We start from the raw sequence: 57671 nt of genomic DNA, 5'->3' as shown, positions 1-57671 counted from the left end.
TAGGCACTTGGACAACCCATCTGCTCGGCGGATCGGCTGGACGTGAAGGCACCGCCATTCAGATGGGCGGAAGTTTATCCGAACTCATTGGACGGCGATTGCGCCTCAGCGCTAGAGAACGGAGTGCTTTACTTATGTGCGGGATTAGCGCCGGCTTCGGCTCCGTGTTCGGAACTCCGGCCGCCGGCGCATTGTTCGGTGTTGAAATATTAGCGGCTGGAGGCATTGCCCGTTATGCCGCCCTGCTGCCCTGCATCATATCCGCATATTTCGGCGATTGGGTCACGACGGCATGGGGAATAAAGCATTCCCATTATGCAATTGGTGCTGTCCCGGATTTCTCCTGGCTGCTGCTTGCTCAAGTCGCCCTAGCTGGACTATTGTTCGGATTAGCTGCGATGCTCTTTAGCGAACTAACTCATAACTTAAAGAAGTGGTTCGCTTATATCGTTCCCCATGCTGCAATGCGGTCATTCGCCGGAGGAACCGTAATTATTGCGCTTGTCTATATCGTCGGAACGAGAGATTATATCGGACTTGGACTTCCTTTGCTGGAGCAATCGTTCACCGAGGCCGTATCACCGGCCGTATTCGCACTTAAAACGTTGTTCACCTCCGTCACATTAGGCGCAGGGTTTCAAGGCGGAGAGGTTACGCCGCTGTTCGTCATCGGTTCAACACTTGGCAGCGCATTAGCCGGTCTGCTCCACATCTCGGTTCCGTTCTTAGCTGGCATGGGGCTTGTGAGTGTCTTCAGCGGAGCAGCGAATACTCCGATTGCCTGTACCATTATGGGCATCGAGCTGTTCGGATTCGACGCTGCTGGCTATCTACTGCTCGGATGTGTAATCGCTTATGCTGCATCATGGCATTCCGGCATTTACACTTCACAGCGGTTTAGCCCAATTAAGCAGCGTTTGCTTCGTTTGACGGCCGGTCATACAAATGCGATGCATCATGCTAAGCTTCATAATCGAACAAAAGGTTGAGCTTCTCTTCCGAGCGGCCCAACCTTTTCTCATACTATAGAGGGATTCGATATTTCGAGTGATGCTCAACGATATGCTCTCCTTGCTGATACACCCATTGGAAGTGAAACTGATTACCCTCATATCCGGTGCGCTTCCGAATATCCGGTACGATCACATCGTCCAGCCGCTCGATAATTTTCTGTTGGATGGCGTACAGCCGCTGCTCGTTATCGACGCTTTGCCGCTCCGCTTCCTCAACAGACTTCGCCGTCTGCTCAAAATATGCAAGAGCAAGCTCATCGTCCGTTACCGCTTCTGGCAGTTCAACACCGGAGCCGCGAAACACTTCCTTCACCGTATTCAGCCAATCTCTGTACAAATCAATCTTCACATCAAAATATGGATGCTTACTGTTCATCGATCTTTCTCTCCCCAAGCAGCTTAATCGTCGTCATCAGCATAATACGAGTTGGCGAATCTGGCAACTGCTAGGCCGCAAGCAATTAACCGCTTACCAGCTAAACGATAAGCGGTTGTCATGTTACTAGTCTGCCAGAATGGTAAATTGCTTCGGAAAAGTGGTCAGTGTCACCGGTCCTCCAGCGGTAATCCATACATCATCTTCAATTCTTACACCGCCGATACCCGGGAGGTAAATACCAGGTTCTACCGTAACCGTCATGCCCGCCTGCAGTACATCATGGTTGCCTGCATGCAGCGACGGATATTCGTGAATATCAAGCCCAATGCCGTGTCCGAGCCGATGCGTGAACTGCGCTCCGTAGCCTTTGCTTTCGATATACTGTCGTGCTGCAATGTCCGCTTGAGACATCGGAACGCCAGTCTGAAGGGCAGCAATGCCAAGCTCGTTCGCTCTGAGCACCGTCTCATATACATTCTTCAGCTCGTCAGATAATTCACCTATTGCGAAGGTTCGGGTAATGTCGGACACGTATCCATCGGCATAGACACCCAAATCGAACAAGAGCAGTTCACCAGAGCGAATCTTACGCGTGCCCGGCGTTCCATGCGGCAGCGCCGACTTCTCTCCAGCCAGAACGGTCGTATCGAACGACGGTCCGTCCGCGCCGATCCGGCGCATCCGGTAGTCGATATCTGCGGCAAGCTCCAGCTCAGTTACCCCGACTTTAACAAGCGGCAATGTCTCTTGCAGCACTTGCTCAACCAGCCTTACCGCATGACGAATTCGAGCGATTTCGTCAGCGTTTTTGACAGCGCGCATCATCAGAAGAATTTGGTCTACGCTAGCCAGGACCGAGCCTGGCAGCATAGCCGTTATTCGCTCATATTGAGTAACGGATAACTTATCCTTCTCTACACCGATTACCCCGTTGGCATCCGCTCCGAGCATCCGCACTAATATCATATACGCGTCATCCGTATCACGATGAGACTCAATGGCATCAACAACAGCAGCCGCTTCGGCTCCTGCTCTGTCCAGCTCCGGCACAAGCAGCTTAGATTGTCCGTCCGCGCATATAATAAGGGCAAGCAGCCGCTCATGCGGATCGCTACGGAATCCGCTCAAATAATACACATGCTTCGGATCTGTTATAACAGCCGCCCGCAGCGATTGCTGTTCCATTAAGCCGACTAACTGTTTTATCCGTTCGTTCACACCATCACACCTAACTTTCATACGATTGTACATTCATTATAACCGCGCAAGGATTCGGATAACAGTATGATCGGCTGCTGTTGACACCTCGTGTTAACGGTCTTTATAATCAGATTATTTCTTGCCCTGATGAGCACAAAGCATACTGAGCAGCCTCAATTAATCAAGCTCAAATTATAAAATCTCGGAGGCAGTTATTATGACGCGTGAACTCGATTTCTCATTAGCAGAGCTCTACTTCCATACATCGCCCACCGGCGCTTTACATCCTTCATTCGAAATGAAGGCCGAGCAATTGCTTGATGCAGAGCAGGCAAGACATGCTTGTGAACAAGCGGGACGGTTATTGCATGCTCTGGGTCATGAACTGCCTGCCTCATTCATCGGTAGGTCGATTTGCAATTTGTGCGCATTACAGCTCATCATGATCGCACAGCATGGCGTCGTGCTCGATCTATCGTTGCCGAACTTAACGTTCCAGGTCGAGCAGCATGACAATTACGCTCACATCGGCTATAGAATCGAGCAAGTGCTTACGACGGAGCCTCCAGCCGACAACACCTTTGAATGGTTAGGTCAATATTTTACCCAATATATCGAGCAGACTGTTAAGCCTGCCGTGTCGTCCATTGCGAATGCGTCCGGTATGAAACCGCAGGCGATCTGGCAGCAATTCGGCGGCATTATAGCTTACGTGAGAGAATATGTTCAAACCTATGTTCCTCAACCATCAGTAATCGAAGCATTCGAGCTCGGGTTCCGTGCCATCACCGAGGGAGTGCCTGCCGAAGTATTCGGATTGCGCCGCAGCCCGTTTGTCCATCAGCCGCATTATATCGATAACCCCTATGATCCAACGCCTAACAGCCGAATGATGATGAAATCGTCCTGCTGCTTTTACGACAGGCGGGAGAATGGGGTCAAGTGCTACTCTTGTCCCAAGCTTACGGAGTCGGAGCGAAATGAACTGCGGATTCAAATTCAACGCCAACAGCAGGTCAACGCATAACACGATCCTTTCTATGTCAGACCAGAAACCCGCGATTACAGCTTTCGTTCATACGAAGCACTGCAATCGCGGGTTTCTTTTGGCCCGGTTCCCTATTCCATCATGTAAGCAAGCAGCAGCGCCGCCGTATTGACGATCGCATCGATATGCGTCCGCTCCATTCCATGGGACGCGTGTACGCCCGGTCCGATCAATGCAGCCCGGATGTTGCTGCCGGCACGGAGCGCTGCAGATGCATCAGAGCCGTAGTAGGGGTAGATGTCGACCGCATATGGCAGTCCTTCTCGCTTGGCAAGGTCGATCAGCCTCGTCGTCATCCCGTAGTCGTATGGCCCGGACGAATCCTTCGCGCAGATGGACACATCCTTCTCCGTCGCCGACAGATCATCGCCGATTGCCCCCATATCGACTGCAATTAATTCCGTTATGTCATCCGGCACGTAGGCGTTGCCATGACCAACCTCTTCGTACGTGGATAAGATGATGGTCACGTTACGCGACGGCGTCCGACCTTCCCGCTTCAGCCATTCCAATATACCGAACAGCGCTGCAACACTCGCCTTATCGTCGAGATGACGTGATTTAATCCAACCGTTATCGAGCATCCGAACGCGAGGGTCCCAAGAAATAAAGTCACCCGGCGCACTGCCCAGCTTCTCGGTCTCTTCCTTCGACGAGGTCAATTCATCAAGACGGATGCACATATTTGCTTCCTCTCGCTTCCAATCACGGGCATCCGGGTACACATGAACCGACGTCTTCGTCGACAGGACGGTACCTTCCACCTTTCGGCCGCTGCGAGTGTGAACCAAGCAATATTCGCCTTCAACCGTATGCATAGCATAGCCGCCGATCGGAGTAAACCGGATCGTTCCGTCTGCATGAATCGAACGAACCATCGCACCAAGCGTGTCGACATGAGCCGTTAATCCGATCGGATCCACTTCAGAAGCTCCTGGAATGACGATTATACCATTGCCTTTGGGCGTTCGTTCGACTGAATACCCAAGCTTTGCAGCCTCTTCTGTCACAAGCTCCATGACCGCCATACAGAAGCCGCTCGGGCTTGGCGTCCGAAGCAGCTTATCCAGCATATTTAAAATATACGCTCGGTCCAATGATGGAGCCAGCCTTCCTCTCATGATGATTCCTCCGATCACAAATACGTTGTAACAGCTTAACCGACACAGCGTACTGTTTCATTCCAGTCCGGCCATCCTATTACTTCCCATGACACATTGCGAACGATATGAAGCTCAGCCCCTTCAGCTGCAGTACGAATTGTAATCGTCAGCTTGAATGGCGTCCATACCTCGTATAGTACGAGACGCAGCTCATCTGCTGACAGCCACTGAGCTCTAGCAGCTGTACTTTTTAGACCTTCACCGGCATATGTCCAGCGGTCAATTCCAAAGTGGAGCATTTTCTCACCGCCTGCTCCTTGCAGAACGGCAGTAATACCATTGTTGGTCTCGTGTATGGTCATTTCCAATATTTCTGCTTTATTGGGTTCAAGCCGATATTTCCTATTGAGCAGGACAGATTGTACAGGTACAGGCCGATCATCTGCTGCAATCGTATCCAGCGTCAATAGCCGCCTATTCAGCTTAGCGTTAGCAGACTCATCCACTGGCAGCGGCTGTTCACTCATTGCCGGCAGCAAATGTGTCCATATCGCATTGAGCAGCGCTTGCTCATTCCAATCCGCCGAATTGACCGCAATAACTGCATGGTGCGAAGGAATGATGACACACTTCTGAGCGAACAAGCCTGCGAACCGGTACGCTCCATAGCGGCAGCGCCACAGCTGGTAGCCGTAGCCTTGCGACCAGTCGGAATTTGGATCATCTCCGTTGCTCACCTGCAGTGCCGCAGAAGCATCAATCCACTTCTCCTCTAACAGACGTTCCCCATTCCATATTCCCTTCTGTTCATATAGTATGCCCAGCTTCGCTACATCCTCGAGCTTCAGACATAACCCGAAGCCGCCAGCCTCGTGCCCGCCCTGGAGCGTCATCCAATCCGCTGGATGAATGCCCAGTGGCTGAAGCAGCCGCGAGGACAAGAACGTCTGCAGACCAACGCCTGATACACGTTCAACAATTAAGCCAAGGATATGGGATGCTCCGCTGTTATATACAAAATGAGTACCCGGCTCATACGGAATCCGCGCTTCGAGGAATGCGCGCACCCAATCTCCGCCAGTCATGACTGCCTGCTCCGTCGGATCTCCATCATGACCGGTTGCCATTGCGAGCAAATGCTGTACGGTCATCGCAAGCAGCCGATCAGACGGACTTGACGGCAGCTCGTCCGGGAAGAATGAAGCGACGCGATCCTCTAGGCTCAAGAGCCCCTCCTGAACCGCAAAACCAACGGCTGTCGACGTAAACGATTTGGTTATCGAGAACACCAAATGGGGCAGCTCCGGCGAGTATGGCTTCCACCAGCCTTCTGCAGCTACACGGCCATGGCGTACGATCATAAATCCATGAGCTTCAAACTGATCTTGAGCGAGCTGGTCAATAAAAGCTTCAATTGCGCGGCTCGGAATGCCGGCTTCTTCTGGCGTCGTACGCGGCAGTCGAGTCAAATGTGTCATCATAGCAGCCTCCAATTATGAGTGTAATTTCGTTAGTAATACGAGGAGATAAGCTAACGATATCATATTTTTGCAAGGCTGTGTCCAAGATGAACCGAACAAATAAACCGTTTTCAAGGTTAATCAATTGAACCAAAATAACTATTGACAAAAATAATTTTATGTGATATAATAAAATATTTGTTTGTTGACGAATGGTTTCTGACTTAGTAAGATTAGATTCGCAATTGCACAATGCAGCTGCAGGTGAACTAATAAGTACTTAAGGAGGAATGAGTACGTGAAGATTGCGAGTGGATTGGAATTGGTGCCGGTGACGGCAATGGCTATGGGCAAGCCGGATAACGTATTCCCGGTGCTGCTATCGAATGCTAAGGAAGCCGTACTGGTCGATGCAGGATATCCCGGGCGGCTTGAAGATCTAATCAAAGGGTTTGCAAATGCAAACGTGGAAGAGACGCTTCTGTCAACCGTTATTCTCACTCACCAAGATATCGACCACATCGGAGGCATGCCTGGCCTGCTTCGCCATCTTGGACGTTCGGTCAACGTGCTCGCGCACGAGCTGGAGAAGCCTTACATTCAAGGAGAGCGGCGTCTGATCAAAATAACTGACGAGCTCCTTGCAGGAATTGATCATATGTTCCCGCCCAAGGTACCAGAGCAATGGCGCCGTGCGTTCAAAGCACTGCTCGAATCTCCTCCGCGTACTGAAGTACACCGCATCATCCGAGGCGGGGACAAGCTGCCGTATGGTGGCGGCATTGTCGTAATCGATACGCCTGGGCATACCCCTGGACATATTAGCCTATATCATCTCTCATCGAAGACGCTTATTGCTGGAGACGCGCTCGTCGTTTCAGACGGCAAGCTAAAGCTGCCAGCACCCGAGCTTGCCGTCGACTACGGACAAGCGGTCCAATCACTCCAGGTTTTGGCAAACTACGATATTGAACGTGTTGTATGTTATCACGGCGGATTGTATGATGCACCCGATCTAAAGGAGCGTATTGCCGAATTAGCTGAAACGACGGAGCTCACAGCTCATGCAGCGTCACCTCAGAGCGAACAAGAAACCGCGCGTTAATGCCGGATTGCCCGATTCCTTTGGAAATATAGAACGCCCCATATCGGGTGTGATGCAGACCCTTCGTAATACCTGCTCCGACGAGCCCGCCCTTGTTAACGAACCGGAACAGCGGCGGAATGTTGAACTGCATCCCGTGCAGATGACCCGCCATTAAATACGTGAAAGGCAAGCGAATTACGAGAGCGACATTCGGATCATGCGTCAAAATGACGGTCGGCATATTGGGTTCTACCTCCTGGAATGCGGCGCCGATTCTGCTTCTTCTTGTGCAGTAATCGTCGATGCCGACGAACCGAAATCGCCCTTCCACGAGTACTGATTCGTTAACCAGTACTCTAATACCGGACGAGGTTAGGAGGTTCACCAGCTTTGGCAGATTATGTTTCAGTCGATAATCGTGATTGCCCAATACGGCGTAGACCGGAATGCCGGACGATGCGAGCGCCTCGGCGAACCGTTTCACTTTCGGGATGTAGGCCAATTTTTCTGTAAAATCGCCCGTTACACAGATGTAATCAGGACGAAGCGTATCGATGACTTGCTTTAGCTTATTAGGCGTAATTCTCGTTCTCTCCACATGGATATCACTGATCTGAAGAATTCGAATGCCAAGCTTCGCTTCCGGGTATCGAACATGCTCGATCCGAAGCCAACGTGTCGGGACAATCAAGAGCACATACGCTGCGACTGCAACGATCAAGAGTATAATCATCCATACCATCATGCCGAGCTCCTCCCTATCATACCATTAACGCATTCGACTAAGTCTTAAGCATAATGGATAAAACAGGATCGCTCAATCCATAAAATAATTCGTCTGTCTCTCTTATCCGGCGGCTATTCTCTTGCTTCTTCTCGCAGCGGCTTTACATCAATCGGAATATCCGCTGCAGAAGCATCAACCATACGTGCTTCGAACGTACCTTCATACCGGAACACGGTTCCAATAATCGGATTAAGGACGCGGACCGAGATACGATAACGGTTTATTGCGTCATCGAACCATTCGATTACTTCAGCCGTACCGGTCAAGAGCCGCGGAATCCGGAAGCCGAACGGTCCTTCATAAAACCTTTGCTCGCCTGATACGATTCGAATGCCCCCGTTCGGCGCTGCCGAAATGTGCAGGTCTACGGCCAAATGCTGCTTGTTGCCAAGATAATCAACGATTCCTTGGCGCTCGCTGCTATAGATCATCGTCGCATCAAAATGGCGGATGGCCCGCTTAAATTTAAATTTACGTATCCAGCTAACCGTTTCACGACCGTAACGATCGACGAAAGCGTAATTTTCAATCGTAAACGGTATATCTCGACCGCTGTTGGGAAACATAATATGCCGTGTCATACCTAATCGCAGCGCAAGCGAAACGATTCGGTTATGCCATACCCGATTCATGATGCCAGTGCCGATCGATGCGATCTTATCACGGCTTGAGAAGCCGAATCGCTCACGAATACGAGGATGCAATCGGTGGTAAGACTCCCCTAGCGCTTGCTCATAAATCGATGCCATAACTACTTACTCCCTTCCTGTTGTTCATCGGGCGTAATCTGGTTTCGTACTCGGATGCATCTGCTTGCACTAGGTACAACATCCATCGTCAGCCAGACTGCTGCGATTAAGCCAAACATCGGAATGCTAACTAGAAGCGGATTGAATGGTGCAGCTAGCAGCGACGGGTCTGCTGCGAGGCCAGCCACCGTCAGTATAGTCAGCATTCCGATCTGCAGCAGCCAATTATATTTAACACGGTGAAACCCGATAGCAGCTACACCGAAGATCACCTCTATAAAGCCTAGCAGCGTTAAAGTCTCCTCTTCAGCCCCAGCGAACAACCCGAGCGATTCCATCAGCTTCAGATCGCCTCCGTTCGGCACAAGCAGCTTCGGTACGAGGCCCATCCATATCCACACCATCGTTATCATGGCAATGCTGACATAATGAACTGCTGTTGTCCGTATAATCGCTGCCGGACGCAAACCCTTCTCCAGCCATAACCGCAGCAGATCGAAGCTCAATGCCGTCGCATAGCCGAACATCGGTCGGAATACATACCGGTCAAACCACCTGCCAAGCTGGCCAAACCGTGTAGTATAGTCATATTCCGTTGCAAACCGGATACCGGCCTGCTCCGGCGTATACTGCCAATAGCCACTGCCGCTGCGGATAAGTGATATTGGCTGCTCTGACCTGAAGATTAATGCAGACGTTCTGGCTCCGCTGCGCGAGGGACGGCTAGCGATCGTCTCTCCTGTTCCTTCAATGTGAAGACCAAAGCCAATGCGGGTCTTATAATGAAGCAATTGCGGCAGATCGTCACTATTTCTCGGTAAATAATGAATTTCACTGAACCGCAAATCCCACTGCTGGTGCAGCTTGGGCGATTGAGTATGATGCCATAACGAGTCCATGTCGGTTTGAATGAACGTCTCCACATAGATCGGCTTCGGCTTGTAGTGAACTAGATTAATCGCTGAACCGTCTCTTATCGTCCGTTTCATTTGCATCTCGAACACTCCCTACCTGCTCGCCACCGTGCAGCAGCCGATCCGAACCGACTGACGATGACAGCATACAGATGTCAGATTTTCCGAACAGCTTATAGCGGAAGCGGGCGATTAGATCGTAGCCGAGGTCTCGAATCGGCCGAGGAACGATGATAAATGCATAAAGCAGCGGCCATAGACCGTCTAGTCTGCGAAGCACGCGGAGCGCTGCGCTCGATTTCACATAGACCTGACCTTGCTCCAGCAGTACCATGGATGAACGATGCCGGTCAGACAGCCCCGCATCCGCCAGCAGCTTCCTACCGATTACCGATTGAAGAGCAGCGATCCGAAACTGTCCCCTCCGATCTCGTTGCACCGTAAACCTCGTCATTCCATGGCATAGTGCGCACTCTCCATCTACGAGCAAAATCCGGTACGGCAGCTGCTGCTCCTGCATTTTGTCCTGTCTTACCATCGTCATCTCCCTCTTCCTGTCTGTATTGTAATCTGATTCATGCGAATGCTGCAGTTGGGACTTTCATAGTACGGTAAAACAGCACGGTACTAAAAACTGTAGTACTTGCCCGCTAATCGCCCACCTAAGTAGAAAACAAAAGAGCCTCATCGTGTATAGGCTCTGGGTCAGGTCATTATTGTTGTTCCGTGACGGGTTCTATCGAAGTCCATTACGGCGCACCTTCTCGATCGCTTCCTTGCTGCTCCGTACGCCGAGCTTTTTGAGCATTTTGTTGATCTGGTTTTTCAGCGTGCTTTCCGCCTTGAACAGCTTCTTCTCAATCTGGGCATGGGTATGGCCCTGCTCCATTAGCTCGAACACTTCACGTTCGGCGGCGGTCAGACCTTGCAGCTGCTCCTCACGCTTCAGTCGGCTCAGCTCCTTAAGCAGAGCATCCATTGCTTCCGGATGATAATAGACGGAACGAATCGTAGAAGCCAGCTCGCGGAACCGCGTCTTATCAAGATAATAGCTTGCGCCAGCCGTGAAGGCATCGGTCATCGTCCGCTCATCGTTCTGTGACGTCAGCATAATTACCCGTGATTGCGGACGAATCGAACGGAGCTCCAGAGCCGTATAGATGCCATTCTCGCTACCTTCGCTTAGAAGAACGTCCATCAGCACAATATCATATTCGATAGAGGCGGAAAGCTTAATCGCTTCCTCAGCATTCGTTGCAGCGCCAACGACAAGTAAATCCGGCTGCTGGTGCAGCAGCGTCGTAATCGAACGAATCCAATCGGCATCATCCTCCACGATTAATATCCGAATAATATGTGCTCCTTGTGTATCATCAAGCATCGCAAGTCACCTCTCTGTGCTCGTTCATTCGTATGACAGTCGAACGCGGAAACCAAAGCTGAACCGTCGTCCCGACTCCAGGCCGGCTCATCATATTTACCGACCCTCCGCTTCTTTGCATGACCAGGTAGACATACGATAAACCTAACCCGTAATTGCCGACCCGCTGTTTCGTACTGTAGAAAGGCTCTAACACACGCGACAGCTGCGCTGGAGCTATGCCCGCTCCCGAGTCCTGCACAGCGAGGACGACGCCTCTCCTTCGACTATGTACCGACACCTTCAGTTGCCCTCCTCCCGGCATCGCTTCCATGGCGTTCGCAAGCAGGTTACCTATGGCTTCTCGAGCATGGACAGCATCGCAGCGAATAATGGGACGGATGGCATAATCGGTCTCGATGCAGATCTGTTGTTCCATGCATCGCTTTCTATAGGTGTCCAGCAAAGTATCCAGCAGCCGGTCAAGACGGCAAGGCTGAGGCGAGAAAGTAATGATGCTCATCCGCTCTCTCATCCGCTGCGCCATCGCCATCATTTGATCCGAGGCGTTCTCTATAATACGAAGCTGCTCCGCCGCTTCAGCGGGCAGGCCATATTGTTCGATCACGTGCTTCAATATGTCAGCGCTTATTGCTATTTTACCGATTTCATTTTTAACAGTATGCTGCAGCAGCGAGGCGCCGGAGCCCATAGCCGACATCGCCGTCTCCATCGAATCCCGCTCGAACTTCAGCTTCACACCGAGCACCCCATATACGAATACGCCCGGCAGTGCCACAGCGATTGAATAGGTTAAAAAGCCAGCCATATATTTGAAAAAATCAAATTCCGGGTAGATGCTCCGCGCGATTACAATAAACAAAATAACCGCGACCAGTGTCGGCACCATAATTAACGAGGTTAAGAACAACGAACGTTTACGTTCACGGTCCGTCTCCTTCCGGTAAGCAGATAGGAGCAGCCAGATTGCGCTTGCATAATAAGGGCCGGTCCATATGAGCATGAAGGTGTAGTCAAATGACGGTTTCGGCGTGAATGGTGTAACCGCAGCCATGATGACGACAGGCAGCAGCAGCACGATTTTGACCAGCCACTGTGTTCTTGTCCGGAGCTCTTTCATTCTGTTTGTATAGACGAGCATAAAGACAAGTAGTCCATAAGGCGTTAAGGTCTGATTAATAAACATGACCGCAGCTGCCCACCCATCATATCCATGCTGCGTAAGCAGCTCTGAACTCCCGCCAGAAGCGGCGAACAGAAGAAATAATGAGGCCCACCGGTTCGCTTCCTTGCGTGGATCATGTACGATGACGACAAGCGAAGCTGTAAGAAGTGCAAACATATAGTACAGCATATGACCATCCTATCTCCGATTGTCGAATGCAATAATAGATAGCACCATCCTCATCCTAGCATATTTGGCAGCGAACCGTAACTACGTTAGCGAACCGCTAGCCGAAGTTCATAGATAAAGAAAACAGCCCGTAGACCGTCTTCATGACGATCCACAGGCCGTTGGGACAACACTTATAACTCTATAGGGAGGGGAGGAAGGGGGTCGGTTTTTATTATAGCTTCAAAACAGATAGCATCAACGTCATTCTGGTGACCTATTCACTAACGCTGGCGTGACTTTCTCATGACGAGCTATGGCTCCATATCTTGGACGAACCGCTTCACCTGTGCTATAATGACAGGCAATTCAATAACGGTTCAACGACCGGGAGGAACTATGCTAACTTTCGAACAGAAGCTATCCATCATTCAATCGTTCCCGCAGCTGCAGCGCAAGGACGTATCGCTTGGCCGCATCAATTTTCAATATGAAGAAAGCTTGCACGAGAGGAAAAATGTCGTTTACCATCTTCATCCGAACGGTAACGGTTATGTATATGCCGGGCTGCTTGATGACGAACGTAAGGATGCCAAAGGACTGGTGAACATCCGCGATTTAGATGAAGCCGAGCTGCGATCTTTGCTGGAGCGCTCGATTAGTTCACTGAGCGTACCGGATCCTTCAAAGCCCGCTCCCGCCGCAAGCGGAAATGCTGAAGAAGCTGCTCTAACTCAAGGAACAGCCGATGTTCAACAGCAGCAGCTGTGGCAAGATAAGCAGGGCAATACGTTAGTGCTTCGATATGAGGATGACGCAGATTTATGGTACGTATGGGCACTAGACGCGCTCGACTCCGCCTTTGAGACGATGGCTGAAGCCGTTGAGTATTTGAAGGAAGAGGGCTTCAAGCGAGTGAAATAATAGAAGCTGAGCCGCGACGGTTGTCGCAGCTCAGCTTCTTTTCTTTTAATAGTAACACGGCAGCACGCATACCGGCATCGATAAGGCAGCACTGCTGCCCGTATACGCGATTGCGCCGGTGTCACGATTCACTCGGAATACAGTAATATTGTTACTGTCCTTATTCGCCGCAAGTAAATGATTGCCGCTCGGCGTCAATGCAAAGTGGCGCGGATGACGGCCTTCAACGGACACGATTTGCAGGACAGCAAGAGTCCCTGCTGCCTCATCAAACGAATAGACAACGATGCTGTCATGTCCTCGGTTAGAGCCATATACGAATCGGCCGTCGCGGGAGACAGTAATTTCCGCACAAGTATTTTCGCCGTCGAACCCTTCAGGTGGAAGAGTCGAGATCGTCTGCACTGCGGTCAGCGAGCCGGACTGTGCATCGTGTTTAAATACAGTCACCGTCGAATCGACTTCATTAATGACGAACGTATACGGCGCGTTCGGGTGGAATGTCATATGACGCGGACCTGCTCCAGGATGCAGCACCGTCTCGCCGATCCGTACTAGCTTATCGTTGTCGATCGCATATTGTACAATTACATCGAGACCTAGATCCTGCACATATACGAACCGTCCGTCTGGACTGAAAGTTGACGAATGCGGGTGCGGTCGGTCCTGACGCTCTGGATGAGTCCCCTTGCCATCGTGCTGCTTGGAATCAAGACGCTCACCAATTTGTCCATCCTCCGTCAATCCCACTAGACCAACCATACCGCCGTGATAGCTGGTTACAATAATATGCTTACTGTCCTTATCGCGCGCAATATGGCACGTCGTCGAATCAACAGTCTGGCCGCGGTTCAGCATCGTCAACGCTCCTGATACCGGATCGATGTCATATGCTGCTGCATCGCCGGTCTTGGCCCCACTTTCCGACACGCCTTCCGTGATCGCATACAGCCGGTTATTCTGCAGGTCAACGTTCAAAAACGTCGGGTTCTTAAGGCCGCCGTATTCGTGAAGCAGCGTCAGTTGCTCTTTCTCTTCATCAAATTGATACACATATAGGCCGCTTCCTGTCGTATCGGCATACGAGCCCGTAAATACGAGCATCCGGTTCGTGGCGTTCGTCATCATTTCTCCTCCTAAAAGCTATGTACTAGCGCTTACTTCTATCCTCTTAGATTATATAGGCACTGTCCGTCTAAACACAATGAGCAGCGTATCGTCTTCTTTGTTCGCCTTGATCGTGGTATGATGAATGCCGGAAAGGATCAGTGAATACAAATGACAAATCTATCAAGTACCGTATCGCCTGCCCTGCGTCCGCAGCTCGTGCTCGATGTTGGCGGCGTGCTGCTTTCGAACTTGACGCCCGCTTTTTGGACCGAGGCAGTGACAAGAAGCGGTGTGGATTATGCGGTAGTTCGAGCACGCTATAAATCTGAAATTCGGGATGATCTATGGTCAGGTGTACTGACGGAGGAACAATTTTGGAGCTGGATCGCATTCTATTGCCCTTCTATATCGCCTGAAGCCGGACAAGCTCTGCTGATGGATTGTCTCGTCCCTCTCCCCGCACTCACGTACCTCCATAAATGGAGCCGGATTGCGGATCTCCATCTGTTAAGCAACCACCGGCATGAATGGCTGCTGCCCAAACTGGAGGATTATATTGAACTGTTTCGTACCGTTACCATCTCAAGCCAGTCCGGATGCTTTAAGCCGAATGAAGCCATTTACCGAATCGCAGAGCAATCAATCGGAATAGAAGCCCCCATACTATTCGTAGACGATTCAACAACGAATTTACAGCAGGCAGAATTGTTCGGATGGTCCACGCTTCTTGCCGATGTTGAGGGCAAATGGATTAGCAAGGTAGAGCCATTATTGGCTATGAAATAATCTGACTCGAAAGAGAGGATTCACATGCAGGCATTTATATATAGAGAACGATTTCACCGAGCAATGCTTGCCGCAGCAATAACCGGCACACTATGCGTGGGCACCATTCTTCTGACGGGATGCGGTACCGATTCCCAATCGTTATCGGACCGAAGTGCTGGTCATGACCATGAAGCAAAAGAGCATGAACACGGTCATATTCAATATGCCGTTAATGGTGACCTGCAGGAAACGACCGAATCGCTTGACGTACTCCCTTCGTTTCTAAGCGGGCTTCCGGATGAAGTAAGTTTGGCCTATCAAACGGCGGCTACTTTACGCAGTACGCTAGAATCGATTCCTTGCTATTGCGGCTGCGGCGGCAGCGCCGGTCATAGGAGCAATTTGGATTGTTTTATTCACGAGATTCATGATGACGGCTCCGTCGTGTGGGATGATCACGGCACCAAATGCGACGTATGCATAGAGACGGCTTTCCAAACCGCCTTAATGCTTAAAGAAGGAAAATCAGTGAAGGAAATTCGCATTTCCATTGACGACTCCTATAAAACTGGCTACGCCGCACCGACGCCGACACCGATGCCGTCCTAAGGTGAGTAGAGATAAGCGGCGGTTCGCAATCCGTTTCACTAACTGGTTTTGCGGGCTCCGCTGGCTTTCGTTTACGACACTTTATTGTGTCGTTACGACCCGGCGGGCTCCGCTGGCTCTCCCTTACGACACGCTTTCGTGTCGTTACGGCCCTCGACGGCTTCGCTGGCTCTCCCTTACGACACGCTTTCGTGTCGTTACGGCCCCTACCGGCTTCGCCGACTCTCCCGTACGACACCCTTTCGTGTCGTTACAGCCCTCGACGGCTTCGCTGTCCTCCCTTACGACACACTTTCGTGTCGTTACGGCCCTCGACGGCACCCATGCTCACTGCTTTCACCCGTTCGCCAGTTCAGCGGATGCCTCACCTTTCACAGGCATGCTGCTCATCATCCGGTAATATGCGCCTTTCGCCTCCATCAGCTCATCATGGCTGCCGCGCTCCACAATTGTTCCCTTGTCGATGACCATAATGCAATCTGCGTCGCGAATCGTATTAAGTCGATGCGCAATGATAAAGCTAGTTCGGCCCTTCATCAGCTTCGCCAACGCTTCCTGAATGTGAAGCTCCGTTCGCGTGTCAATGCTGCTGGTTGCTTCGTCCAGAATAAGCATTGACGGCTTCGCCAGCATTACTCTTGCGATTGCGAGTAACTGCCGCTGACCTTGACTTAAGCTGCTGCCATTCTCAGCCAACGCGGTATCATATCGTGCAGGCAGCCGCTGAATGAATGCGTCAGCGTTGGCCAGCTTGGCCGCTTCAATCATCTCCTCATCGGTCGCTTCCGGATTGCCATACTTTAAGTTATCGCGGATTGTCCCCGAGAACAAGTACGTATCCTGCAGCACAACGCCAAAGCTGCGGCGAAGGCTGTCACGCGTATACTCCGTCAGCTCTCGTCCGTCGATCGTCACTTTCCCGCCCGTCGGTTCATAAAACCGGGTTAGCAATTGAATAATTGTTGTTTTGCCCGCGCCGGTCGATCCTATAATCGCCGTCGAAGTACCGGCCTCTGCTACGAAGCTGATTTGGTTTAGAATTGGCTCCTCAGGCTTATACCCGAACGTAACGTTCTGGAATTCCACTCGGCCTGCGGGCGACTTCATCTCTACCGAATGAGGCGCATCCTCCTGCTCTTCTTGTTCATCAAGCGCTTCGAACACCCGTTCCGCACCAGCCAGACCCGATTGCAGCACGTTGAATGTCGCCGCGATATCGTTCAATGGACGGACAAATTGTCTGGAATACGTCATGAAGCTCGCTATCACACCTACCGATACATGCCCTTTGACGCCAAGAATACCACCGACGATTGCAACGGATGCAAAACCGATATTACTTATTACACTAAGAAGCGGCATAAGCAGCCCTGACCAAATTTGCGCCTTCGTGCTCGTTTCACATAGTTTATAATTAATCTCATTAAATTCAGAAATTGCACGCTGCTCTTGATTAAACGCTTGTACGATCTGCACACCAGTAATTGTCTCTTCAATATGCCCATTAAGCGCACCAAGCTGTGTCTGCTGCGCCTTGAACAGCTCCCGCGTGCGGCGGGCGATCATTCTTGTCAGACCAAAGACAAGTGGAACCGTTATCAAGCTAGCCAGTGTAAGCGTTGGACTTAGTATCAGCATCATGACGAGCGCACCAACGATGCTGAGTACTCCCGCCATCAGCTGTATCGTCGATTGCGAAATCGTATTGCTAACATTATCAATATCGTTCGACAACCGGCTCATTACATCTCCATGACGACGGCTGTCAAAATACGCAACAGGCAGCTTCTGAAGCTTCCGGTACAACGTCCGACGAAGCCGAAGAACAATTCGCTGTGCAATACCTGCCATTGCTCGGCCTTGAATGAAGCCGATGCATGCATCAGTCACATAAGCAGCTGCTAATGCGATAAGAACCATTCGCAGCAGTTCAAAGTCAACATGAGTGTTGCCCCCTTCCATCGCATCGACAGCCCGTCCGATCCAGTACGGCGCAGCCAGACCAATTCCGGCTGAGACGATAACGAGCAAAAAAATGACCGATAGCTTACCTCGCTCATGACCGATGAATTGCCACAGCCTTCTAAGTGAACCAACCATATTTTTCGGTTTTGCAACCGGGCCGCCAGGACGACCTCCGAAGCCGCCAGGGCGATGACCGATCGGCATGTTCACCTCAGATTTATGTACTGAACTGCTGTTACGATTGGGCTGCTGCGGCATGCTGGTCGGCCTCCTTTCCCCACTGTGAACGGAATATCTCTTGGTACACTTTGCACTGCTGAAGCAGCTGACTATGTACACCGATTGACACGATTCTACCGTTATCCATCACAATAATCCGATCAGCATCCATGACTGACGTTATTCGCTGAGCAATAAGCAAGCAAGTCGTATGACCGCTGATCTGCTTAAGCGATTGTTTGATTCTCGCTTCCGTCAACACGTCAAGCGCGCTCGTACAATCGTCGAGAATTAGGATGTCCGGCTTACGTACGAGCGCCCGCGCAATAGACAGACGCTGCTTCTGACCGCCCGAGAAATTGACACCGCCCTGCCCGACGAGTGAGCGGTAGCCGTCTGGCTGCGCTGTAATAAATTCATCTGCCGCCGCGGCACGTGCTGCTTCCCAAATCTGTTCCTCCGTCGCCTGCTCATTGCCCCAACGGATATTGTCTTCTACCGTACCAGAGAACAGAACAACCTGCTGCGGTACGATCGCAATTGTGCTGCGCAGGGATACAGGATCAATATCCGCAATATTTCTGCCCTGAACATAGATGCTGCCAGAAGTGGCTTCATAGAAACGTGGGATGAGGCTGACAAGGGTGCTTTTACCAGAACCGGTAGAGCCAATGATACCGACCGTTTCACCTGGCCTGCAGTGGAACGAAATATCGTGCAGCACGGCCTCTCCACCTGGTCCGTCATACGAGAAGCTTACGCGGTCAAACCTTACCGCCTCGCCATTAGGAACAGAATCCGCCGCTCTTTCCTGCTTCAGCATTAACTTGCCCGATGGACGTTCCGGCTTGTCGAACACTTCAATAACGCGACCTGCTGAGGATTTAGCTCGTACGAACATATTGAACACCATCGAGATTGTCATGAGAGAGAACAAGATTTGCAGCATATAGTTAATGAATGCTACAACATGCCCTGGCTGCATATGGCCGCCATCGATTCGGACGCCGCCAACCCACAGTATGGCAACAATCCCTATATTGACGGTAAGCGCAATAAGCGGATTGAATAACGCCATTGCTCTCATCGCGGTTTCGTTAGCCGACCGATACGATTCATTGGCGGCTTCAAACTTCTCTGCTTCATCCTCATAACGATTGAACGCTTTTACAACCCGAATACCGGACAAAAAATCACGCGTATAGCCGTTCAGCCGGTCCAGCGATTGCTGAACACGGGCGAACCTTGGAAAGCCGATACGAAGATTCATAATTATTAAAAATGCGACGATCGGTACGACGGCGAGCAGCACGACGGACAATGGCGGATTGAGCCGAACAGCCATAATAACCGCACCGATACCGAGCAGCGGCGCTTTTACGAATATTCGCATCAAGCCGTTCACAAAGTTCTGAATTTGCGTGACGTCGTTCGTTAATCGCGTAATGAGTGATGCTCTGTCCAGCTTATCAATCGACGCATATGACAGCGTTTGCACTTTCTGATACAAATCGCCTCGAAGCTCAGCCCCGAACCGCTGAGACACACGGCTTGACAGCACATTTCTTGTACTTGCTGCAACTGCGCCCATACAAGTAATGAGCAGCATGATAACCCCGCTTCGATATACAACCTCCATATCGCCGGGTACGACTCCCTTATCGATAATATGAGCCAGAATCGCCGGCTGCAGCAAGTCGGCCAACGCCTCCAGCATCAGGAACAAGATTGCGATGCCGAAGGACTTCCCATAACGGGCTCTATATTTGCGAATTAAGAACATAGGCCGTGCCTCTCATCCCTTTCTGCTGAACAAAATTTTCAACGCGCATTCTATAATCTCGATCGAATTATAAAGCATTCGACAACCTATCACAACGTACAGGAAGATAAGCATATCGGAGGAAAGGACTGGTTAACAAACAAAACAGCCGGAATATCCGACTGTTGTGCTTGAATTAATGCCTCTATTATTTACCTTTAATCGTAAAAATATCGCCAGCATCCGCTTTCAATACAGCTACATCTCCTGGATGAAAACGTTCTGAAGCGGCTTCTCCGCTTTGTTCGATCGTCCACTCACCGTCGATTCTAAGCTTTAGCACAGCGCTGCAGCTGCAGCGCAGCTCCGCCTTCACGAGCTTGTCAGCTGCCCATTCTAGATTCGCTTCCGCACCGCCGCGTAAGCACAAGCCTTTTACGCTGCCGGAAGGCCATGCCTTCGGCAGCGCTGGCAGCAGCCGAATCAATCCAGCATGCGATTGCAGCAGCATTTCGGCTACGGCCGAAGTGCCGCCAAAGTTCGCATCGATCTGGAATGGCGGGTGATCGCCGAATAGATTCGGATGAACAGATTTCGCAAGCAGCTCGATCAAATTCGAGTAGGCCTGCTCGCCGTCGAATAAGCGCGACCAGAAGTGGATGATCCACGCCCGGCTCCAGCCCGTATGACCGCCGCCGTGTGCCAATCTTCTCTCCAGAGTCTTACGGGCTGCCATAGCCAGCTCTGGAGTGACATCCGGTGAGATGGCATCGCCTGGGTGGAGGGCGAATAGATGCGAAATATGACGATGGCCCGGCTCCGGCTCCTCGTATTCGACCGACCACTCCATCAGCGTTCCATTGCTCGCAATGCCCTGCTCCGGCATCATAGCAAGCCGATCACGGAGCTCAGCTGCGATAGAATCATCCAGTCCAAGCAGCTCGATCGACGTTAAGCATGCTTCGAACAGCATCCGAATCATTTGCGTATCCATCGAAGGTCCGACGCATAACGCGCCTTCATTGCCGTTAGGCAGCCGGTAGCTGTTCTCCGGCGATACCGACGGCGCCGTTACAAAGCGGCCATCAGGTCCCTGCACCATAAAATCGAGAAAAAACTCAGCTGATTCGCGCATCACGGGATAAGCCCGATCACGCAGAAACGCAAGATCTTGGCTGTACAAATAATGCTCCCACATATGAAGCGTCAGCCAAGCGCCGCCCATTGGCCAGAACATAGCTGGCAGCCAGCTTGACACGACCGAAGTATCTGCCCACAGGTTGGTTGCGTGATGAACGCAGAAGCCGCGTGCGCCATACATTTCACGCGCAGTCCTCCGGCCGTTCACTCTCAGCCTGTCGATAAAGTCGAACAGCGGCTCATGACATTCCGACAGGTTCGTTACTTCCGCAGGCCAGTAGTTCATTTGAACATTAATGTTCGTGTGAAAATCCGACTCCCAAGGCGGGGTCATAAACTCATTCCAGATGCCTTGCAGGTTCGCTGGCAAACTGCCCGGACGTGAGCTTGAAATTAGCAAATAGCGTCCATATTGTACGAATAATATGATAAGGCCGTGATCTTCCTCTCCGCTGCGTAACCGACGCAGCCGCTCATCAGTAGGCAGCTCGCACAGCTCGTTATTAGAGCCCGAGCGACCGAACAGCTCCAGCTCAAAACGGCCGAACAACTGCCTATGTGCCTCGATATGATCCGCCCGAATGCGCTCGTACCCTTTTGCCAGTGCATCATGAATCACCGCAGCGCACGCTTCCGCAGCATTCTCCTCCCGAAATGTTGTCGCTGCCGCTACGTAAATAACAGCCGAATCGGCACCTAGTACCGACATTCGGTTGCCTTCGTACGTCACGCTGCCGCCGTTTGCTTCAATTGCCAGAATGGCCGCATACCGAACGCCATCCGCTCCGCATTGCCCTTGTATAACCATCCCATTATCCCCATATGGAACAATCGGCTCCATCCCCTCACGAGTAAGCGAGGCTTCGAAGGAGATTGAGCCAGAACGGTCCGCACTCAAGCGATAGACAATAACCGAATCAGGCCCACTTACGAACGACTCCCGTTTATACTGAATGCTTTGTGCTTCATATTCTACATGAACAATGCCGGTCGTCAGATCAAGCGCTCTTTCATATTGTACGGGCTCCTTCCAGGCGTCACCTTCGCTCTCTTCTTCTTCAATAAACGATAGATTCAATTCACCAAGCGTCTGATAGGGCCCGATCCCTTCGGGCTGCGATACCATCGAGCGATATGCGAGCTCCTGCGCTTGCTCCGGCTGTCCGTCGAACAGCAATTTGCGTATTTCGGCCATATTCGCAAGTGCAGCCGGGTTGCCGCGCTGCTGGGGACCGCCAAGCCATACCGAATCTTCATTCAGCTGAATCCTTTCGTGATATGGACGCCCAAATACCATAGCTCCCAGCTTGCCGTTTCCGATCGGGAACGCTTCGACCCATTCATTGGCGGGTTGTTTATACCAAAGAGTTGTATTATTTCTTGTCACAAGATCGCCTCCGAACGTTCGAATCTCTTCATTGGAGGGTTACCGATAACCCAGCTCCACTTACTATACTATAGCCTTTACTCGCGTTAAAGTCCATGCAAGAAAGTTAAACAACAAAGGAACCGGGGGAATGTCCCGATTCCTAAGTCTTATGAATACCTGATATTTAATTGATCGAACAAGTACGAACTCCTTAAGCGTACGGATCCTTCTTCTTCGGTTGACGTTTTATTTTATTTTGCACCTTTGGCAAATGCCTCATGCTTCGCATCATCGGACCTTTACATATCGGACAGAGCTGCCCTTCGGAACCGAACTCTTCTCTTACCCAGGCTTTGCACTCCGGGTTTTTGCACTTGTAAATTTTGGTGGCGATCAATTCGGGTTTTGCTTCTTCTGTCATGTTCATGCTCCTCTTGATTTCATTAACCCGAATATTATAGCCCCACGTTCATCGAAAAATACAGTTATGCTTCACCAGTCTAACCAGATTCATCCTCAGTCTCCAGCAATCTTACTCAGGGGATGAATTGTTGAACGATTACATCCGCCTGACCATCCTTAAGCGTGATATGATAAGGAAAATCTTTGACGTTAATCATCGCTTCTTCTCCTTGTTCGATCAGCTCGGCGAACTGTTCAATTGTAATCGGCTCATCTGGAACGATATCTGCTCCGCTCTCTTCATCTGGACGGTCGTATATTTGCATTAGAATATGCGCATTCTCACTCAGCACTACTGTTTCTAAGGTAGTATCATCATTGACGATATAATAGCCGTCTGGCGGTTCTGTCACTTCGGGGTCCGGTTCCCGCTCTCGGAAAATCTGCGTCGCTGCATCGCCCTCAAACCAATCGATGTAATCCAGCGTCAGCACATATCGTCCATTATGCTGTTCAATTCCTTCTACGAATGCAGTCTTCGTCGCTTCGGCTGCGCTGACTTCCGGTGCAGCAAATGGCTTCGACTCCTTGCCATGACCGTCCAGTCCTATAGTGAGTACAATCCATACGGCTGCTGCTGCAGCTCCGAGTGTGATGATTGTTCTCATGGCGGTTATCCCCTTCACCTTAGTTATCCGTTCCTTATATATGACGAATAAGCCTCAGAAATTGTTTCATAGAAATGTCTATTCATTTAAAAATAATAAAGTCCGGCTGCTCGCAGTGGACAAACAATCCCCGTGAAGCATCCGGACTTCATATTGTAGCTGTGATTATATTATTTGAATACTTTCAAGCGCTCTTCTATCGGCTGGAACTGCTTCTCGCCCGGTTGCACCGTCGGTTTTCCGAAAGGCATTTGCGCGACAAGCTTCCAGTTCGCCGGCACGTTCCATTCCTTCTGTACATCAGCGTCAATCAACGGCTGATAGTGCTGAAGCGTTGCACCGAGACCTTCTTGTTCAAGCGCCGTCCATACGATAAATTGCAAAATGCCGGAGGAATGCTGGGAATATGCTGGGAAGTGATCCGCATATGACGGGAATTGCTTCTGCAATCCTTCAACAACCGATTGATCCTCGAAGAAGAGAACCGTACCATAGCCGCTGCCGAATGCCGCCAGCTTCTCTTCTGTTGCTTTGAACGAATCACTATCTCCTACTTTGCGGCGCAGCACTTCTGTCACCAACTTCCACAGCTTGTCGGATTGCTCATCGAACAGCAGCACAATCCGGCCGCTTTGCGAGTTGAACGAGGTTGGAGTATATTTCAGTGCGTCCTCGATAATTTCTTGAACGCGCTCATTGCTGACGACTTTCTCCTTGCTAATTCCATAAATTGAACGACGGGACTTTACTGCCGAAAAGAACGCTTGTGAAGACATAAAAAATAATGCACCTCCATGAAGTGTTTGTAACTAACTTTTATAATGTAACATTATTTTCTATTCGATGCAAACAGTCAATCGACAACACTCGTTTATTATGTCTAATAAGATAAATTCTGAATACTGGCTAATCCTGTGCAGGCTCATCCAAAATTAGTGTAAGCTGCTCTCTTGCCTGATGCAGTCTAGCTTTGACCTCAACCTCTGTAAGCTGCAGTCTTTCACCAATAGCTCGAAGCGACAAATTATCAATATAATAAAGCAGTAAAATCTCTCCCAACTCCCAAGGAAGCATGTCAATCGCACCATATAAATTCCGCTCCATCATCATACTAGATGGGCTTCCGCCGCACTTGTTCATCAATATTCGAATTAGCCACATCTGTACGTATCTTGGCTCATGAAGCAAGTGAAATTGTCGATATGCTGCAATGATCGTATCCTGCACGACGCCCGCCGCCTTCTCTTCGGAACGTAAAATATCGAACGCAATGCGATACATCATGGTCTCGAACATACGAATTATGCGGACAAAATCATCCCTCGAGCCTTCTTTTGCGTTAATGGCCATCGCCATGATGTTGTCCACAATCCGTTCTCCTCTCCTTTATTCAACCCTACTATATAAAAAAACCGCCGAAACAACGGTTCAGCATCTACATGTCGCCTATATCTATGATGCTATAGCGATATCGTTCCGTCATGATGAGGACCGTTAAGAGCTTTCGTTGAGTCAAACAATTGTATAATATTACGGACAACATCGTCAGACTCACGAAGACGAACGAGCCAAAGGATCGCCTTGAATATCATTCCTGGCGGCCGAAGAACCTCTTGCCCCAGCAACGCGGCATCCATGCCTTTACGTGCCATAAGCTCCAGCTTGCGCTGACCATCGGCAGCCGCCAATTGCTGAGCGAATTCCCAAGCGCAGCTCCTCGCCTTGTTCATACTAAAATGAATGATCGTATCCGCCGCACGGCCGTCCTGTTCATCAAGCCAACTGATCCACGGAGATAACGTATCTAGATCATGCTTGACCTCATCGATCATCGATACGAGGATATCGTTAATGCTATTAAAGTCATGATAAAGGGAATGGATTGTATCGCCTTCGCAAATATCTGCCGCTGCTATACCGAGATCGTAATTAATATGTGCATTCATTCCAAGCAGCAGATGCTGCAAAATAAGCGGTTTCGATTGCTCCGCAGCGTCGAATGCGATACGCCAGCAATGGCTGCACCGACCTCCGCTCATATAAGCTGCGTATGCATCGAGAAAACGGTTAGCAAAGCATACGTCCAGCCGCTCCATCCTGGGATTATCTTCGAATCTCCCGGCTTCAATTTCCGCCTTCATTCGAGCTGTAACCGTTCGATACATCGCGGCGAAATAACCGATTCTGCTGCCGGTATCGATGGAATGCTGCACGATCCGATCCAATCTCATAAGTACTTCATCGATTGTCTTCGCCGTTCCGTTAATTTGAAACATATCAATCGAGGCCAAATTCGACTGCCCCTTTCCTCATGAATAGCTGTCCTCCTGTTGTATATGGCAGTATAATAAGCTGCAGCCGGTTATGCTAAAAGCTGCTCTCCACTGGATGATCGATGTGATTAAAGATCACACCACATTTCTCACTAAACTGATTATAGTAACTTACGGATCATATATCTATCAAATAATGGATATTTTAAAGATTCTTTATGTTTTGGTTGTCCGCTTTGAAATAACTAGTGCAAAATTCATGCCTAATGGGGTAAAATAATCCCGCATTATATTTCTAACGTTAGGGATGATGACTGATGGCTTTGAATCAATATTTAAGGAGGGAACCTTCATGCAGCGTATGATTCATGTAGATGAGCGGCCTCCTCTTCTAATGAGCATTCCGCTAAGTTTGCAGCATTTATTTGCTATGTTCGGTTCGACGGTGCTCGTACCGGCTCTGTTTAACGTGGACGCTTCAACCATTTTGCTCATGAACGGGATTGGCACACTGCTGTACTTACTAGTATGTAAGGGTAAAATTCCAGCTTATCTAGGCTCAAGCTTTGCATTTATTTCACCGGTCGCGGTCGTGCTTAACGACAATACCGCTGCCAACTATCCGAAGGCGCTGGGTGCCTTCGTTATCGTTGGCCTCATCTTCACTTTATTCGCGCTGCTGCTTCGATGGACAGGCACTGGCTGGCTGAATGTCGTCTTCCCGCCTGCTGCGATGGGTGCCATTGTTGCCATTATCGGACTGGAGCTCATTCCGACAGCTGCTCAGATGGCCGGATGGATAACAGACGGCTCTGAGGGATGGTCTCCGGACTCAAAGGAGATTATCGTATCCGTCACGACATTACTCATCGTCATGATCGGCTCCGTCGTATTTCGTGGGTTTATGAAAATCATTCCGATTCTAACCGGCTTCGTACTCGGTTATTTGCTTGCCTGGCTGCTCGGATTGACCGAATTTACACAAGTGGAAGAAGCCAGCTTCTTTGCAGTTCCGACCTTTACGGCGCCAGAATTTAACGGCTCGGCTATATTGACGATTCTTCCAGCTGCATTCGTAGTCATCGCTGAACATATTGGACATCTGCTTGTTACCGAGAAAATCGTTGAGCGCGACATTACCCGTGATCCTGGGATTCATCGTTCGCTGCTTGGTAACGGACTGTCCACGATGTTGTCCGGCTTTGTAGGCTCTACTCCTAACACAACGTACGGCGAGAACATCGGCGTAATGACGCTTACGCGCGTATACTCTGTATTTGTCATTGGCGGTGCAGCCATTCTCGCGATTGTGCTCTCCTTCCTTGGGAAGCTGTCCGCCTTAATCGACGCTGTACCGGATGCCGTTCTTGGCGGTGTTTCCCTTATGCTGTTCGGCGTTATCGCGGCAGCAGGCATTCGAATGCTCGTCGATACGAAGGTCGACTACGGCAAGCCGAGCAATATCGCGCTTACGACGATCGTGCTCGTCATCGGCTTGAGCGGTACGACCTTAAAGTTCGGCAACCTGGAGCTGAAAGGTATGGTACTCGCCACTGTTGCAGCGATTGTGCTCAGCCTGCTGTTCCATCTGTTCGACCGGCTGAAGCTAATGAACGACAGCGAGTCAAACAGCCATTAATATTCTAAATGTACATAAGAAGCTGTCTCTAAGGTTATCCTCTAACGACTTTAGAGACAGCTTTGCTTATTATTGCGTAAGTACGACATTACGTCATCGGTGCGATTTTTAAATCAAATAAGTAAGGCTGCACGACGCTCACTCTCACTGAGCAATGCACAGCCTTTATCCTCTACAAATTCAACAGCATCTCGTACAGCCGTTTGAGAACTGCAGCCTCAGCCCAGAGAGGCAATGGCTGCTCCAGCTGCTTCTTCCACCTCTTATCCGTCAGCAACCCCTGTTCGTACATCCATTCTACAGCGTCAATCTTCCATTGCGGTGTTCCTTCTGGATACTCAGCGGAAAGCGGTAGTTCAGGCTCCGGTTCCGGAACCAGCTTCGTTTGCAGCTTAAGCGCCTGGGCTATTCCTTCAGCAATTGCATCAGACAGCTTATCAATCACATTCGGATTATTCAAGAGCGCCGCGTCCTCTGCATTGTCCACGAACAAATTTTCAATTAGAATGGCAGGCATCCTCGTCTCGCGAATAACGGCGAAGCTTGCTTCCTTCTTCCCTCGGTCTACGACTCCAACGGGACGCAGCGCGGACATAATGGCGGCATGTACAACATCTTGTCTTTTGCCCGATTCCTTCTGCCTCGTGCCCGTGTAGACGTAGGTTTCGAACCCTTTGCCTCCTGCGGCATTATGATGCAGCGATACAAAGTAATCCGCTCCCCAGCCATTAGCAAACGACGCTCGTTCCAGCAACGGGATAAACAGATCGGACTCTCTCGTCATCCGAACTCGTACCGCGAACCTTGCTAACAGCCTCTCACGGACTTTCAATGCGATCGCGAGTGCGTGATCCTTCTCAACAATTCCGAAGCCTTTGGCCCCCGGATCACTGCCGCCGTGTCCGGCATCAAGTACAACCAATGGTCCTTCCGCCTTAATCGTTTCATTCATCGTTGCGTACAGCTTCATAATATGTTGTCCATAGCTGTCTCCAGCTTTTAATGCGGCATCTAGCGAGCTGTATTTCGTCTTATCGTAGCCGGGTACCGCCCACTTGCCGGCTAAGTCCTCCCAGTTCACAGCCGAACCGCGTTTTACGGCCGAATAACGCGGGTCAATTAATACTTCTCCAGGAGGAAGCGCTGTCGTTGCCGCGTAAACATACAGATGCTGAATCTGTGCCGTAACTCCTGCTGTAATCGATGGAAAAGAATTTCCAGGAACGCCGCCTGTCGCTCCGATGCCGGCGTAATTATGCTGGTTAGCTGAGACGTCACCGCCAAAACGGAACCAATTCGTCTCATGAATCGACTGCATGAGCGCAACGTCGCCTCGAATCCCGTATTTAGCTCCTACACTCAGAAAAGCCTCGGCAATCTCCGGCTTGAACGCAGGGTTGACAGTACGAACGAAACGAGTAAGCTCATCCTTAGTAAATTTGCTGCTTCCCATAATCGGATTTCGTGCGGAAGGATCGATAACTACAGCCATATAACCTCACCTCTTGCTTACTTACTATTAAATAGAGTATGTAAGCGAGAATGAGTAGGGAACGGCAGGTCTAGATCAACGGGGAAGAGAAGGAACAAGCACATAATGAAATAAATCCCGTGATATGATTGCTTGGTTGCGACCGGCGGGCTTCTTACGAATAACTGCAACAGCTTGCAGCTTTGGCGCGACGATCAAATATTGACCACCGTAGCCGAAGGCGAAATAAAACGGTCCGCTAGCCCCGTCGCCCTCATCGACCCACCAATGCCCACCGTAACAACCGTATATATGTGGTTCATAATGAGACAGCGCTTTATGGTACGGCTTAGTCGTTATGTCCAGCCAATCTGCCGGCACAAGCTGTTCTCCAGCCATTCGCCCCTGCTGCAAGCAAAGCAAGCCGAGCTTCGCCATGTCGCGCGAGCTTAAGTGCAGCCCCGTACCGCCGTCATTGATCCCGTTGCGTGAGCTCCAGGCCGCTCGCTTAATGCCTAATGGTCCGAATAAATGCTCTGAAGCAAAGCTCATTGCGCTCTTGCCGGCCGCGGCAGTCAATACAGCAGACAGCATATGAGAGCAGCCGCTGTTGTAGCAGAACACTTTACCTGGTTCATGAATGATCGGACGATCTGCCGCGAATGCCACCCAATCATTTGTCCGTTTCATCGCCCAATACGGCTTATCGAAATCCTGCCAATCGAAGCCCGCTGTCATTGTCAGCATATGACCGATTGTAAGCTCCCGCTTCCGACTATCAGCCGAACGGCGGAGCGGTTCGAGCCATTCCGCCGCCCGTTCCTCCATCCCGGACAGAAGTCCTTGGCCAATCGCAATGCCAATAAGCAGCGATATTACGCTCTTCGTACATGAATAAAGCGACAGCGGCCGATCCTCCCCATGCTCGTGCCATTCCCAAACGAGAGAACCGTTCGATACAAGGACTACGCTCTTCATACCAAGAGCAGGTAACTGCTGACGCATCCGGTCCAGCCGCTTATATTCCAGTCCAGCTTCCTTCGCAGACTGGCGGGGTAACATCGCATCTTCGCGCTCAGTATTATTCGACGTTTGGATTAGCATTAATTCAGAGCTACCCCCTCTTACAGGTTTGGTTACGTGTAGTTAATGCCGTTCAAATACGCTCGCATCATATATTGAAAGCTCTCATTCGTTGAATATGGCAACCCGAATCCGCCCGTATTACTAAGTGAAGTGAAGCCGTGCAGCAAGCTTCGAAACCCTCTTACAGCATGTATAACCTCCTCTTCATCTACGGACACCGGTAAATAACGACGAATCAAGCGGGACACCAGCTCCACAATTCGTTTCGACACTTCTGCCGCTTCCGGATTTTCCGCATCCGGCAATATCTGGGTCGCCTCATACAAGCCTGGATGCTGCAGCGCAAAAGCAGCATAGGCTTCTGCAACTTGCAGCAGCGCTTCGCCCTCTTCTTCATTATTACGTTGAAGCGCAGCTTCTATAGTCTGCAGCAGCTGCTGCAAGCCATGCAGCCTTAGCATTGCCATCACACCCGGCAGACCATCGACATGGTTATACAATGACGGAGGACGAACGTTAAGCTTCTGTGCAAGTGAGGCCAGCGTTACAGCTGACAGGCCTGACTCATCAGCAATCGTTGCTGCAGCCCGAACGATCATTCCATAATCCAATCCAACCCTTGGTGACATAGTGCTTCCCCCTATGCTTGAAGAGCCTGTCTCGCTTGCGCGATTGCTCTTGACATGGATTGCTGCGGATGATGAAGCATGCTTCCATGCCCTACCGCCAGCACAGCAGGCTCCAGCTGCAGCAGACGTTCAGCGCTCATAACGGCCTGCTCTTTGCTCCACGTTGCCATAGCCGGAAACGGAAATAACGGTACGACTTTACCGGATACTGCCGTTCCTCCTCGCAGCGAGAAAGCATCCCCTGCAATAAGAATACGGCTGTTAGGTTCCCAGAACGAGATCGAGCCTGGTGTGTGGCCTGGGGAAACGATGACTTCAAATGAACCGACTCGGTCTCCTTCAGACAGGAGCAGATCGGGCACCGTCTGAATCGCTCCCGGCTTTGGTACGCCGCCCCGAATCGGCTGCTGATGTTCATGCTGATCCAATGAGCGGTCACCGCGAAGCAGCCTAGCATCTCGTGCCGAAATCGATACTTTCGCTTCCGGAAGCTGCCGTTTCAACTCATCCAATGCTCCAATATGGTCGCCGTGTGCATGAGTAAGCGCAATATGTGTAATCGGCTTGCCGATGGCCGCTGCTGTATTCATAATTCCTTTGGCACTGTATGGCAATGCACAGTCAATCAGCGTCAGCTCGTTGTCCTCTTCAACTAAATAACAGTTGACCGGAAACAACGAAGGCATGAACGACAGTTGATGAACCTTACCGAACGACGTTATTTTCATTTAATTAGCCTCCCTCATATACAAAAACTAATACCATTAGTTTTATTTTAACTAATAACATTAGTTTTGGCAATAGGTTGATTGGGACGATTTCCAGATAAAAAAAGCAGACCCTGGTTATTAACCAAAGTCTGCTCGCCCTTAACAACTTCTCTATCCTTTTACGGATAATTGTTCACGCAAAATATAACGGTGGATAAACCATTCTGCAATACCAATGATCACAGTCATAACCAATATCTCTCCGCTGCTAAGATCCCAGTCCATTCGGTCGGCTACAAACCATAAGAAAGCATAAGCCAATATCGCATCTACAATAGTGGCTACCGTATTGTTCGTAAGCCGAAGGACGAGCTGATCCCCTACGAGATAGGCGATTATAGTAAGAGCAGTTGCTGTAATTGCGGCGCTGGTGAAAGAAACATCAGCATAATACATCAATAATGATACGACAATAGCTCCAATAACGATCCATTTTAAAACAAATTTTATCATCACTGTCACCTCTAATTGAAAGCAATAGCTCGGTTGTTAACGATCAAAGGAGCAGATATGATGATCTCTCCTTTGATCACTTTTCCCAAATAGCCCGATCGTCAGAAACCTTGAATCGTTTATTCTTTTTGACTTAAATACTCATTGGGCACTTCTTCACCATCAGGATTGTTATTTTTAATTTGGCTTAAACGACCATTTCGAAATTCGCCGCCATGAACTTTATTGTGCCGCTGTCCGTTGTTATCGGTACGACGGTGCTCGTTATGAATGTTGTTGAGATCGGTCACAGCTTCATCCATCCTTTCCGGGAAGTTAAATCAAAGATTGTGCAGAACAGATCGAAAATATTCAGATGTCAAGCAGCAGCCCATACCAGTAATTGCAGCTCATACCCATATCTATGATTAGGGCAGAATAATGTCAGAATAAAAGCCTAAGGACGTGAAGGCAAATGAGTGAAGAACAAATTAGAGATGCTCTTAAAGAGGTCATCGATTCTAAAATCGGTGTAAATATGGTTTCGCGAGCGGCAATCTGCAATGGTTTAGCGAGGTTATCCTAATGAAATTGTCACAATGACAGAAGCCGGCCCATCATCGATGAGCCGGCTACACAATATTTATGAGCCTATATGTGATTAACACTTAACAGCTTACGGGTAAGATCGTCAATGTCGACGCATTCATGGAGCGGCCGATGCTCGGTCTCCGGTGACCGCCCCCGGTTATTCAACCAGACGCACCGCCAGCCCGCTTCGCAGGCACCAACAATGTCATTGCGCCAATTGTCGCCGATATAGATGCAATGCTCCGGCTTCGTGCCAGTCGCGCGGTTCACTGCATCGAACAACCTTGGATCTGGCTTCGCGATACCGACCGCATCGGACACGAACGTCCACCCTTCATTGACGTAGCGTTCCACGCCAAGAGCATCGATTTTGCGCCGCTGATGAGCGACCGGACCATTCGTAATAATACCGATATCATGACCCCGTTCCCGAATTGCCTGCAGCAGCGGAATAATGCCCTCGGACGGTTGAATGGACTGCTGCTCCCGCTCATATGCCTCTTGCAGCCTGTCCGCTTGTTCATCCGACACAGTGATTCCGTATTCCGCAAAAGCAAGCGACAAACGCAGCCGCCGGGTTTGTTCCAGCGTCATTGTCCCTGCGCAGTATTCGTCCCACAGCTCGTCGCTATGGTAACGGACTCGTTTAAACAGCTGATCGAACTCCGCTCTGCTCTTATCCTGCCACATCCCTTCACGGATAATCGACATTCGAAAAGGCTCCATTTGATCATATAACGTATCATCCATATCAAAAAAATAATGCCTAATTTCGTGCATCCCGATTCTTCCCTTTCTAATTACAATTTGAGCTTCATTTGCTAGGGAGAACGACATGCTCGGCGAACAGTCTTCTTCCTTCGATCTTCAAGATGCCGAACGTGCAGCAGCCCGCTCTGCGTTTATCCGTCAGCGAACCGGGATTAAACAGCAGGATCCCTTCCTTTGTCTTCTTCAAAGGAATATGCGTATGGCCGAACACAATGACATCGACTTCATTCGATGCGAATGAACGGATAGCCCGTGTCTCCGTCTCTTCCCGCCGGCCTGGACCATGCCCATGAACGATACCAACCTTCACCTTCTCGATCTGGACGATCCTTCGGAAGCCGAGCCGCCGGACAAGCCCCGGTCCGTCATTATTACCGCATATCCCATATACCGGAGCATATTGACGAAGCGCATGAAAAACAGACGAATCCGTCCAGTCTCCCGCATGGATGATCGCGTCTGTATGTTCCAGCTCTGCAAGCAGTCTGTCTGGCAGCTGCTTCGCCATTTTGGGCATATGCGTATCCGATACAACGACGACTTTCAACCGAGCACCTCCCTTCGGAATCCATCGAACGGACTTCGTCTTCAGCTCGATCTAAGCTGCAAGTACTATGTAAGTCTAGTATGTATCTATAGCAATTAGAAGATCATTATTCCACCGCTTTCGATTCTAGCGATTGTCGCGCTGCATCGATTAGTCGATCGTACAACTCATCATCCTCTTCAAGCTGCTCCTCTACTTGATTAATCTGCTCCTCCGGACCCGAACCGTCCAAGAAGAACAGACTGTAGCCCCAATCGCGGCCTTTCTTGCTCTGCAGCGCCATTTCGTACTTGCGAACATGACCTTCGACTTCAAAATGAACGAAACCAACATAGCCGTCTTCTTCCGTATACGTCATTCCGCTTTTCAATATGCTAATTTTCATTCGTCATTAACCTCCATACTTCTGTCAGTTTCCACAATCATGTTTAATCATACCATCGACTATTGGGCTCTCGCCACCATCGATGTCGAGTAGTGATTTACGTTCTGCTCAAAATCATTATAATTAACATACAGATTCTATATTAATTGCTTCATAGAGAACGGAGATTTATACAACATGGGGATTATCGCACTGCTTCTATTTGTTCTAACCGTCAGTCTAGTCATATGGCAGCCGCGCAAGCTTAACATCGGATGGTCTGCAAGCGGGGGCGCGCTGCTTGCCGTCCTGCTTGGTATTGTCGGCTGGAACGATATCGTAGAAGTCACATCAATTGTATGGAATGCGACATTTACGTTCATCGGTATAATTATTATATCCATTGTATTAGATGAAATCGGCTTTTTCGAGTGGTCTGCGCTGCATATGGCAAAGCTCGCACACGGCAGCGGTCATCGCTTGTTTATCTATATGGTACTGCTCGGGGCCGCCGTGTCCGTCTTCTTTGCGAACGACGGCGCAGCGCTAATTCTCACGCCAATCGTGCTGGCAACGGTACGAGCTCTCAGGCTTGATGAACGGCTGGTGCTGCCCTTCGTAATGGCGAGCGGCTTTATATCCGATACCGCTTCGACACCGTTAATTATTAGCAATCTGGTCAACATCGTGGCGGCCGATTACTTCGGCGTTGGCTTCGCTGAATATGCAGGGCGAATGATCGTTCCAGGTCTAATTGCGATTGGTGCAAGCTTACTGGTACTCCTGCTGTATTACAGAAGGTCAATACCGAAACGTTACGACGACAAGCAGCTTGTTGCCCCGATGAGCGCGATCAAGGACGTTCGACTGTTCCGGCTGAGCTGGATTATTTTATCGATTCTGATGGTCGCTTATTTGTCAAGTGAGTGGCTGGCTATACCGGTATGCGTCATCGCTCTATTAGCAGCGGCGGCACTGCTTATTGCCGCAAGGCGAAGCCCTCATATAAAGACCGGCGAAATTGTTAGACAAGCCCCGTGGTCGATAGTCATTTTTTCCATTGGCATGTACATTGTCGTCTACGGTTTACGTAATGCAGGCTTCATTGACCGATTAACCGAATTACTTCAATGGTTCTCAGACCATGGGTTGTTCGCCGCCTCCGTCGGAGGAGGATTCATTGCTGCAATTCTATCCTCGGTCATGAACAATCTGCCGACTGTAATGATCGATGCGCTTGCCATTGCCGACACCGAAACGTCTGGCGCCATCGCCGAGGCGCTCGTCTATGCGAATGTAATCGGCTCCGATCTCGGGCCTAAAATGACGCCGATCGGATCACTTGCCACATTAATATGGCTTCACGTGCTGCACCGCAAAGGCGTTACGATTTCTTGGCGAGCATATATGAAGACTGGCATTATTCTTACCGTTCCCGTGTTGTTCATTACGCTGTGTGGACTTTACGCATGGCTTTACGTACTTTATATGTAATCGAAGGAATAAAACAAACAGGCGCTTGTCCGAAACCTTTGCAAGAGGGTCCGGAGAGCGCCTGTTTATTTGTTACTTGGCAAAAATATGACGGCCGATTTGTACCGTTTGCGGGCGCGACCAAATCCATTTGGATGTAGCCGTCGACGGGTTAAAGTAATAAATCGCATTACCCGTCGGGTCCCAGCCTGCAGCGGCATCGAGCGCGGCTTTATACGCCGTTGCATCTGGCTGTAAATAAAACTGTCCGTCATTGACAGCCGTGAAGGCTCCAGATTGCATAATAACACCCTTCACTGTATCCGGGAACAGGTTCGATTGCAGACGGTTCATGACGACCGCGCCTACTGCGACTTGTCCTTTATACGGCTCTCCGCGGGACTCCGCATAAATAATACGGGCGAGCAGATCCAGCTCCGCTTGATTGACGGAAACACGTTTGAGCAGCGACCACGTTTTAGACCCGGCCACACCGTCCGGCACTAAGCCGTAATCCGCTTGGAACCGTTCTACGGCATCGCGAGTCATTTTACCATAATATGTTGTTACATCGGATTTGAAATATCCGAGCACCTTCAGTCGAAATTGAAGATCAGGTACATCGACCGAGTAGCTGCCGTAGCGTAATGCAGGTGCAGCGACAGCTTCTGTAAACTGCGGCAATACTGTCGTGTAAGTGATGATACAAGCTGCTGCGATTAAAATCCATTTCTTGAAAATGCTATGGTTCATGTTGTGAGCTCCCCTTCCTAATAATTCTAATCGGTGGTCGGCCCGCTGCATGGGTTTGATTGTAACACAGCCTGTTTTCGTTTTTGAACCGTTTAACGTAAATTACATCAATTTGCTAATTTGATTGACCACTGGATATTTCGACAACATTAGAGCCGAATGAGAAAAATGAAAAAGCCGACAAGCAAGCTTGTCGGCTTAAAAATTACGTTTCATATTGCAGAGTCCAGCCACAAAATGATACAATGGAAAAAGTGCTGATATTATAGTCTCGAGCATAAATTTCCCATGTTACCTTTCTAATTAAATTATACCACGCCCTTTAATGCCAAGTCAAGTTAAATATGTACATCATTTTGCATATCAGCATGGCCCAAATTACGCTGACGGAGGTCGATTGGATAATGAGTCAATGGTCGAATGAATGGATGACAGAGCAGCGTCGTGTCGAAGAAGTGATCAAATCGCTGCGGCAGCGGATAGCCGAATACGAGCCCATTGTCGGAGAGCTGCGTTCGGAGGTCGTCGATTTCCGCACCCACTTCTGGGACGACGTCACCGTCAATCTTAGTAACGATGACGATATTCTAGAAACGTATATGAGCATGAAACAACAGGCGCAGGTGCTGTCGGAGCGCGAGCACAGCCATCGCCATTTGCTAGGGCAATTGAAGCGGATGAGACGACTTGTTCCATCACCTTATTTTGGACGTATCGATTTTCAAGATTCAGAAGCGGAAGAAGTGGAAAAGATATATATCGGCGTCGCATCCTTCTTAGCTGAAGACGACGAAACGTTTCTGATCTATGATTGGCGGACGCCGATTGCAAGCCTGTATTACGACTTTCCGCCCGGTCCTGCCTCATATACGACGCCAGTTACCGAGATTTCGGGAACAATGGAATTGAAGCGGCAATTCGCGATTCGCGACGGCGTCATTAAAACGATGTTCGATACAGGTATGACGATCGGAGACGAGCTGCTGCAAAGTGTGCTTAGTAAAGGTGCCGGCTCACAAATGCAATCCATCGTAGCAACGATCCAGCAGGAGCAGAATCGGATCATCCGCAACGACAGCAGCCGGCTGCTCGTCGTTCAAGGTGCAGCCGGCAGCGGCAAAACATCTGCAGCGCTTCAGCGGGCAGCCTACTTATTATATAAACACCGGGATCGTTTGACCGCAGAGCAAATGGTGCTGTTCTCGCCAAACCCGATGTTCAACAGTTATGTCGCAACGGTGCTTCCAGAGCTAGGCGAGGATAATATTCAACAGACGACATTTCAAGAGTATTTAGACCGACGGCTAAGCAGAGCCTTCGACGTTGAAGATCCGTTCGATCAGATGGAATATGTGCTGACTCAGCAAGATGATCCCGATTATGACGCCGTAATCGCAGGAATTGCGTTCAAAGCGTCCGCCCGCTTCCTTCATGCGATTCGCCGCTACAGGGATCGATTGCTGAAGGAGGGCATGGCTTTCCGAGGCATAAAATTCCGCGGCAGAACGCTGCTGTCCCGCAAAGCGATTGCTGCGCAATTTTATAATAGTAAGTCTGCCGCCTCCCTCTCCTACCGCGTTGATGAACTGAAGGAATGGATCGTAAAGGAGCTTCGCAAGCTCGAACGAGCAGAACGATCCGCGCAGTGGGTAAAGGATGAGCTGGATTATTTGGACCCGGAGCAATATCAGGAGGCGTACAATAAATTGCCGAAGCGGCAGCAAGGTAAAAGCCCGGCATTCGATGATGCGCAGCAAGAGGAAGCACTGCTTAGAGAAATGGTCGTAAGGGAACATTTCAAGCCTTTGTATCGGAAAGTAAAAGCGCTCAAATTCGTCGATACGACAACGCTTTATCGGCAGCTGTTCGAGAATGAATCGATGATCCCCTCGCTGCTCGACGAATCGGAAATTCCAGCACCAGAGCACTGGAAGCGAATATGCGATCGGACGATCCGATTGCTCAACGAGGGCAAGCTTGCTAACGAGGATGCGACGCCATACTTATATTTGAAAGAGCTGATCGAAGGGTTTCAAATGAATAATCAAATCCGCTATGTGCTGGTGGATGAAGCGCAGGATTATTCGGCATTTCAATTTGAATTCGTCAAAAGGCTGTTCCCGCGTGCCCGCATGACGGTGCTCGGCGATTTCAACCAAGCGATCTTCGCACAAGCCAGCGATCTGCATGAGCAAAGCAACTCACCACTTGAGCAGCTGTACGGAGCTGACGAGACCGTATGGCTTAGCTTGAACCGCAGCTACCGGTCCACACGTGAAATTGTCGAGTTTACTCGTGCGATGCTGCCAGACGGTGATCGGATCGTTCCGTTCGACCGGTCAGGCGGCAAGCCTATCGCCATCTCATGCAGCAGCACCGAAGACCGCGATAAGCAAATCCTAGCGGACATTGCAGCACTTCAAGCAGACGGCTTCAACTCCATTGCGATCATTACGAAGTCGCAGGCGGAAGCAAACGCTGCATATGAGAAGCTTCTGCCGCTCGTTCTGGAGGGAGCCTCACTTCGACTCGTAAATAAAAAGACGCCACAATTCGAGCACGGCCTGCTCATCATCCCGGCTTATTTGGCGAAGGGTGTCGAGTTCGATGCTGTACTCATTTATGACGCCTCGAATCAATGCTATAGCCGCGAATCCGAGCGCAAGCTGTTCTACACGGCCTGCACGCGTCCGATGCATCGCCTTCGCCTCTATTCTCCTGGAAGAGAATGGTCGCCGTTCATCATGAGCATCGATTCAGAGCTGTATGATAAGGCTTGAATACAATCAAACTCCCTGCACCCCTAACACCGCGCGCAGCTCTCGGCGCGCGGTGTATTATTTCATGACGACAGTCGATTCGAATCATATAAGTTAAGAAGTAAGCCGCAAGCACATATAGTCCTCATCCCAATATTGTTCACCGGATTTAATCGCCTTTATTTCCGTACCATATCTGACAAAGCCGACTGCTTCATACAATCGTATAGCCGCTATATTATCCGACATGACCACTAGATTCATTTGTTCAAGACCGATGCACTGTCTCGCTCTCGCAATCAAAAGCTCTAGTAAAGCTCGACCTATTCCCTTGCCGCGGCGATCTGAGGCAACGTACATCCCGTATACATTGCCCTTGTGCCGAAGCTTTGGGTGGTACTCTCGTACGAACGTTACGATACCTACCAACTCATGGTCTACAAAAGCTCCGAAAGTAAACCGATCCTCCGTCACCTTCAAATTTTGTTCCAGCTGCTCGATCGGCTTTTCTTTCTCGATTTCATAAGTGGTCAAGAACGCTTCAGCATTCTCCTTCAAGGATTTCAGTCTTAATTCACGATAGATTCCAGCATCCTGCGAATCTAATAAACGTATCTCCATTGACATCCCTCATCTCAGATCTTTCCATAGTTATAAGTGACAGCACATATTTAATTACAACACAAAAATATTAAAAGCGCTTACGTCCTAGACGAACGCCTGCGGTCAGCCATACATACGATACATTACCGTACAACACGGGAGGGTATCGAGATGGTAATAGAGCTTACGGCGCTTCATTGGATTTATATGGCGTTTATCATCAGCATCATCGGCTTTATGCTGATGCGAAGAGATACAACGCCTATCTGCATTGCAGGAGTCTTCATCATCGGGCTAATCGCAACCGAGACATTAAACAGCTCGATCAGCGGCATTTTTAACAGCTTCATCTATGCGATCAGGGAGCTGCTGGGCACGATTCTTATCATTTCTGTCATCGTTGCGATGAGCCGCGTACTTATCGATACGGGGATCAATGAGAGGATGATTGCACCGCTAACCCGGTTTCTTCGTTCACCTGGGCTTGCTTATTGGGGAATCGGCATCATTATGCTTGTGACGTCGTGGTTTTTCTGGCCTTCGCCGGGTGTTGCGCTGATCGGCGCTGTGCTGCTCCCAGTTGCAGTTCGTGTAGGTCTGCCTGCACTTGGAGCGGCAATGGCAATGAACCTGTTCGGACATGGAATTGCCTTATCCGGCGATTATATCATTCAAGGAGCGCCTAAACTGACAGCAGATGCAGCGGGCTTGCCTGTATCCGCTGTCATGGAGGCAAGCATTCCTCTCGTAATCATTATGGGTCTTGTCACAACAATAACGGCTTTCTGGTTCATGCGGCGCGATATGCGGCTTGGACGATGGCGGGACGGCCTTATCGCAGCGGCTGATGAAGGCTTGAACAAAAGTACGCGCTCCGACTCTAACTCAGATTCGAGCATTCGGATGTCCCCGGTCGTCCGCCAATGGTTCGCTATCCTCGTGCCAATTCTATTCGCAGCCGATGTAGCCGCAATGCTCGTACTTGATCTGCAGGGCGGTGATGCTACGGCGCTTGTCGGCGGTACCGCAATACTAATTCTGCTGCTCGTATCGATGTTCGCTCACCGGAACAAAGGGCTTGAGCAAACCACAAGCTATTTGATCGACGGCTTCTTATTTGGCTTTAGAGTGTTCGGTCCGGTTATACCGATTGCAGCCTTCTTCTATTTAGGCGACTCCGGCTTAACAGCCGTCTTCGGCGATGTGCTGCCGCATGGCTCACAGGGCATCGTCAACGATCTTGGTATTGCACTGGCCAACAAAGCGAATATGAACGAAGTAGTTGCGTCCGGGACGCTGACGGCTGTCGGGGCGATTACCGGTCTTGACGGTTCAGGGTTTTCTGGCATTTCGCTGGCAGGCTCGGTTGCTCATCTATTCGCAGCAGCGCTTGGTCACGGCGCGGCAACGCTAACCGCTCTCGGTCAAGTAGCCGCGATCTGGGTGGGAGGAGGAACGCTTGTGCCTTGGGCGCTCATCCCTGCAGCGGCCATCTGTGGCGTTAGTCCGTTCGAGCTTGCCCGCCGCAATTTGAAGCCAGTGTTAATTGGTTTAGTCGTCACAACGATCGTCGCAATATTTCTTGTTTAATCCTTTCTACGTCTACCCTTCACTAACCCTAATCCAATTCCGCCCAATATGATCATAATGACGACGATTGCACCAATCCAATACACAATCGAATCGACTCCTCCATCCTTCTGCACAGATATCGCAGCAGGCTCGCCGGGTGCTGCTGCGGCTTCAGCAATAGGCTCATATGAAGCGTGAATGGCATCCAGCTGCTGAATTTGCGTACTTGCTTCTGACAATAGCATGTTCCCGCTGCATAAGCCAGTGTGCAAATTCCCTTCCTTATCCTCATACGCAAACACGAGGTAAGAGATGTTGTCCGAGAACGTATAGCCGCAGCTTGCTTCGCTTCTAACCGTCGATACATTCGTCTCCTCCGACAGCTCGCCCTTCCATACTTTATCTACAAGGAAAACGACCTCTACTTTATCAGCAGACGATTGTATTCTCTGAACCGAGCTGCCTTTATCCAATTTCGTTACTTTACCAGCAAATACGGCGGCATGATTGTCCAGCGCCTCCTCAATGTCCGAAGCAACGGCGCACGAACAAGCATAAGCACGCTCTGGATCGATAATCGGTGCGGCAACAATAGTCATCCACAGAATGACCAATGACATGATCCCACCCTTTAACCTTCTAGCCTCACGCAATATTGAACATCCTCTCTTTCCTTTGCTAGTTTGTAAACCTGACGCAAACGGGTCCACTAAGGTTGCAGTCATGTAAAGTTATAACAGCACAACCCCCGCCACTAATGGCGGGGGTTGTCTTCGCATAACCAGTTATCCCTCATCTACCTGATACTCCAAAATATCACCAGGCTGGCAATCTAATGCTTTGCAGATCGCCTCAAGCGTCGAGAACCGAATCGCTTTTGCCTTACCATTCTTCAAAATCGAAAGGTTGGCCATCGTTATGCCGACCTTCTCTGACAACTCGGTCACGCTCATTTTTCTCTTCGCCAGCATCACATCTACGTTTATAATAATGGCCATATGCTCACCTCAGACCGTCAGATCATTCTCAGATTTAATGTCGATCGCGTTTTTGAGCAGTCTTTGGAGGACCGCTGCAAACACCCCAATAACTGAAGACGCAAAAATAATGACCAGCCCGAGCACGATCAATCCAGGAGCGTCGTCTTGATCCGCGATCAAATAGATGAAAGGCAGTCCTGCTGTGAACAGTATGCTAATCGCAATCGCACAATAAGTAATCGTTTTTAACGCGCGGACAGACAGTTCCGAGAACGCAATGTTCTTATCAATATAGTTTAACAGCTTATAGGCTTGGTACAAGGCCAAAAAATACGGAATAGCTGCTGCATACATGATGCCGAACAGCGGATATACCACATAGCCTTTATATTGCTCTGCTGCTTCCTGAATGACCGATGGCAGCCCCCATACGCACAAAGCTAATATCGGAAGTCCAATTAATAACAACGTTACCTTCAAAAAGAGTGTTGTTCCTCTTTCCATAACTCGCACCCCAATTCGTTATTGTCAGTTTTGAATTTATCACACCATTTATCGTTTTACAATAAATTTTTAACGAATTGAGGTATTTTTTTATCGCATCACGCATCACGAAAAAAGGCTGCTCTCACATCATCGCCGCGCGATGAGCAAGAACAGCCACTTATCCATTACCATAACACTACAGCAACAGGAAGAAAACAACCGCGGCCAATGCGAAGCGATAATACGCGAACCAAGTCATACTAATCCGCTTCAGCAGGTTCAGGAACGTCACAATCGCAATCATCGCCACAACGAACGAGGTGAACAATCCTGTCACGAATAGTCCTGTATCATCCCAAGATAAATATTCACGGCTTTGAATGAGATCAACGCCGCTTGCACCGAGCATGATCGGAACAGACATTAGAAACGTAAATTCCGCCGCTGCCTCCTTCTTCACGCCGAGGAACATACCGCCCGCCATCGTCGAGCCGGAACGGGAGAAGCCGGACCAGAGCGACAAAATTTGAAAGCACCCTATCCCGAACGCCTGCCTGTACGTAATGTCATCGAGCGTCTGCGACGACGGCTGCCTCTTAGACTTCTCAGCTGCGATAAGCAGTAAGCCGCCCACAATCAAGCTGACAACGACGGTCTTCGGGCCGAACAAATATTGCTTAATAAAATCATGCAGCAATAGTCCAAGCACACTTGCTGGGAACATGCCAAGCACAATATGCAAAATGTTCAGTCCCGGTGATTTCAAGTCGAACTTCAATAAATTCAAAAACCGTTTCCAATAGAGTACCAGAACCGCCATTACAGCACCAAGCTGAACGACGACCTCGAACGTCTTCTCTCTCTCTCCTACGAAGTCGAGCAGATGACCGGTTACGATCATATGACCTGTCGACGACACCGGAAGAAATTCCGTCAACCCTTCCACAATACCTAATATGACTGCTTTGACTAAATCGTCCACTTGAATCCTCCTAATCGATCCCGCTCCGGCCGAGATCTTCAATCAAACTATAAATGAATGCTTCCGAAAGACTTGCGGCTTCTAGTTAGAGGTAAGTTCAATGCCCAGCATGCTATGTACTAAGAGCCTCTACTCCCTCGCTCCGCTTTACGATTTCGATTTTGCGGATTCGATTGTTCTCCTGCTCCATTACTGTAAACGTATATCCGTCAATGATGATCTGATCGCCGATGACGATATCCGGATTGTTCGACCACATCCAACCGCCAATCGTGTCAACATCCTCGCTGGACAGTTCAGTACCAAGCATTTTGTTAATCGTTCGAATAAGTACTTTCCCGTCCACCACATATCGGTTCGTCTGATCAACCTGTATTTCCTTCTGCTCATCCTGGTCGAATTCGTCACGAATTTCTCCGACGATCTCCTCCAGTATATCCTCGATCGTAATAATGCCCGACGTACCGCCGTATTCGTCCAGCAGCGCGGCCAGATGTACGCCTTCGGTCTGCATTTTGCGAAGGAGATGCTTAATCGGCATCGCCTCAGGCACGGTCATGATCGGGTGCAGCAGCTTCTTGAACTCATGCTTCGGATTGTCCGCATATGCAAGGAAGAACTGCTTCGTATTCATAAAGCCTACGAGATTATCCTTACTTCCGAGCGCGACGGGAAACCTCGTATACTGCTCGCGCTTAATGATTTCCAGATTCTCCTCCAGCGTCTTGTCTGCATAAAGGCAAATCATATCGGTACGGGGAACCATAATCTCTCGCGCTAGCAAATCGTCGAATCGAAAAATTCGATTCACGTAGCCGAATTCAGTATTGTTAATTTTGCCGCTCTCATAGCTCTCGGACAAAATAACACGAAGCTCTTCCTCCGAAGGCGCTTCCTCATGCTCAGACACGGCGCGGAAGCCGAATGCCCGAATAAACAGTCTCGCAGAGCCGTTAAGCACCCAGATGAATGGATACATCACCTTGTGAAACCAGATCAGAAATGGTGCAGTGAACTGGCTGATCCGTTCCGCTTGCTGGATCGCGATCGATTTCGGCGCAAGCTCGCCCAGAACGACGTGCAAATAAGTAACAACGACGAACGCAATAATGAATGACAGGAATGTGCTCATACTGTCCGACATATGGATCGCATGGAACATCGGATGCAGCAGCTCCTCGACGGTTGGCTCCCCTAGCCAGCCAAGTCCAAGCGCTGTAATCGTAATACCGAGCTGGCAAGCCGACAAGTAGTCATCCAAATGCGAAGTGACCGTCTTCACAGCTTTCGCATTCTTATACCCTTCTGCTACCATCTGCTCAACCCGGCTCGACCTCAGCTTCACCAATGCGAATTCAGCTGCCACAAAAAATGCGGTTAGTATGATCAGCACCGCGACTAACGATATCTTCAGCCCCATGATGTTTCGTTCTCTCCTCTGCCATTATCAACGATGATAAGTCCATTTTGGTTTATTATACCTGTATTGGACATGCAGATTCAAACAAAGCAAGATTAATAGCCGACTTCCACCGCAGCATTCACGATATAAATGAGATCATTCTTATCATCCTTATCCGGAAGCACGACGCCGCTTGTCGTCAGCATACCTCCGTCGATCACCTCTACCGTCACTTGTCCGTATGGCAGTACCTTCTTAACGGCTTCGATGTCCAGCTTATCCCGATCGCAAGGAACCGCTAACCGAACCCGTACCTTCATATTGTCCAGCGTTCCGTCGGGAAGCACCGAGCGCAAGCCCGGCATCGAATTATGATGGATCGCATTCTGAACGGCACGGATCGCCGCCTTCGTCACGTTCTGTCCATGCAGATCGGCTCCCATGCCAATCTCAATAAAAAACAGCTTGTCCACGAAAGTGTCCCCTTTCCTCTTACCACACAGCAGCTTCGGCCAATCGGCCATTACTTTCCTATATAGAATATCATAGTCCTCTTCATCTGCGCACGATGAACATACAGCTACTCTAAGGTTTATGGAACCTCGTAAGATGGCTGCTGATGAACGAAATTCGGATCATACTCCGTATTGTCGAAGCCGCGATGCCAAATCGCCGTCGTCGACGGAGACATCGGCGGAATAAGCCACGACCAGCGGCCTGTGATGCCACGCCCCGCCTGCCGCTCCTGCTTCTCGAACGTAGCGAACTGCTCCGCGGCCGTATGATGGTCGACGATGCTTACTCCTGCCCGCTTATACGAATAGAGGACAGCCGTATTCAGCTCAATGAGCGCCCGGTCTTTCCACAGCGATGTGTTAGTCGACAGGTCAAGGCCGAATAGCTTAGCTACTGGACGCAGCATGTTGTACCGGTGCTCGTCCGCCAGATTGCGTGCTCCAATCTCCGTGCCCATATACCAGCCGTTGAAAGGTGCGCAGCTGTATCGAATGCCACCTATGACGAGCGCCATATCCGCAATGAACGGAACGGCGTACCAGCGAAGGCCAAGCTCGGCGAACCTCTCCTTCTCTGGATGAACGAGCGGCACCTCCAGCACGAGCTCGCGAGGCAAAGGATAAAGCTTAGGCGTCCCGCCTGGTTCGCCGATAACAAGCGGAAGTACGTCGAATGGAGACGGAGACGGCTGAGGCTGCCAGCCATACCGCTTGCACACTTGTGTGAATGCGGCCGAGTGAGAATCTCCGATCATCGTGCCATCCGGCTGCTCATAACCAGCATACCGAATGAGCTGATGGTTCCAAATGCGCAGCTTGCGCTCTGGCGAGAACACGGTTATTGCTGGTCTAATTTTGCCGCCGTTTGTCGCATAGCCGATATGTCGGAACACCGCTTCCGAATACTCGTCTGCCGAGAGAGCATGGCGTGCATCAAATACGGTGAGCGATTGCCAGAACAGCCGGCCGATACAGCGGTTGCTGTTGCGCCAAGCCATTCGGGCGCCATGCTTCAGCTCCTCCCCGGTGTGACGGTATGTACCGGTCAGCCGAATTTGTTCCCGGACTTCAGCAATTCTTCGCATCGTTTCCTGTTCGCTAAGTGCAAGCTCGCTATAGCATTGACGGATGAACGCCTCGGCTGAACTGGCGAGCTTTTGCTCTGCTATGGTCGTTCGACTTGTCATCTGAATGTTGTGCCCCCGATTCATCTTATGTATCGATTACTGTTCTAATTAATAACGATACATCAATCAACATGCTAATTCCACGTCGGAGACTTCCTATCACACAATTAACAAAAAACGCGCGCATAAGGCATTAGCTCCCTCGTCTGCGCGCTTGTCGATCATGTATAAATCCAGCGTTAGCTTTCCAGGCTAGCAGGCGGCTGAACAAGCGAAGTCAGCGCTCCCTGATGCAGCAAGATGAGCTTATGCAGCGCACGGGTGCAGCCAACATACAGCAGCTTAGCATCCAGCTCGCCGTAAGCATCCGTTCCGGCATTCGAGAGAATGACGGCGTCGAATTCCAGTCCTTTGGACAGATACACGGGCACGACTGTAAGTCCCCCTTGATAGGCCGGCTCTTTGCTTTGAACGAGTGAAGGCTCAAGCCCAGCTTGCTTCAGCAGAGCATGTACCTGTTCGCATTCTGCCGCCGTTCTGCCGATTACAGCAACCGTCTGGTAGATCCCCTGCTTTAACAGCCCTAGTACGCGTGCCAGAAGCTCCTCCTCCCAGTTGTCCGGCTGACATGAAATCAGATCAACCGGCTCGCCGCTGCGGAATACCGGTACAGCTGGCTTCACACCGCCATCCATACCGGCGAGTACACGGTTCGCGAACTCGATGATTTCCATTGTCGACCGGTAGCTGCGATCGAGCTCGTAATAACCGAGGCTGGCCGAATCGAACAGCTCCATCTGCTCGTCCCAGCGGCGAATGCCAGCATAATCATGAATCCCCTGCTGCAGGTCGCCAAGCACGGTTAACGACGGAATGCGCTGGCACAGCTTCAGCGCTTCCAGCTGCATTGGTGAGTAATCCTGCGCCTCATCGATGACAATATGGTCGAACGGTGACGTGCCAAGCCCATACAGTTGAATATGCAAATAGACGAGCGGCGCCAAATCCTCGGGATCGATTACGCCAGCCTTCAGCTGCTGCACCGTTCGCTTCGCAATCGGCTTCGGCACGTCCGGGTGAGCCGTCTTCGGATCAAACAAAGTTCGGTACAGCTGCGGAGCGGTGACAGACGCCATCTTCTTCACATAGGCATTAAGCTTCGTATTCGCCTTCGATTTCGCGGTCTTATCCGCTATGCGCCGATCTTTCCATTCCGACTCCATCCAGCGCTTCACGCGGCTAACGAGCCGCTCACGCCGCTTCATAAGCGGCTCGTCACCGTAATCGGTCGTCAGCCACTGACGGATTTGCTCCGGCTTCAGCGTCATGCCTGGATACGGCTCAAAAGGAATATCCGGCACAAGCTTGCTTTCCAGCTCAGCCAGCTTCTCATCCAGCAGCGCTCGGAACGCGGCACGTCCTTTCCAGCGTCCTGACGCATCATCGCGTTCCTCCTGGGTACGGCGCTCTTCGAACCAATATTCCAGCGTATCAGCCGAGCTTATAAGCGACACCTCGTGCTGAAGCAGCTCGAGCGACCAGTCCGCGAACGTCGTCTGCGCAATATCGCCAACACCGAGCTCCGGCAGAACGCCTGAAATATAGTCAAGAAACATCGTATTCGGCGCAAATATGATCATCCGGTTCGCTGCAATCCGGCCTTCGTAATGATACAACAGGAACGCGAGTCTATGTAGGGCGACTGTCGTTTTGCCCGAGCCGGCAACCCCTTGGATGAACAGCGCTTTATAACGCTCTGCACGAATAATATTGTCCTGCTCCTCCTGAATCGTCGAGACGATATCGCGGAGCTTATTGTCCTTCGATTCGCCCAGACGATACAGCAGAAACTCATCGGCCGCTCCAACGTTATCTTCTCCGCGCACATAGCTGTCGACGACCCTGATGAGCTCGCGCTGTCGCACCAGAATGTTCCGTTTTAAGAACACATCGCCGGTTACTTCACCTTCAGGTGATTCGTAAGATGCAGGGCCGTCGCCGCCGGTGAACGAATAAAACAAGCTGGCCACCGGTGCGCGCCAATCGATAACGAGCGGATCGCCGCCCTCATCGCTGCCAACGCCAGCCTTGCCAATATAAAGCTGCTTCGGCTCCGGATCTTGCTCCGTCTTATAATCGATTCGGCCGAAATACGGCTCCCTCGCGGCGATTTGCAGCTTTTGCTTCCGTTCCTCCCGCTGCATATCCAGCACTTGCTCGGTATAATCGTTACCCGTATATCGCGGCCCGATGCCGCTCAACATTTGATCGATCTGCGCAAGCGTGCGCTGCAGCCGACCTTCCTCCTCTTGTAACGCTGTTTCCGCCATGGAATCCTCCTGTAAAGCTGCGGCTTGCTGCCGCAGGGATAGAATTCGTTCCGGTAGTCTGTTTCGAGCATTGCATGTACATGTAGAGGTAAAGCAAAGGTAGCGGCTACTGCTGCAAGCGGCTGCATAACGGCGATATGACCATCTCGATCTCTTCCCATCGCCTAAGCCCTCGTCAGGGCAAAACGGACACCGATTCGAAAAAGGAATATTAGAGTACCACTCGCTTCGTATGAAGTCAATAACCTAAAAGGATAATAATGGGCCTCTTTAGAACGATGCTTCCTAACTTATTTGCCCAACATTCCAAGCCAATCTGCCCCAAACAGGCTGCAGATCAACAAAGCATGAAGCAGTGCCATAACAGGGAAGCCGAGGGCGAATGTGGCATACTTTGTCTTATGGCGGTACGCTCGCATCGCGGCAATGCCGCCGAATGCACCGCCGATCAAGCCGATCGAAAGCAGCCTTCGCTCCGGGATGCGGCGTCCGTGACGGCGCGCCTGCTCCTTGTCGAATTTCATCATTCCCCATAGAATGATATTTACCGCGATATAATAGACCAATACGACGATTGTCATGATATATACACTCCTTTGGCTATACTAGCCACCTCACGTAAAACAATTGTAGACTTGATTATATACCATCAACAGCCTGTACCTTATTATGGAGGACTTTCATATGCTTACTTTACATACCGCTTTAACCTTTATCGGAGTTGCTGCCGCACTAACGGTTATGCCAGGACCAGACATTCTGTTCGTCATCGCCCAAAGCATGAGCCGATCAGCACGAAGCGGCATCCTCGTCGCACTTGGCTTATGTACCGGCCTGCTCGTTCATACGTCGCTGGCCGCACTTGGCGTGTCAGCTGTTGTGTTATCCTCTCCGGCCGCTTTCGCCATCGTCAAATGGCTGGGCGCCGCTTATTTGCTCTATTTGGCATGGAAAACGTGGCCTAGACGCCGCGTCTCCCAGTCCAATACGAATGACACTGGCACAGATCCAATGCTTCATGAAGCAGACGCACAGGCGGAGTCAACGAATAGCCGTCAGAACGACGACCTGACACCGGGTATGCTGTACCGTCGTGGCATCTGGATGAGTGTGCTCAATCCGAAAGTGTCGCTCTTCTTCCTAGCACTTCTCCCGCAGTTCGTCTCCACCGACCGCGGAAGCGTACCGCTTCAAATGATCCAGCTAGGCATGCTGTTCATCGTCCAAGCCATCGTTATTTTCTCGATCGCATCGCTAGCTGCAGGCAAACTCGGAGAAGCGGTTTCGCGCAGGTCGGAGAAGTGGAACAAGCGCCTCGCTTGGATCGAGGCGCTCATCTATGCGGCTCTCGCCGCAAATCTGGTGCTGCTGCAGGCTTAGACGTTAAGGCTCGCACTCCCTACGATTTTGGCCGCACACGGCTGGTAGGGAGAGCGGTAAGCGGGTCGTCCGGCCAGTAATGCTTCGGATAGCGTACCTTTAGCTCTTTCTTCACCTCGAAATATGTCTCCCGCCAAAAGCTGGCCAAATCTTGCGTCACCTGCACTGGCCGCTGCGCCGGTGACAGCAGATGCATTGTCAAAGGCAATTTCCCGTTCGCGATGCGCGGTGTCTCTCGCAATCCGAACAACTCCTGTAGACGAACGGCCAGCACCGGCTGCTCCGGGTTCGAATAATCAACCGGGATACGAGAGCCGCTCGGCACAGTGATATGCGTCGGCATCAGCTCATCTAGCCGCTGCTTGTCATTCCACGTAATCATCGTTTCCAATACGTTCATCATATTGAGCTTCTGCAATCCGTCGCGGCTGCGAATACCGGTCAAATGCGGCGCCAGCCACGACTCTAGCGTGGCGAGCAGCGTTGAGTCCGACAGGTCGGGCAGCTGAGGCTCGTATTTACGCATGAGCTCCATCCGATGACGCAGCTGTCCCGCCTGCTTGTTCCAAGGCAGCATGCTTAGCCCTTCTGCCCGAATGCCTTCGAGAAGCGCAGCTGCCACCTGGTCCGCATCCGGATTCGCTGTCTGCTCCTCCTTTAGAATGAGGGCACCGAACATCGTCCGCCTCCGGGCACGCACTGCTTGTGCCGTACGGTCCCAGACGACGGACGTGGTGTCTACTATCCGGTCTCCATGATATGCAAGCAGCTCGCTCTCCTCTAAATCAGCAGCAAGAACGATGCGGCTCTCGCCGTCGCCATCCTCCATCTCGCAAGCCGAGATATAAGGGGATTGAGAGAGCGGCTGCAGCGGCTGCAGTACAGCGCCTCTTCCGCTGGCGAGCAGAAAGCGGCCGTCGCTGCGCCGTTGCGCCACGCGATCTGGATACGCGTAGGCGAGCAGCGCCCCCGGCGACGGCAGCTTTGCCGCCATCGAGGCGGAGCCGGCGGCAGCATACTCCGCGAGCGCGCGCTGCCATTGGCGCGCTTCCGCGAGCGCTTGGCGTGCGGCGGCCTCATCGAGGCCACCGCCGCCTGCCGCCGCAGGCGGCTGCGCATGCGCGCTGCTGCGCCGAAGCTCGCGCAGCGCCCGCAGTCGCAGCGCAATGTCGGCGCTGCGTTCGCCGCGCAGCGGATCGCGGCCGCTAAGCAGTGCGGCCAGCTCACATGCGATGTCCGCCGCGGCAGGGCCGAGCGCGGCGGCGGCGAGCAGCATGCGCGCGAGCCTCGGCTGAGCGCCGAGCGCAGCCATTCGCTGTCCGAGCGGCGTCAGCCGCCGCTCGGCATCAAGCGCGCCGAGCTGCTGCAGCAGCTCGCATGCGCTGGCGTATGCGCCGGCTGGCGGCTCGTCGAGCCACGACAGCTCGCCCGGCTCGCGAACGCCCCACGCTGCAAGCTCAAGCGCCAGCGGCGCCAAATCCGCCTCGAGCAGCTCCGGTATATTACGCGGCGCAAGCATGCGCTGCTCTTCCTCCGTCCACAGCCGGTAGCATACCCCCGGCGCCGTACGGCCGGCGCGGCCGCACCGCTGATCGGCCGAAGGTGCGCTGACAGGCACCGTCTCCAACCTCGTCATCCCCGTGCGCGGCGAGAACCTCGGCACCCGCATCAGCCCGCTGTCGATGACGACTCGAACCCCTTCAACAGTCAGCGATGACTCCGCGATCGACGTTGCGAGCACAATTTTGCGTTCGCCCATCCTGCATGGCTCAATCGAGTGCCCCTGCTCTTCCAGCGGCATGCTGCCATGAAGCAATGCGATGCGAACACCGTCCGTTCCGCCTACGCCCTGCTGGCGAAGCAGCCCTTCCACCCTGCGCATTTCCCGCATGCCGGGCAGAAATACAAGCAAATCCCCCTCATGCTGTGCAAGCGCCGATATCACTGCCCGAGCAGTTCTCTCCTCAATCGGATCCGGGCCCTTAGCCGCCACAGGACTCATGAACCTAGCCGGCTTGTCCGCATATATCGTCTCAACCGGATAAGCTCTGCCGCCGCTCTCAATAACCGGCGCATCGTTGAGCAGCTTGGCCACCGGAGCTGCCTCAAGCGTCGCTGACATGACAAGCAGCCGCAAATCTTCCCGCAGCAGCGCTTGCGCTTGTAAGCATAAAGCAAGACCAAGATCGCCATGCAAATGCCTTTCATGAAACTCATCGAACAGTACGGCTCCGACCTCCTCAAGGGAAGGATCGGACTGGAGCATCCGCGTCAATACGCCCTCGGTTACGACCTCGATTCGCGTCCTCGACCCGACCTTCGTATCAAGCCGGACACGATAACCGACAGTCTCGCCTGTTTTCTCGCCAAGCAGTGAAGCCATATGTGCAGCCGCCGATCTAGCCGCAAGCCTTCGTGGCTCAAGCATGACGATTTTACGGCCGTTTAGCCATTCTTCCTGCAGCAGCGCCAGCGGTACTCTTGTCGTCTTGCCTGCGCCCGGCGAAGCGACCAACACCGCGTTCGTCCGCTCCGACAGCGTTTGCCGCAGTGTCGGCAGAACATCTTCAATCGGTAATCGAATCAAATGAACCCCTTCCTTCTATATCTGAACGGCAGCTTCCAAAAGCCGCTGAATAACTCTCGATCCTATTCATTCACAGACAACCGACCGGCGCATGCAACGCAGCTACCGGCTCTCATCCGGCTTCTTCAATCGGATTATTTGCTCTACCGGGCGGCCGTCACCCGGCAGCGCCGCTTCGTACGCATGAAGCTGGGAAGAGCCGTCACCATCTAGAAAAATGCCGTCCTCAAGCGGACCGAACGCTTCCTTAATTGCGCTGCGGAAATTCGCAAGCGTCGTCTTCGTCTGCGAAACGATTAAATATAACGTACCTTTCGTATCATAGACAGCAGCGCTTCGCAGCCGCTCCTCGTCTGGCATCGGTGCCAGCTCCTTCTCGAGCTGCTTGCGCCACAGCTGCTCATCGGACAGGCTCATACTGATGCCACCCTGTGCCCAATAATGGTCCCGGTCGCTCACCTTCAACTCATCCGCACGCGACACGACTTGAACGCTTAACGTTTTGTCTATCCCGTCCCATACAAGCGTCCCGCGAGGCACTTTCATGTTGACATAGCCCGAGCCATAATCATTCGGCTTACCACCAACCGGCTGGTCGTTAATAACCGCGATGCTAAGCAAACTTCCGTTATAAAAAAATCCTCCGTTAATCCCGTAATACGGCGAAGTTGATACATTGCCGTGTATAACATCAAGCGTTATTTTCTGCGGCTCCGTAACGATCGCATGCAGCATGATACCGTTCACATTTTTTCTCTCATAGGTGTACCCATCATAAAGCTTATGACCGACGTCCTGCTGCTTCGACGAGCCCTGCGTCAGCCAGATAGCTATTCCACTAGCGGCAAGCGACAATGACACCGCAACGATGACAACTGCCAGAATGCTGACCGCCCGTCCACGCCGATTCGGCTTGTTAGGTTCCATCTCCGTATGAACTGCCGTATCCAAACTACGTCTCACCCTCCGCATATTTGCTTATAATTTAATCAAACCAACCCTTCCGCTTAAACCACATATACATCGATACGCCGACCAGCACCATTACGATCAGCACTGTAAAATAACCATACCGCCATTCCAGCTCTGGCATGCGGGAGAAATTCATCCCGTACAACCCAGCAATAAACGTCAGCGGCATAAATATCGTCGTAATCACGGTTAGCGTCTTCATAATCGAGTTCATTCGATTGGAATTATATGAGATGATGCTGTCCCGCAGATCAGCTGTCATTTCCCGACTTGCTTCGATCATCTCCGACAGCTTCAACAGATGGTCGTGAACGTCCGCCAGGAAGGCACGTTCTTCCTGCAGCCCTAACAGCTTCTCCGAGCTAAGCACCCGATAGAGCAAATCCCTCATTGGAATAATCGTTTTACGCATATGTAAAAGCTTCGAGCGAATCGTGAACAGCTCGTTCAACATCTCGCTGCCGAAGGAAGATGTATCATCGATTTCCTTCTCCGCAAGCTGGTCATCAAGAGCATATACTGCCGGAAAATATCGGTCAACCAGCTCGTCCATTACATGATAAGCCGCATGAAGCGGAGTTAGTCTGTTCAGTTCGTGAGCGGCGAACGTCTTCGCAACCGCATTGCGGACCTCCGGTGATTCATGAATATGAAAGGTGACTAGAAAGCTCGTATTAACGAACAAATTCACTTCATGAACGAACAAGGTTTCCGGTTGAAGCGCATGCAGAACAAAAAAATGAGTATCTCCGTAATGATCCATCTTTGGTCGCTGCAGCTGATGCAAGCAATCCTCAATAGCTAGCGGATGAAAGTGAAACCAGGACGCCAGCAGTTCGATCTCCTCTTCAGTCGGTTGGTTGAAATCGACCCAGTACCATATGTAATTATCAGCGTTGCTGCGTATGTCGTCCATCGTTAAATCTAATAATTTCTCATTTTGCTTCGTCAAGGCATAGATCGAAAGCATATAACTCCTCCAGCGCAGCTTAACGTTAATCGAACGCATCCATTGTATCACGACGCCTTCAACAATGGTCAATCTTCCTCCGTCTTCGCGCATGATTAGATAGCTCATGCCCAGTTGCTTCCCTTTTCGTCCCCGTGCTAGAATATGGCTTGTCTTTTATCGATTCCCTTCTATTGGTCAAAATGCGTCGAACGGCGCTGACGGCTCCGCTCGATCTGAACGAGGTGGTTATAGTGAAGCGCGGCAGATTCGCACCAACGCCTTCCGGATATATGCATATCGGCAACGCCCGCACCGCGCTGCTGTCCTGGCTGCAAATTCGCAGCGCGGACGGACAATTCGTGCTCCGTATCGAGGATATCGACAAGCCGAGATCGAAGCCGCATTATGCCCGGCAAGCGATAGAAGATTTGCGCTGGCTCGGCATCGATTGGGATGAAGGCCCCGATGTCGGCGGCCAATATGCACCCTATATACAAAGCGAACGTGAGTTCTTCTATGAAGCAGCACTGCGCAAATTGAATGACCAAGGTGTATTATACCCATGCTATTGCAGCAGAGCCGAGCTTCAGGCGATTGCAAGCGCGCCGCATGGCTTATCAGCGGAAGGTCCCGCTTATCCCGGACTATGTCGTCATCTGACGGAGGAGCAGCGATCGGTCCGTGAAGCTGTAAAGCAGCCTTCACTCCGATTCGCTATGCCGGATGTAGCAATTACGTTCGTCGATGAGGCGGCTGGCGAACAATCTTTTCCGCCCGGAGCAGGCGGTGATTTCGTCGTCAAGCGAGCCGACGGCATTATAAGTTACCAACTCGCCGTCGTCGTCGACGACCACGCGATGGGAATCACCGACGTACTGCGCGGCTGGGACCTGATCGACTCTACGCCTCGTCAACTTCTTCTGTATAAGGCTCTCGGAATGAAGCCGCCGCGCTTCGCGCATGTGCCGCTGCTGCTCGGCCCAGATGGCACTAGGCTTGCAAAGCGTCATGGCGCGGTGTCACTCGCGTCCATCCGGGAGCGCGGCATCGCACCCGAGCTTGTTATCGGCGCGATGGCCGCTTGGAGCGGCTTGCACGACCGCGCTGAACCGATCTCGGCAGCCGAGCTCATCCCTCGTTTTCATATGAACCTCGTCCCCCGCAACCCTGTCGTCGTTGACGAAGCAGCGCTGAGAATGCTCGGCGCTGACGTTGCTCCGTAAGGTACGAGCTAACAGACAGAGCCTGCACAATGTGCAGGCTCTGAACACGTAAAGCAGCAATCACTCATCATAACCAGAACTTCGTACACGAGACTTCCGCTCCCGTCACTCCTCATGCTGAGTCACAACCGATTCATATACCGTGTCATACACCAGCTGGCCGATCGCTGCTCCGACAGTCGTCGCAGTGCCTGCGTACTCATGTATGGCATGATAGATTGTTTTGCCACTTACACCAAGCACGATTGCATCGGTTGTCGTACCCGTTGCTGCAAGGCCGTTATCTGAATCGCGTAAGCCGATGTCCTGTAGGGCAGCTGCTTTCGCTTCGACGGCTGTCATCATTGCGTTAACCATAGCAGCGTCTGTCAACTGTCCGTCAAATAATAGGAAGGTGTTAATGGTACCAGGGCGCCACGATTCATAAATCGTTCGCTCGCTGCCTGCCCGTGCGGCATTGCGCGTTCCTGCCGTCGTCATACATACGAGCTTGAACCGGTCGTCCATATATTCAGCGACGGAAGCATGCGTCAGTTTGGCTGCCGTCATGAGGACGATAGCACGCTCGTGCTCGATCCCCCACTGTTCCAGCCTATCCAATATTTCGGTGTGCGGATCGTCGTTATTGTATGTCAACGGTACTCTCCAATTGATGAACCGATCAGCGCTCGACATCCCTCCACGATAGATCGCGCTGCTGAGCGTCCGCATTCGATCAGGACTTTCGATCATTATCCGCTCGCCATCGTCGGACAGCCTAGCATATAGCCCCGTCCAACAGCTGCTGTAATACTCGTTCATTACCCGAAATGGCTGCATAAAGCCTCTCTCCTTCTCGAACCACTCCAGCTGCTTATCCACCTAAGCAATCAGACATAGCGCTTAACAGCTGTTCGTTCTGATCCCTTAGCTTTACCGCAACACGAATAAACCGGTCATTCAAGCCGTCGAAATGCGAAGCATCGCGAATAAGTACACCGCGTGCCCCCATCTGACGCTGCAGCTCGGCAGCGTTAGCCGTATACTCTTGCGGCAGCTTCACTAGCAAATAATTTGTCCGGCTTTCAAATACTTTGCAGCCTAAATGGTTAAGCGCCGCTGACAGCCAAGGACGTTCTTCTGCTAACCATTGTCGTGTGCGCTTCGCATACAGCTTGTCATCGAGCACCGCCTCGCCGATCCATTGCGCCAGCGAATTCACGCTCCACTGCGTCTGCAGCGAGCGCATCGATTCGATCGTCTTAGCGGAGCCGACCGCATAACCGAGCCTGATCCCGGGAATGGCATAAAACTTCGTCATGGACCGAATAACGAGCAGATTAGGCCGCTCCGCTGCCTCTCTCATAAGCGTTCGCTTCTCATCATCCGGGTCAAAGTCTAGGAACGCTTCATCGATCACGACGAGTGCACCTGTATCGAGCAGCTTCATCACAAGCTCACGGTCGACCGCCATTCCTGTCGGATTGTTCGGTGAGCCAAGCAGCCATAAATCCGGATGAGCCTCATGAGCCACAGCCATGATGCGCTCCTCCGATAATCGAAAGCCCTCCTCTTCGAGCAGCGGTACGCGTATCGTCCGGGCGCCGAACTTGTGCGCCGCCTCGGCATATTC

General features: G+C 51.0%; 56 protein-coding genes (2 of these 56 cut by a window edge). 12 read left to right on the top strand and 44 right to left on the bottom strand.

What is annotated here, in order from left to right:
• Positions 1 to 989, top strand: partial view of a voltage-gated chloride channel family protein gene (locus tag PXY01_RS07065; protein WP_246027821.1) — the 3' portion only. 301 nt of this gene lie to the left of the window's left edge; only the last 989 of its 1290 coding nucleotides appear in the window; the start codon falls outside the window, past its left edge; it ends in the stop codon at positions 987 to 989.
• A 34-nt stretch (positions 990 to 1023) separates the two neighbouring features.
• On the opposite strand, the gene PXY01_RS07060 is transcribed toward PXY01_RS07065, so the two are convergent.
• Both PXY01_RS07060 and PXY01_RS07055 read right to left on the bottom strand, forming a co-directional pair.
• Positions 1024 to 1389 (bottom strand): hypothetical protein, encoded by a 366-nt coding sequence (locus PXY01_RS07060; protein WP_127568682.1) that lies wholly within the window; start codon positions 1387 to 1389, stop codon positions 1024 to 1026.
• Between the two features lie 126 nt (positions 1390 to 1515).
• Entirely contained in the window at positions 1516 to 2610 is a 1095-nt protein-coding gene (locus PXY01_RS07055) for a M24 family metallopeptidase (RefSeq protein ID WP_174721806.1), read from the bottom strand.
• 199 nt (positions 2611 to 2809) lie between these two features.
• Between PXY01_RS07055 and PXY01_RS07050 the strand changes: the two genes are divergently transcribed.
• Positions 2810 to 3619: a (2Fe-2S)-binding protein gene (locus PXY01_RS07050; RefSeq protein WP_127568678.1), complete on the top strand. Its 810-nt coding sequence runs from the start codon at positions 2810 to 2812 to the stop codon at positions 3617 to 3619.
• Between the two features lie 92 nt (positions 3620 to 3711).
• Here the strand turns inward: PXY01_RS07050 and PXY01_RS07045 are convergent, their stop codons facing one another.
• Entirely contained in the window at positions 3712 to 4761 is a 1050-nt protein-coding gene (locus PXY01_RS07045) for a M42 family metallopeptidase (protein ID WP_127568676.1), read from the bottom strand.
• A 35-nt stretch (positions 4762 to 4796) separates the two neighbouring features.
• Positions 4797 to 6224, bottom strand: a complete 1428-nt coding sequence (locus PXY01_RS07040) for a serine hydrolase domain-containing protein (RefSeq protein ID WP_127568674.1) — start codon at positions 6222 to 6224, stop codon at positions 4797 to 4799.
• Between the two features lie 277 nt (positions 6225 to 6501).
• Here PXY01_RS07040 and PXY01_RS07035 point away from each other — a divergent pair, with 277 nt between their 5' ends.
• On the top strand, positions 6502 to 7308 hold the full coding sequence (locus PXY01_RS07035; RefSeq protein WP_127568672.1) for an MBL fold metallo-hydrolase: 807 nt from the start codon (positions 6502 to 6504) through the stop codon (positions 7306 to 7308).
• Here the strand turns inward: PXY01_RS07035 and PXY01_RS07030 are convergent.
• From PXY01_RS07030 to PXY01_RS07005, 6 genes are all read right to left on the bottom strand, one after another.
• On the bottom strand, positions 7259 to 8035 hold the full coding sequence (locus PXY01_RS07030) for a metallophosphoesterase (RefSeq protein ID WP_246027820.1): 777 nt from the start codon (positions 8033 to 8035) through the stop codon (positions 7259 to 7261). The genes PXY01_RS07035 and PXY01_RS07030 overlap by 50 nt on opposite strands.
• A gap of 113 nt (positions 8036 to 8148) precedes the next feature.
• Entirely contained in the window at positions 8149 to 8826 is a 678-nt protein-coding gene (locus tag PXY01_RS07025; protein ID WP_127568670.1) for a DUF4166 domain-containing protein, read from the bottom strand.
• 2 nt (positions 8827 to 8828) lie between these two features.
• The gene (locus PXY01_RS07020) at positions 8829 to 9821 is read right to left on the bottom strand and encodes a DoxX-like family protein (RefSeq protein WP_246027819.1); all 993 of its coding nucleotides are present in this window, start codon (positions 9819 to 9821) and stop codon (positions 8829 to 8831) included.
• Positions 9781 to 10284, bottom strand: coding sequence for a thiol-disulfide oxidoreductase DCC family protein (locus PXY01_RS07015; protein ID WP_127568668.1), 504 nt, complete (start codon positions 10282 to 10284; stop codon positions 9781 to 9783). The genes PXY01_RS07020 and PXY01_RS07015 overlap by 41 nt, the downstream gene beginning before the upstream one ends.
• Positions 10285 to 10476: 192 nt before the next feature.
• Positions 10477 to 11121 carry a response regulator gene (locus PXY01_RS07010; RefSeq protein WP_127568666.1) on the bottom strand — a complete coding sequence of 215 codons (645 nt, stop codon included), beginning with the start codon at positions 11119 to 11121 and terminating at the stop codon, positions 10477 to 10479.
• Positions 11114 to 12475, bottom strand: a complete 1362-nt coding sequence (locus tag PXY01_RS07005) for a sensor histidine kinase (RefSeq protein ID WP_127568664.1) — start codon at positions 12473 to 12475, stop codon at positions 11114 to 11116. Before PXY01_RS07005 ends, PXY01_RS07010 begins: the two co-directional genes overlap by 8 nt.
• A 378-nt stretch (positions 12476 to 12853) precedes the next feature.
• Between PXY01_RS07005 and PXY01_RS07000 the strand changes: the two genes are divergently transcribed.
• A complete protein-coding gene (locus tag PXY01_RS07000; RefSeq protein WP_127568662.1) occupies positions 12854 to 13378 on the top strand; it encodes a hypothetical protein in 525 nt (174 codons plus the stop codon).
• Between the two features lie 45 nt (positions 13379 to 13423).
• Here PXY01_RS07000 and PXY01_RS06995 read toward each other — a convergent pair whose 3' ends face one another.
• Positions 13424 to 14503 carry a lactonase family protein gene (locus PXY01_RS06995; protein ID WP_127568843.1) on the bottom strand — a complete coding sequence of 360 codons (1080 nt, stop codon included), beginning with the start codon at positions 14501 to 14503 and terminating at the stop codon, positions 13424 to 13426.
• Positions 14504 to 14656: 153 nt separating this feature from the next.
• Here PXY01_RS06995 and PXY01_RS06990 point away from each other — a divergent pair, with 153 nt between their 5' ends.
• Positions 14657 to 15274, top strand: a complete 618-nt coding sequence (locus PXY01_RS06990; RefSeq protein ID WP_127568660.1) for an HAD-IA family hydrolase — start codon at positions 14657 to 14659, stop codon at positions 15272 to 15274.
• 24 nt (positions 15275 to 15298) lie between these two features.
• A complete protein-coding gene (locus PXY01_RS06985; RefSeq protein ID WP_246027818.1) occupies positions 15299 to 15865 on the top strand; it encodes a PCYCGC motif-containing (lipo)protein in 567 nt (188 codons plus the stop codon).
• A gap of 336 nt (positions 15866 to 16201) precedes the next feature.
• Here PXY01_RS06985 and PXY01_RS06980 read toward each other — a convergent pair whose 3' ends face one another.
• The 8 genes from PXY01_RS06980 to PXY01_RS06945 all read right to left on the bottom strand — a co-directional run bounded on the left by PXY01_RS06980 (position 16202) and on the right by PXY01_RS06945 (position 25681).
• The gene (locus tag PXY01_RS06980) at positions 16202 to 18034 is read right to left on the bottom strand and encodes an ABC transporter ATP-binding protein (protein ID WP_373864282.1); all 1833 of its coding nucleotides are present in this window, start codon (positions 18032 to 18034) and stop codon (positions 16202 to 16204) included.
• 31 nt (positions 18035 to 18065) lie between these two features.
• The gene (locus PXY01_RS06975) at positions 18066 to 19832 is read right to left on the bottom strand and encodes an ABC transporter ATP-binding protein (protein ID WP_127568656.1); all 1767 of its coding nucleotides are present in this window, start codon (positions 19830 to 19832) and stop codon (positions 18066 to 18068) included.
• 187 nt (positions 19833 to 20019) lie between these two features.
• Entirely contained in the window at positions 20020 to 22338 is a 2319-nt protein-coding gene (locus PXY01_RS06970; protein ID WP_127568654.1) for a glycoside hydrolase family 95 protein, read from the bottom strand.
• A 193-nt stretch (positions 22339 to 22531) separates the two neighbouring features.
• Positions 22532 to 22741, bottom strand: a complete 210-nt coding sequence (locus tag PXY01_RS06965) for a cold-inducible protein YdjO-related protein (protein ID WP_246027817.1) — start codon at positions 22739 to 22741, stop codon at positions 22532 to 22534.
• Between the two features lie 115 nt (positions 22742 to 22856).
• Positions 22857 to 23390: a hypothetical protein gene (locus PXY01_RS06960; protein WP_127568650.1), complete on the bottom strand. Its 534-nt coding sequence runs from the start codon at positions 23388 to 23390 to the stop codon at positions 22857 to 22859.
• A 170-nt stretch (positions 23391 to 23560) separates the two neighbouring features.
• Positions 23561 to 24166: a nitroreductase family protein gene (locus PXY01_RS06955; RefSeq protein ID WP_127568648.1), complete on the bottom strand. Its 606-nt coding sequence runs from the start codon at positions 24164 to 24166 to the stop codon at positions 23561 to 23563.
• Between the two features lie 130 nt (positions 24167 to 24296).
• Positions 24297 to 24758, bottom strand: coding sequence for an RNA polymerase sigma factor (locus tag PXY01_RS06950; protein WP_127568646.1), 462 nt, complete (start codon positions 24756 to 24758; stop codon positions 24297 to 24299).
• A 92-nt stretch (positions 24759 to 24850) separates the two neighbouring features.
• Positions 24851 to 25681, bottom strand: a complete 831-nt coding sequence (locus PXY01_RS06945) for a DUF5995 family protein (protein WP_127568644.1) — start codon at positions 25679 to 25681, stop codon at positions 24851 to 24853.
• Between the two features lie 334 nt (positions 25682 to 26015).
• On the opposite strand from PXY01_RS06945, the gene uraA reads away from it, so the two are divergent.
• Positions 26016 to 27302, top strand: coding sequence for a uracil permease (uraA, locus tag PXY01_RS06940; RefSeq protein WP_127568642.1), 1287 nt, complete (start codon positions 26016 to 26018; stop codon positions 27300 to 27302).
• 172 nt (positions 27303 to 27474) lie between these two features.
• Here the strand turns inward: uraA and PXY01_RS06935 are convergent, their stop codons facing one another.
• The 9 genes from PXY01_RS06935 to PXY01_RS06900 form a co-directional block, all read right to left on the bottom strand.
• Positions 27475 to 28794 (bottom strand): N-acetylmuramoyl-L-alanine amidase, encoded by a 1320-nt coding sequence (locus tag PXY01_RS06935; protein WP_127568640.1) that lies wholly within the window; start codon positions 28792 to 28794, stop codon positions 27475 to 27477.
• 75 nt (positions 28795 to 28869) lie between these two features.
• Entirely contained in the window at positions 28870 to 29877 is a 1008-nt protein-coding gene (locus tag PXY01_RS06930; protein ID WP_127568638.1) for a serine hydrolase domain-containing protein, read from the bottom strand.
• A 32-nt stretch (positions 29878 to 29909) separates the two neighbouring features.
• Positions 29910 to 30488: a TetR/AcrR family transcriptional regulator gene (locus tag PXY01_RS06925; protein WP_127568636.1), complete on the bottom strand. Its 579-nt coding sequence runs from the start codon at positions 30486 to 30488 to the stop codon at positions 29910 to 29912.
• A gap of 11 nt (positions 30489 to 30499) precedes the next feature.
• The gene (locus PXY01_RS06920) at positions 30500 to 31216 is read right to left on the bottom strand and encodes an MBL fold metallo-hydrolase (protein WP_127568634.1); all 717 of its coding nucleotides are present in this window, start codon (positions 31214 to 31216) and stop codon (positions 30500 to 30502) included.
• Between the two features lie 153 nt (positions 31217 to 31369).
• A complete protein-coding gene (locus PXY01_RS06915; RefSeq protein ID WP_127568632.1) occupies positions 31370 to 31711 on the bottom strand; it encodes a DUF2512 family protein in 342 nt (113 codons plus the stop codon).
• A gap of 119 nt (positions 31712 to 31830) precedes the next feature.
• Positions 31831 to 32001, bottom strand: a complete 171-nt coding sequence (locus PXY01_RS22285) for a hypothetical protein (protein ID WP_164744312.1) — start codon at positions 31999 to 32001, stop codon at positions 31831 to 31833.
• A gap of 340 nt (positions 32002 to 32341) precedes the next feature.
• Positions 32342 to 33061, bottom strand: a complete 720-nt coding sequence (locus PXY01_RS06910) for an HAD family hydrolase (RefSeq protein ID WP_164744322.1) — start codon at positions 33059 to 33061, stop codon at positions 32342 to 32344.
• A gap of 34 nt (positions 33062 to 33095) precedes the next feature.
• On the bottom strand, positions 33096 to 33599 hold the full coding sequence (locus PXY01_RS06905; protein ID WP_127568628.1) for a metallophosphoesterase family protein: 504 nt from the start codon (positions 33597 to 33599) through the stop codon (positions 33096 to 33098).
• A 106-nt stretch (positions 33600 to 33705) separates the two neighbouring features.
• Positions 33706 to 33984 carry a hypothetical protein gene (locus PXY01_RS06900; RefSeq protein ID WP_127568626.1) on the bottom strand — a complete coding sequence of 93 codons (279 nt, stop codon included), beginning with the start codon at positions 33982 to 33984 and terminating at the stop codon, positions 33706 to 33708.
• A gap of 177 nt (positions 33985 to 34161) precedes the next feature.
• Between PXY01_RS06900 and PXY01_RS06895 the strand changes: the two genes are divergently transcribed.
• Complete coding sequence (locus tag PXY01_RS06895) at positions 34162 to 35457, top strand: arsenic transporter (protein ID WP_127568624.1); 1296 nt, start codon at positions 34162 to 34164, stop codon at positions 35455 to 35457.
• 72 nt (positions 35458 to 35529) lie between these two features.
• Here PXY01_RS06895 and sleB read toward each other — a convergent pair whose 3' ends face one another.
• Positions 35530 to 36189 (bottom strand): spore cortex-lytic enzyme, encoded by a 660-nt coding sequence (gene sleB / locus PXY01_RS06890; protein WP_127568623.1) that lies wholly within the window; start codon positions 36187 to 36189, stop codon positions 35530 to 35532.
• A gap of 404 nt (positions 36190 to 36593) precedes the next feature.
• Between sleB and helD the strand changes: the two genes are divergently transcribed.
• Positions 36594 to 38969, top strand: a complete 2376-nt coding sequence (gene helD, locus PXY01_RS06885) for an RNA polymerase recycling motor HelD (RefSeq protein WP_127568621.1) — start codon at positions 36594 to 36596, stop codon at positions 38967 to 38969.
• 93 nt (positions 38970 to 39062) lie between these two features.
• Here the strand turns inward: helD and PXY01_RS06880 are convergent, their stop codons facing one another.
• On the bottom strand, positions 39063 to 39569 hold the full coding sequence (locus tag PXY01_RS06880; RefSeq protein ID WP_127568619.1) for a GNAT family N-acetyltransferase: 507 nt from the start codon (positions 39567 to 39569) through the stop codon (positions 39063 to 39065).
• A gap of 153 nt (positions 39570 to 39722) precedes the next feature.
• On the opposite strand from PXY01_RS06880, the gene PXY01_RS06875 reads away from it, so the two are divergent.
• On the top strand, positions 39723 to 41141 hold the full coding sequence (locus PXY01_RS06875; protein WP_127568617.1) for a hypothetical protein: 1419 nt from the start codon (positions 39723 to 39725) through the stop codon (positions 41139 to 41141).
• On the opposite strand, the gene PXY01_RS06870 is transcribed toward PXY01_RS06875, so the two are convergent.
• From PXY01_RS06870 to PXY01_RS06830, 9 genes are all read right to left on the bottom strand, one after another.
• Positions 41138 to 41743 carry a hypothetical protein gene (locus PXY01_RS06870; protein WP_164744321.1) on the bottom strand — a complete coding sequence of 202 codons (606 nt, stop codon included), beginning with the start codon at positions 41741 to 41743 and terminating at the stop codon, positions 41138 to 41140. The genes PXY01_RS06875 and PXY01_RS06870 overlap by 4 nt on opposite strands.
• 165 nt (positions 41744 to 41908) lie before the next feature.
• Positions 41909 to 42121, bottom strand: a complete 213-nt coding sequence (locus PXY01_RS06865; protein WP_127568613.1) for a helix-turn-helix domain-containing protein — start codon at positions 42119 to 42121, stop codon at positions 41909 to 41911.
• A 9-nt stretch (positions 42122 to 42130) separates the two neighbouring features.
• Positions 42131 to 42607 carry a DUF2975 domain-containing protein gene (locus PXY01_RS06860; protein ID WP_127568611.1) on the bottom strand — a complete coding sequence of 159 codons (477 nt, stop codon included), beginning with the start codon at positions 42605 to 42607 and terminating at the stop codon, positions 42131 to 42133.
• 178 nt (positions 42608 to 42785) lie between these two features.
• Positions 42786 to 43571 carry an undecaprenyl-diphosphate phosphatase gene (gene bacA / locus PXY01_RS06855; RefSeq protein WP_127568609.1) on the bottom strand — a complete coding sequence of 262 codons (786 nt, stop codon included), beginning with the start codon at positions 43569 to 43571 and terminating at the stop codon, positions 42786 to 42788.
• 112 nt (positions 43572 to 43683) lie between these two features.
• Complete coding sequence (locus PXY01_RS06850) at positions 43684 to 44991, bottom strand: hemolysin family protein (protein ID WP_127568607.1); 1308 nt, start codon at positions 44989 to 44991, stop codon at positions 43684 to 43686.
• 95 nt (positions 44992 to 45086) lie between these two features.
• Complete coding sequence (locus PXY01_RS06845; protein WP_127568605.1) at positions 45087 to 45446, bottom strand: Lin0512 family protein; 360 nt, start codon at positions 45444 to 45446, stop codon at positions 45087 to 45089.
• Between the two features lie 119 nt (positions 45447 to 45565).
• The gene (locus PXY01_RS06840) at positions 45566 to 46675 is read right to left on the bottom strand and encodes a nitric oxide synthase oxygenase (RefSeq protein ID WP_127568603.1); all 1110 of its coding nucleotides are present in this window, start codon (positions 46673 to 46675) and stop codon (positions 45566 to 45568) included.
• Between the two features lie 179 nt (positions 46676 to 46854).
• The gene (locus PXY01_RS06835; RefSeq protein WP_127568601.1) at positions 46855 to 48945 is read right to left on the bottom strand and encodes a HelD family protein; all 2091 of its coding nucleotides are present in this window, start codon (positions 48943 to 48945) and stop codon (positions 46855 to 46857) included.
• A 290-nt stretch (positions 48946 to 49235) separates the two neighbouring features.
• Entirely contained in the window at positions 49236 to 49526 is a 291-nt protein-coding gene (locus PXY01_RS06830; protein ID WP_127568599.1) for a DUF1294 domain-containing protein, read from the bottom strand.
• 103 nt (positions 49527 to 49629) lie between these two features.
• On the opposite strand from PXY01_RS06830, the gene PXY01_RS06825 reads away from it, so the two are divergent.
• A complete protein-coding gene (locus tag PXY01_RS06825) occupies positions 49630 to 50325 on the top strand; it encodes a LysE family translocator (RefSeq protein WP_127568597.1) in 696 nt (231 codons plus the stop codon).
• Positions 50326 to 50344: 19 nt separating this feature from the next.
• Here the strand turns inward: PXY01_RS06825 and hrpB are convergent, their stop codons facing one another.
• The 3 genes from hrpB to corA all read right to left on the bottom strand — a co-directional run bounded on the left by hrpB (position 50345) and on the right by corA (position 54962).
• Positions 50345 to 52912: an ATP-dependent helicase HrpB gene (gene hrpB, locus PXY01_RS06820; RefSeq protein ID WP_174721805.1), complete on the bottom strand. Its 2568-nt coding sequence runs from the start codon at positions 52910 to 52912 to the stop codon at positions 50345 to 50347.
• Between the two features lie 102 nt (positions 52913 to 53014).
• Positions 53015 to 53875: a hypothetical protein gene (locus tag PXY01_RS06815; RefSeq protein WP_127568595.1), complete on the bottom strand. Its 861-nt coding sequence runs from the start codon at positions 53873 to 53875 to the stop codon at positions 53015 to 53017.
• A gap of 22 nt (positions 53876 to 53897) precedes the next feature.
• A complete protein-coding gene (gene corA / locus PXY01_RS06810; RefSeq protein WP_307719370.1) occupies positions 53898 to 54962 on the bottom strand; it encodes a magnesium/cobalt transporter CorA in 1065 nt (354 codons plus the stop codon).
• A 74-nt stretch (positions 54963 to 55036) separates the two neighbouring features.
• On the opposite strand from corA, the gene gluQRS reads away from it, so the two are divergent.
• Positions 55037 to 56059 carry a tRNA glutamyl-Q(34) synthetase GluQRS gene (gluQRS, locus tag PXY01_RS06805; RefSeq protein WP_174721811.1) on the top strand — a complete coding sequence of 341 codons (1023 nt, stop codon included), beginning with the start codon at positions 55037 to 55039 and terminating at the stop codon, positions 56057 to 56059.
• Between the two features lie 105 nt (positions 56060 to 56164).
• On the opposite strand, the gene PXY01_RS06800 is transcribed toward gluQRS, so the two are convergent.
• Together PXY01_RS06800 and cobD are read right to left on the bottom strand one after the other, a co-directional pair.
• Entirely contained in the window at positions 56165 to 56878 is a 714-nt protein-coding gene (locus PXY01_RS06800) for an adenosylcobinamide amidohydrolase (RefSeq protein ID WP_127568593.1), read from the bottom strand.
• Between the two features lie 34 nt (positions 56879 to 56912).
• On the bottom strand, positions 56913 to 57671 hold the 3' portion of the coding sequence (gene cobD, locus PXY01_RS06795) for a threonine-phosphate decarboxylase CobD (RefSeq protein ID WP_127568591.1). Its footprint extends 333 nt past the window's final position; 759 of the gene's 1092 nt are visible here — the last part of the coding sequence; the start codon falls outside the window, past its right edge; its stop codon occupies positions 56913 to 56915.

The organism is Paenibacillus xylaniclasticus (assembly GCF_004001065.1).
GTDB lineage: Bacteria > Bacillota > Bacilli > Paenibacillales > Paenibacillaceae > Paenibacillus_T > Paenibacillus_T xylaniclasticus.
This window is presented reverse-complemented; position numbering and strand designations above follow the sequence as displayed.

What these genes read in the sequence shown, in the direction of transcription:
- PXY01_RS07060 (WP_127568682.1), bottom strand. Translation starts at nt 1,389, where the DNA reads ATGAACAGTAAGCATCCATATTTTGATGTGAAGATTGATTTGTACAGA.
- PXY01_RS07050 (WP_127568678.1), top strand. Translation starts at nt 2,810, where the DNA reads ATGACGCGTGAACTCGATTTCTCATTAGCAGAGCTCTACTTCCATACA.
- PXY01_RS07045 (WP_127568676.1), bottom strand. Translation starts at nt 4,761, where the DNA reads ATGAGAGGAAGGCTGGCTCCATCATTGGACCGAGCGTATATTTTAAAT.
- PXY01_RS07040 (WP_127568674.1), bottom strand. Translation starts at nt 6,224, where the DNA reads ATGATGACACATTTGACTCGACTGCCGCGTACGACGCCAGAAGAAGCC.
- PXY01_RS07030 (WP_246027820.1), bottom strand. Translation starts at nt 8,035, where the DNA reads ATGATGGTATGGATGATTATACTCTTGATCGTTGCAGTCGCAGCGTAT.
- PXY01_RS07025 (WP_127568670.1), bottom strand. Translation starts at nt 8,826, where the DNA reads ATGGCATCGATTTATGAGCAAGCGCTAGGGGAGTCTTACCACCGATTG.
- PXY01_RS07020 (WP_246027819.1), bottom strand. Translation starts at nt 9,821, where the DNA reads ATGCAAATGAAACGGACGATAAGAGACGGTTCAGCGATTAATCTAGTT.
- PXY01_RS07015 (WP_127568668.1), bottom strand. Translation starts at nt 10,284, where the DNA reads ATGACGATGGTAAGACAGGACAAAATGCAGGAGCAGCAGCTGCCGTAC.
- PXY01_RS07010 (WP_127568666.1), bottom strand. Translation starts at nt 11,121, where the DNA reads ATGCTTGATGATACACAAGGAGCACATATTATTCGGATATTAATCGTG.
- PXY01_RS07005 (WP_127568664.1), bottom strand. Translation starts at nt 12,475, where the DNA reads ATGCTGTACTATATGTTTGCACTTCTTACAGCTTCGCTTGTCGTCATC.
- PXY01_RS07000 (WP_127568662.1), top strand. Translation starts at nt 12,854, where the DNA reads ATGCTAACTTTCGAACAGAAGCTATCCATCATTCAATCGTTCCCGCAG.
- PXY01_RS06995 (WP_127568843.1), bottom strand. Translation starts at nt 14,503, where the DNA reads ATGACGAACGCCACGAACCGGATGCTCGTATTTACGGGCTCGTATGCC.
- PXY01_RS06990 (WP_127568660.1), top strand. Translation starts at nt 14,657, where the DNA reads ATGACAAATCTATCAAGTACCGTATCGCCTGCCCTGCGTCCGCAGCTC.
- PXY01_RS06985 (WP_246027818.1), top strand. Translation starts at nt 15,299, where the DNA reads ATGCAGGCATTTATATATAGAGAACGATTTCACCGAGCAATGCTTGCC.
- PXY01_RS06980 (WP_373864282.1), bottom strand. Translation starts at nt 18,034, where the DNA reads ATGCCGATCGGTCATCGCCCTGGCGGCTTCGGAGGTCGTCCTGGCGGC.
- PXY01_RS06975 (WP_127568656.1), bottom strand. Translation starts at nt 19,832, where the DNA reads ATGTTCTTAATTCGCAAATATAGAGCCCGTTATGGGAAGTCCTTCGGC.
- PXY01_RS06965 (WP_246027817.1), bottom strand. Translation starts at nt 22,741, where the DNA reads ATGACAGAAGAAGCAAAACCCGAATTGATCGCCACCAAAATTTACAAG.
- PXY01_RS06960 (WP_127568650.1), bottom strand. Translation starts at nt 23,390, where the DNA reads ATGAGAACAATCATCACACTCGGAGCTGCAGCAGCAGCCGTATGGATT.
- PXY01_RS06955 (WP_127568648.1), bottom strand. Translation starts at nt 24,166, where the DNA reads ATGTCTTCACAAGCGTTCTTTTCGGCAGTAAAGTCCCGTCGTTCAATT.
- uraA (WP_127568642.1), top strand. Translation starts at nt 26,016, where the DNA reads ATGCAGCGTATGATTCATGTAGATGAGCGGCCTCCTCTTCTAATGAGC.
- PXY01_RS06935 (WP_127568640.1), bottom strand. Translation starts at nt 28,794, where the DNA reads ATGGCTGTAGTTATCGATCCTTCCGCACGAAATCCGATTATGGGAAGC.
- PXY01_RS06930 (WP_127568638.1), bottom strand. Translation starts at nt 29,877, where the DNA reads ATGCTAATCCAAACGTCGAATAATACTGAGCGCGAAGATGCGATGTTA.
- PXY01_RS06925 (WP_127568636.1), bottom strand. Translation starts at nt 30,488, where the DNA reads ATGTCACCAAGGGTTGGATTGGATTATGGAATGATCGTTCGGGCTGCA.
- PXY01_RS06920 (WP_127568634.1), bottom strand. Translation starts at nt 31,216, where the DNA reads ATGAAAATAACGTCGTTCGGTAAGGTTCATCAACTGTCGTTCATGCCT.
- PXY01_RS06915 (WP_127568632.1), bottom strand. Translation starts at nt 31,711, where the DNA reads ATGATAAAATTTGTTTTAAAATGGATCGTTATTGGAGCTATTGTCGTA.
- PXY01_RS06910 (WP_164744322.1), bottom strand. Translation starts at nt 33,061, where the DNA reads ATGCACGAAATTAGGCATTATTTTTTTGATATGGATGATACGTTATAT.
- PXY01_RS06900 (WP_127568626.1), bottom strand. Translation starts at nt 33,984, where the DNA reads ATGAAAATTAGCATATTGAAAAGCGGAATGACGTATACGGAAGAAGAC.
- PXY01_RS06895 (WP_127568624.1), top strand. Translation starts at nt 34,162, where the DNA reads ATGGGGATTATCGCACTGCTTCTATTTGTTCTAACCGTCAGTCTAGTC.
- sleB (WP_127568623.1), bottom strand. Translation starts at nt 36,189, where the DNA reads ATGAACCATAGCATTTTCAAGAAATGGATTTTAATCGCAGCAGCTTGT.
- helD (WP_127568621.1), top strand. Translation starts at nt 36,594, where the DNA reads ATGAGTCAATGGTCGAATGAATGGATGACAGAGCAGCGTCGTGTCGAA.
- PXY01_RS06880 (WP_127568619.1), bottom strand. Translation starts at nt 39,569, where the DNA reads ATGGAGATACGTTTATTAGATTCGCAGGATGCTGGAATCTATCGTGAA.
- PXY01_RS06875 (WP_127568617.1), top strand. Translation starts at nt 39,723, where the DNA reads ATGGTAATAGAGCTTACGGCGCTTCATTGGATTTATATGGCGTTTATC.
- PXY01_RS06870 (WP_164744321.1), bottom strand. Translation starts at nt 41,743, where the DNA reads ATGTCATTGGTCATTCTGTGGATGACTATTGTTGCCGCACCGATTATC.
- PXY01_RS06865 (WP_127568613.1), bottom strand. Translation starts at nt 42,121, where the DNA reads ATGGCCATTATTATAAACGTAGATGTGATGCTGGCGAAGAGAAAAATG.
- PXY01_RS06860 (WP_127568611.1), bottom strand. Translation starts at nt 42,607, where the DNA reads ATGGAAAGAGGAACAACACTCTTTTTGAAGGTAACGTTGTTATTAATT.
- PXY01_RS06850 (WP_127568607.1), bottom strand. Translation starts at nt 44,991, where the DNA reads ATGGGGCTGAAGATATCGTTAGTCGCGGTGCTGATCATACTAACCGCA.
- PXY01_RS06840 (WP_127568603.1), bottom strand. Translation starts at nt 46,675, where the DNA reads ATGACAAGTCGAACGACCATAGCAGAGCAAAAGCTCGCCAGTTCAGCC.
- PXY01_RS06835 (WP_127568601.1), bottom strand. Translation starts at nt 48,945, where the DNA reads ATGGCGGAAACAGCGTTACAAGAGGAGGAAGGTCGGCTGCAGCGCACG.
- PXY01_RS06830 (WP_127568599.1), bottom strand. Translation starts at nt 49,526, where the DNA reads ATGACAATCGTCGTATTGGTCTATTATATCGCGGTAAATATCATTCTA.
- PXY01_RS06825 (WP_127568597.1), top strand. Translation starts at nt 49,630, where the DNA reads ATGCTTACTTTACATACCGCTTTAACCTTTATCGGAGTTGCTGCCGCA.
- corA (WP_307719370.1), bottom strand. Translation starts at nt 54,962, where the DNA reads ATGAGCTATCTAATCATGCGCGAAGACGGAGGAAGATTGACCATTGTT.
- gluQRS (WP_174721811.1), top strand. Translation starts at nt 55,037, where the DNA reads ATGCGTCGAACGGCGCTGACGGCTCCGCTCGATCTGAACGAGGTGGTT.
- PXY01_RS06800 (WP_127568593.1), bottom strand. Translation starts at nt 56,878, where the DNA reads ATGCAGCCATTTCGGGTAATGAACGAGTATTACAGCAGCTGTTGGACG.